General features: G+C 63.0%; 56 protein-coding genes and 1 tRNA gene (1 of these 57 running past the window's edge). 23 read left to right on the forward strand and 34 right to left on the reverse strand.

What is annotated here, in order from left to right; translation table 11 throughout:
- Positions 1–245: 245 nt before the first annotated feature.
- The 5 genes from M729_RS0118065 to M729_RS0118085 form a co-directional block, all read right to left on the reverse strand.
- The gene (locus tag M729_RS0118065) at positions 246–2,387 is read right to left on the reverse strand and encodes a sodium-translocating pyrophosphatase (protein ID WP_013532237.1); all 2,142 of its coding nucleotides are present in this window, start codon (positions 2,385–2,387) and stop codon (positions 246–248) included.
- A 239-nt stretch (positions 2,388–2,626) separates the two neighbouring features.
- The gene (locus tag M729_RS0118070) at positions 2,627–3,376 is read right to left on the reverse strand and encodes an ABC transporter permease (protein WP_013532238.1); all 750 of its coding nucleotides are present in this window, start codon (positions 3,374–3,376) and stop codon (positions 2,627–2,629) included.
- Positions 3,373–4,311 carry an ABC transporter ATP-binding protein gene (locus M729_RS0118075; RefSeq protein ID WP_027162419.1) on the reverse strand — a complete coding sequence of 313 codons (939 nt, stop codon included), beginning with the start codon at positions 4,309–4,311 and terminating at the stop codon, positions 3,373–3,375. The genes M729_RS0118070 and M729_RS0118075 overlap by 4 nt, the downstream gene beginning before the upstream one ends.
- Positions 4,308–5,471, reverse strand: coding sequence for an ABC transporter permease (locus M729_RS0118080; protein ID WP_027162420.1), 1,164 nt, complete (start codon positions 5,469–5,471; stop codon positions 4,308–4,310). The genes M729_RS0118075 and M729_RS0118080 overlap by 4 nt, the downstream gene beginning before the upstream one ends.
- Positions 5,472–5,526: 55 nt before the next feature.
- The gene (locus M729_RS0118085) at positions 5,527–6,438 is read right to left on the reverse strand and encodes an ABC transporter substrate-binding protein (protein ID WP_027162421.1); all 912 of its coding nucleotides are present in this window, start codon (positions 6,436–6,438) and stop codon (positions 5,527–5,529) included.
- Positions 6,439–6,642: 204 nt separating this feature from the next.
- Between M729_RS0118085 and M729_RS0118090 the strand changes: the two genes are divergently transcribed.
- Entirely contained in the window at positions 6,643–7,215 is a 573-nt protein-coding gene (locus tag M729_RS0118090) for an NADPH-dependent FMN reductase (RefSeq protein ID WP_013532242.1), read from the forward strand.
- Between the two features lie 8 nt (positions 7,216–7,223).
- Here M729_RS0118090 and M729_RS0118095 read toward each other — a convergent pair whose 3' ends face one another.
- The 15 genes from M729_RS0118095 to M729_RS0118165 all read right to left on the reverse strand — a co-directional run bounded on the left by M729_RS0118095 (position 7,224) and on the right by M729_RS0118165 (position 20,398).
- A complete protein-coding gene (locus tag M729_RS0118095) occupies positions 7,224–8,435 on the reverse strand; it encodes an MFS transporter (RefSeq protein WP_027162422.1) in 1,212 nt (403 codons plus the stop codon).
- A complete protein-coding gene (nusB, locus tag M729_RS0118100; RefSeq protein ID WP_013532244.1) occupies positions 8,432–8,932 on the reverse strand; it encodes a transcription antitermination factor NusB in 501 nt (166 codons plus the stop codon). Before nusB ends, M729_RS0118095 begins: the two co-directional genes overlap by 4 nt.
- On the reverse strand, positions 8,929–9,423 hold the full coding sequence (gene ribH / locus M729_RS0118105; RefSeq protein ID WP_013532245.1) for a 6,7-dimethyl-8-ribityllumazine synthase: 495 nt from the start codon (positions 9,421–9,423) through the stop codon (positions 8,929–8,931). Before ribH ends, nusB begins: the two co-directional genes overlap by 4 nt.
- A gap of 81 nt (positions 9,424–9,504) precedes the next feature.
- A complete protein-coding gene (locus M729_RS0118110) occupies positions 9,505–9,780 on the reverse strand; it encodes a type II toxin-antitoxin system RelE/ParE family toxin (RefSeq protein ID WP_013532246.1) in 276 nt (91 codons plus the stop codon).
- Complete coding sequence (locus M729_RS0118115; RefSeq protein WP_027162423.1) at positions 9,780–10,040, reverse strand: ribbon-helix-helix domain-containing protein; 261 nt, start codon at positions 10,038–10,040, stop codon at positions 9,780–9,782. The genes M729_RS0118110 and M729_RS0118115 overlap by 1 nt, the downstream gene beginning before the upstream one ends.
- A gap of 63 nt (positions 10,041–10,103) precedes the next feature.
- Complete coding sequence (locus tag M729_RS0118120; RefSeq protein ID WP_013532248.1) at positions 10,104–10,721, reverse strand: riboflavin synthase; 618 nt, start codon at positions 10,719–10,721, stop codon at positions 10,104–10,106.
- A gap of 12 nt (positions 10,722–10,733) precedes the next feature.
- Positions 10,734–11,849, reverse strand: coding sequence for a bifunctional diaminohydroxyphosphoribosylaminopyrimidine deaminase/5-amino-6-(5-phosphoribosylamino)uracil reductase RibD (gene ribD / locus M729_RS0118125; protein ID WP_027162424.1), 1,116 nt, complete (start codon positions 11,847–11,849; stop codon positions 10,734–10,736).
- Positions 11,850–11,851: 2 nt separating this feature from the next.
- Positions 11,852–12,331, reverse strand: coding sequence for a transcriptional regulator NrdR (gene nrdR / locus M729_RS0118130; protein WP_013532250.1), 480 nt, complete (start codon positions 12,329–12,331; stop codon positions 11,852–11,854).
- A gap of 157 nt (positions 12,332–12,488) precedes the next feature.
- Positions 12,489–13,154: a hypothetical protein gene (locus M729_RS0118135; protein WP_027162425.1), complete on the reverse strand. Its 666-nt coding sequence runs from the start codon at positions 13,152–13,154 to the stop codon at positions 12,489–12,491.
- A 76-nt stretch (positions 13,155–13,230) separates the two neighbouring features.
- Positions 13,231–14,544 carry a serine hydroxymethyltransferase gene (gene glyA / locus M729_RS0118140; RefSeq protein WP_013532252.1) on the reverse strand — a complete coding sequence of 438 codons (1,314 nt, stop codon included), beginning with the start codon at positions 14,542–14,544 and terminating at the stop codon, positions 13,231–13,233.
- A 173-nt stretch (positions 14,545–14,717) separates the two neighbouring features.
- Entirely contained in the window at positions 14,718–16,364 is a 1,647-nt protein-coding gene (locus M729_RS0118145) for a Na+/H+ antiporter (RefSeq protein WP_027162426.1), read from the reverse strand.
- 142 nt (positions 16,365–16,506) lie between these two features.
- Positions 16,507–17,760 carry a L,D-transpeptidase family protein gene (locus M729_RS0118150; RefSeq protein ID WP_027162427.1) on the reverse strand — a complete coding sequence of 418 codons (1,254 nt, stop codon included), beginning with the start codon at positions 17,758–17,760 and terminating at the stop codon, positions 16,507–16,509.
- 421 nt (positions 17,761–18,181) lie between these two features.
- Complete coding sequence (locus M729_RS0118155; protein ID WP_008875359.1) at positions 18,182–18,697, reverse strand: winged helix DNA-binding protein; 516 nt, start codon at positions 18,695–18,697, stop codon at positions 18,182–18,184.
- A gap of 238 nt (positions 18,698–18,935) precedes the next feature.
- Positions 18,936–19,358, reverse strand: coding sequence for a DUF6163 family protein (locus M729_RS0118160; protein WP_013532255.1), 423 nt, complete (start codon positions 19,356–19,358; stop codon positions 18,936–18,938).
- The gene (locus tag M729_RS0118165) at positions 19,355–20,398 is read right to left on the reverse strand and encodes an enoyl-CoA hydratase/isomerase family protein (protein WP_013532256.1); all 1,044 of its coding nucleotides are present in this window, start codon (positions 20,396–20,398) and stop codon (positions 19,355–19,357) included. Before M729_RS0118165 ends, M729_RS0118160 begins: the two co-directional genes overlap by 4 nt.
- Positions 20,399–20,593: 195 nt before the next feature.
- Between M729_RS0118165 and M729_RS0118170 the strand changes: the two genes are divergently transcribed.
- From M729_RS0118170 to M729_RS0118180, 3 genes are all read left to right on the forward strand, one after another.
- Positions 20,594–21,421 carry a DUF2066 domain-containing protein gene (locus M729_RS0118170; RefSeq protein WP_027162428.1) on the forward strand — a complete coding sequence of 276 codons (828 nt, stop codon included), beginning with the start codon at positions 20,594–20,596 and terminating at the stop codon, positions 21,419–21,421.
- A gap of 88 nt (positions 21,422–21,509) precedes the next feature.
- The gene (gene hemB / locus M729_RS0118175; RefSeq protein ID WP_027162429.1) at positions 21,510–22,541 is read left to right on the forward strand and encodes a porphobilinogen synthase; all 1,032 of its coding nucleotides are present in this window, start codon (positions 21,510–21,512) and stop codon (positions 22,539–22,541) included.
- 218 nt (positions 22,542–22,759) lie between these two features.
- On the forward strand, positions 22,760–23,407 hold the full coding sequence (locus M729_RS0118180; protein ID WP_027162430.1) for a dihydrofolate reductase family protein: 648 nt from the start codon (positions 22,760–22,762) through the stop codon (positions 23,405–23,407).
- Between the two features lie 51 nt (positions 23,408–23,458).
- On the opposite strand, the gene ppk2 is transcribed toward M729_RS0118180, so the two are convergent.
- Positions 23,459–24,379, reverse strand: a complete 921-nt coding sequence (ppk2, locus tag M729_RS0118185; protein ID WP_013532260.1) for a polyphosphate kinase 2 — start codon at positions 24,377–24,379, stop codon at positions 23,459–23,461.
- Between the two features lie 278 nt (positions 24,380–24,657).
- On the opposite strand from ppk2, the gene M729_RS0118190 reads away from it, so the two are divergent.
- Complete coding sequence (locus M729_RS0118190) at positions 24,658–25,701, forward strand: aldo/keto reductase (RefSeq protein WP_027162431.1); 1,044 nt, start codon at positions 24,658–24,660, stop codon at positions 25,699–25,701.
- Between the two features lie 176 nt (positions 25,702–25,877).
- Complete coding sequence (locus M729_RS1000000137350) at positions 25,878–26,030, forward strand: hypothetical protein (RefSeq protein ID WP_013532262.1); 153 nt, start codon at positions 25,878–25,880, stop codon at positions 26,028–26,030.
- Positions 26,031–26,096: 66 nt separating this feature from the next.
- Here the strand turns inward: M729_RS1000000137350 and M729_RS0118200 are convergent, their stop codons facing one another.
- Positions 26,097–26,330 (reverse strand): DUF982 domain-containing protein, encoded by a 234-nt coding sequence (locus M729_RS0118200; RefSeq protein WP_244506945.1) that lies wholly within the window; start codon positions 26,328–26,330, stop codon positions 26,097–26,099.
- A gap of 113 nt (positions 26,331–26,443) precedes the next feature.
- Positions 26,444–27,109: a GntR family transcriptional regulator gene (locus tag M729_RS0118205; protein WP_027162432.1), complete on the reverse strand. Its 666-nt coding sequence runs from the start codon at positions 27,107–27,109 to the stop codon at positions 26,444–26,446.
- 165 nt (positions 27,110–27,274) lie between these two features.
- On the opposite strand from M729_RS0118205, the gene M729_RS0118210 reads away from it, so the two are divergent.
- Together M729_RS0118210 and M729_RS0118215 are read left to right on the forward strand one after the other, a co-directional pair.
- Positions 27,275–28,534 (forward strand): multidrug efflux MFS transporter, encoded by a 1,260-nt coding sequence (locus tag M729_RS0118210; RefSeq protein WP_013532265.1) that lies wholly within the window; start codon positions 27,275–27,277, stop codon positions 28,532–28,534.
- A gap of 28 nt (positions 28,535–28,562) precedes the next feature.
- Complete coding sequence (locus tag M729_RS0118215) at positions 28,563–28,937, forward strand: DUF423 domain-containing protein (protein WP_027162433.1); 375 nt, start codon at positions 28,563–28,565, stop codon at positions 28,935–28,937.
- A gap of 33 nt (positions 28,938–28,970) precedes the next feature.
- On the opposite strand, the gene M729_RS1000000138865 is transcribed toward M729_RS0118215, so the two are convergent.
- Positions 28,971–29,399, reverse strand: coding sequence for a hypothetical protein (locus M729_RS1000000138865; protein WP_198032112.1), 429 nt, complete (start codon positions 29,397–29,399; stop codon positions 28,971–28,973).
- An 82-nt stretch (positions 29,400–29,481) separates the two neighbouring features.
- Between M729_RS1000000138865 and M729_RS0118230 the strand changes: the two genes are divergently transcribed.
- Positions 29,482–30,561 carry a substrate-binding domain-containing protein gene (locus tag M729_RS0118230; RefSeq protein WP_027162434.1) on the forward strand — a complete coding sequence of 360 codons (1,080 nt, stop codon included), beginning with the start codon at positions 29,482–29,484 and terminating at the stop codon, positions 30,559–30,561.
- Between the two features lie 2 nt (positions 30,562–30,563).
- Here M729_RS0118230 and M729_RS0118235 read toward each other — a convergent pair whose 3' ends face one another.
- Positions 30,564–31,799 (reverse strand): OpgC family protein, encoded by a 1,236-nt coding sequence (locus tag M729_RS0118235; RefSeq protein WP_027162435.1) that lies wholly within the window; start codon positions 31,797–31,799, stop codon positions 30,564–30,566.
- A 200-nt stretch (positions 31,800–31,999) separates the two neighbouring features.
- Between M729_RS0118235 and M729_RS0118240 the strand changes: the two genes are divergently transcribed.
- The gene (locus tag M729_RS0118240) at positions 32,000–32,668 is read left to right on the forward strand and encodes an alpha/beta hydrolase (RefSeq protein ID WP_013532271.1); all 669 of its coding nucleotides are present in this window, start codon (positions 32,000–32,002) and stop codon (positions 32,666–32,668) included.
- Between the two features lie 26 nt (positions 32,669–32,694).
- Here M729_RS0118240 and sthA read toward each other — a convergent pair whose 3' ends face one another.
- Positions 32,695–34,083, reverse strand: a complete 1,389-nt coding sequence (gene sthA, locus M729_RS0118245) for a Si-specific NAD(P)(+) transhydrogenase (protein ID WP_027162436.1) — start codon at positions 34,081–34,083, stop codon at positions 32,695–32,697.
- A gap of 202 nt (positions 34,084–34,285) precedes the next feature.
- Between sthA and M729_RS0118250 the strand changes: the two genes are divergently transcribed.
- The 3 genes from M729_RS0118250 to M729_RS0118260 all read left to right on the forward strand — a co-directional run bounded on the left by M729_RS0118250 (position 34,286) and on the right by M729_RS0118260 (position 36,686).
- Positions 34,286–34,756 (forward strand): RDD family protein, encoded by a 471-nt coding sequence (locus M729_RS0118250; protein ID WP_027162437.1) that lies wholly within the window; start codon positions 34,286–34,288, stop codon positions 34,754–34,756.
- Positions 34,757–34,896: 140 nt separating this feature from the next.
- A complete protein-coding gene (locus M729_RS0118255; protein WP_024504696.1) occupies positions 34,897–35,661 on the forward strand; it encodes an arginyltransferase in 765 nt (254 codons plus the stop codon).
- A gap of 128 nt (positions 35,662–35,789) precedes the next feature.
- Entirely contained in the window at positions 35,790–36,686 is an 897-nt protein-coding gene (locus M729_RS0118260; protein ID WP_027162438.1) for a DMT family transporter, read from the forward strand.
- Between the two features lie 35 nt (positions 36,687–36,721).
- On the opposite strand, the gene M729_RS0118265 is transcribed toward M729_RS0118260, so the two are convergent.
- On the reverse strand, positions 36,722–37,936 hold the full coding sequence (locus M729_RS0118265) for an AI-2E family transporter (RefSeq protein ID WP_027162439.1): 1,215 nt from the start codon (positions 37,934–37,936) through the stop codon (positions 36,722–36,724).
- Between the two features lie 252 nt (positions 37,937–38,188).
- Positions 38,189–40,441 (reverse strand): DNA topoisomerase IV subunit A, encoded by a 2,253-nt coding sequence (gene parC / locus M729_RS0118270; protein ID WP_027162440.1) that lies wholly within the window; start codon positions 40,439–40,441, stop codon positions 38,189–38,191.
- Here parC and M729_RS1000000138445 point away from each other — a divergent pair.
- Entirely contained in the window at positions 40,397–40,666 is a 270-nt protein-coding gene (locus M729_RS1000000138445) for a hypothetical protein (RefSeq protein WP_127423385.1), read from the forward strand. The genes parC and M729_RS1000000138445 overlap by 45 nt on opposite strands.
- Positions 40,667–40,769: 103 nt before the next feature.
- Entirely contained in the window at positions 40,770–41,960 is a 1,191-nt protein-coding gene (locus tag M729_RS0118280) for a hypothetical protein (protein ID WP_027162441.1), read from the forward strand.
- Between the two features lie 116 nt (positions 41,961–42,076).
- On the opposite strand, the gene aspS is transcribed toward M729_RS0118280, so the two are convergent.
- The gene (gene aspS, locus M729_RS0118285) at positions 42,077–43,867 is read right to left on the reverse strand and encodes an aspartate--tRNA ligase (protein ID WP_027162442.1); all 1,791 of its coding nucleotides are present in this window, start codon (positions 43,865–43,867) and stop codon (positions 42,077–42,079) included.
- A 194-nt stretch (positions 43,868–44,061) separates the two neighbouring features.
- Here aspS and M729_RS0118290 point away from each other — a divergent pair, with 194 nt between their 5' ends.
- The 3 genes from M729_RS0118290 to rnd all read left to right on the forward strand — a co-directional run bounded on the left by M729_RS0118290 (position 44,062) and on the right by rnd (position 46,977).
- Positions 44,062–44,430 (forward strand): hypothetical protein, encoded by a 369-nt coding sequence (locus M729_RS0118290; RefSeq protein ID WP_024504702.1) that lies wholly within the window; start codon positions 44,062–44,064, stop codon positions 44,428–44,430.
- Positions 44,431–44,505: 75 nt separating this feature from the next.
- Positions 44,506–45,750, forward strand: coding sequence for an MFS transporter (locus tag M729_RS0118295; RefSeq protein WP_027162443.1), 1,245 nt, complete (start codon positions 44,506–44,508; stop codon positions 45,748–45,750).
- Positions 45,751–45,825: 75 nt separating this feature from the next.
- On the forward strand, positions 45,826–46,977 hold the full coding sequence (gene rnd, locus M729_RS0118300) for a ribonuclease D (RefSeq protein ID WP_013532283.1): 1,152 nt from the start codon (positions 45,826–45,828) through the stop codon (positions 46,975–46,977).
- Between the two features lie 55 nt (positions 46,978–47,032).
- On the opposite strand, the gene M729_RS0118305 is transcribed toward rnd, so the two are convergent.
- The 3 genes from M729_RS0118305 to guaB are packed head-to-tail and all read right to left on the reverse strand — an operon-like array spanning position 47,033 to position 49,566.
- A complete protein-coding gene (locus M729_RS0118305; RefSeq protein WP_027162444.1) occupies positions 47,033–47,452 on the reverse strand; it encodes an MAPEG family protein in 420 nt (139 codons plus the stop codon).
- 37 nt (positions 47,453–47,489) lie between these two features.
- The gene (locus tag M729_RS0118310) at positions 47,490–48,113 is read right to left on the reverse strand and encodes a hypothetical protein (protein WP_013532285.1); all 624 of its coding nucleotides are present in this window, start codon (positions 48,111–48,113) and stop codon (positions 47,490–47,492) included.
- Positions 48,064–49,566, reverse strand: coding sequence for an IMP dehydrogenase (gene guaB / locus M729_RS0118315; RefSeq protein WP_013532286.1), 1,503 nt, complete (start codon positions 49,564–49,566; stop codon positions 48,064–48,066). The genes M729_RS0118310 and guaB overlap by 50 nt, the downstream gene beginning before the upstream one ends.
- Before the next feature lie 307 nt (positions 49,567–49,873).
- Here guaB and M729_RS0118320 point away from each other — a divergent pair, with 307 nt between their 5' ends.
- Positions 49,874–51,292 (forward strand): DHA2 family efflux MFS transporter permease subunit, encoded by a 1,419-nt coding sequence (locus M729_RS0118320; protein WP_013532287.1) that lies wholly within the window; start codon positions 49,874–49,876, stop codon positions 51,290–51,292.
- A 104-nt stretch (positions 51,293–51,396) separates the two neighbouring features.
- Here M729_RS0118320 and M729_RS0118325 read toward each other — a convergent pair whose 3' ends face one another.
- Both M729_RS0118325 and M729_RS0118330 read right to left on the reverse strand, forming a co-directional pair.
- On the reverse strand, positions 51,397–52,140 hold the full coding sequence (locus tag M729_RS0118325; RefSeq protein ID WP_013532288.1) for an RlmE family RNA methyltransferase: 744 nt from the start codon (positions 52,138–52,140) through the stop codon (positions 51,397–51,399).
- A 229-nt stretch (positions 52,141–52,369) separates the two neighbouring features.
- Positions 52,370–53,728, reverse strand: coding sequence for a Ppx/GppA phosphatase family protein (locus M729_RS0118330; protein WP_027162445.1), 1,359 nt, complete (start codon positions 53,726–53,728; stop codon positions 52,370–52,372).
- Positions 53,729–54,103: 375 nt separating this feature from the next.
- Between M729_RS0118330 and M729_RS0118335 the strand changes: the two genes are divergently transcribed.
- The 4 genes from M729_RS0118335 to M729_RS0118350 form a co-directional block, all read left to right on the forward strand.
- A complete protein-coding gene (locus M729_RS0118335; protein WP_027162446.1) occupies positions 54,104–55,036 on the forward strand; it encodes a lysylphosphatidylglycerol synthase domain-containing protein in 933 nt (310 codons plus the stop codon).
- 187 nt (positions 55,037–55,223) lie between these two features.
- A tRNA-Gln gene (locus M729_RS0118340) sits at positions 55,224–55,297 on the forward strand.
- A 151-nt stretch (positions 55,298–55,448) separates the two neighbouring features.
- Positions 55,449–55,805, forward strand: a complete 357-nt coding sequence (locus M729_RS0118345; RefSeq protein WP_027162447.1) for a hypothetical protein — start codon at positions 55,449–55,451, stop codon at positions 55,803–55,805.
- Between the two features lie 264 nt (positions 55,806–56,069).
- Positions 56,070–56,624 carry the 5' portion of a hypothetical protein gene (locus tag M729_RS0118350; RefSeq protein ID WP_027162448.1) on the forward strand. Its footprint extends 78 nt past the window's final position, so only the first 555 of its 633 coding nucleotides appear in the window; it begins with the start codon at positions 56,070–56,072; the stop codon falls past the right edge of the window.

Genomic DNA, 56,624 nt, shown 5'->3' on the forward strand with positions numbered 1-56,624 from the left:
TCATCATCTCAGGCGACCAAAAACCCGCGGGAGCGATCCTGCGGGTTTTTGTTATGGCCTCGATCAGGGCAAGATCCCCGTATGTTTGCCGGCGATGCTTAAGCCGTCAAAACCCAAGCCGGTAGATGAGATACCGGCGCATTTACCGCATGCAAGAGATCGGCTTGTTGACGCGTCGACATGGCATTGCTCAACAAAAAACCCGCGGGATCGCTCCCGCGGGTTGTTTCGGGCTGAAGCCTAGATCAGCCGTGCGCGAGCACGGCCAGCAGCAGGAGCGCGACGATGTTGGTGATCTTGATCGCCGGGTTGACGGCGGGGCCAGCGGTGTCCTTGTAGGGATCGCCGACCGTGTCACCGGTCACCGAAGCCTTGTGCGCCTCGGAACCCTTGAGATGCTTGACGCCGTCCTTGTCGACAAAGCCGTCTTCGAAGGACTTCTTGGCGTTGTCCCAGGCGCCGCCGCCAGAGGTCATCGAGATAGCGACGAACAGGCCGTTGACGATGACGCCGAGCAGCGAGGCACCCAGCGCTGCAAAGGCAGACGCCTTCGAGCCCGAGATGAGCAGCACGCCGAAATAGACGACGAGCGGCGCCAGCACCGGCAGCAGCGACGGGATGATCATTTCCCTGATTGCCGCCTTGGTCAGAAGGTCGACCGCGCGGGCGTAGTTCGGCTTCGAGGTGCCGGCCATGATGCCCGGATCCTCGCGGAACTGCTTGCGCACCTCCTCGACGATGGCGCCCGCCGCACGGCCGACGGCCGTCATGGCGATGCCGCCGAACAGATACGGGATCAGCCCGCCGAAGATCAGGCCGGCGACGACGTATGGGTTGGAGAGATCGAAGGAGATCTCGCCCATGCCCTGGAAGTAGGGATATTTGTCGCCATTGGCGGCGAAGAACTTCAGGTCGTTCGAGTACGCGGCAAACAGCACCAATGCGCCGAGACCAGCGGAGCCGATGGCGTAGCCCTTGGTCACCGCCTTGGTGGTGTTGCCGACCGCGTCGAGCGCGTCGGTGGAGTGGCGCACTTCCTTGGGCAGGCCGGCCATTTCGGCGATGCCGCCGGCATTGTCGGTGACCGGGCCGAAGGCATCGAGCGCAACGATCATGCCGGCAAGGCCGAGCATCGTCGTGACCGCGATCGCCGTACCGAAGAGGCCGGCAAGCTGATAGGTCGAGATGATGCCGCCGACGATGACGATCGCCGGCAGCGCCGTCGATTCCAGCGAGACCGCGAGGCCCTGGATGACGTTGGTGCCGTGACCGGTGACCGACGCCTGGGCGATGGAATTGACCGGGCGCTTGTTGGTGCCGGTGTAGTATTCGGTGATGACCACGATGAGACCGGTCACCACGAGGCCGATCAGGCCGCAGATGAACAGGTTCTTGCCGGTGATGACCATGCCGGCGACCGTGCCGACCTCACCCCAGCCGAGCGTCACCTGGGTGGCGACGCCGAGGCCGACGATGGACAGCAGGCCAGTGACGATCAGGCCCTTGTAGAGTGCGCCCATGATCGAGCCGTTGGAACCGAGCTTGACGAAGAAGGTGCCGACGATCGAGGTCAGGATGCAGGCGCCGCAGATGGCGAGCGGATAAAGCATGGCCGCACCCAACACGGCGGTGCCGCCAAAGAAGATGGCAGCCAGAACCATGGTGGCGACGACAGTCACCGCATAGGTTTCGAACAGGTCAGCGGCCATGCCGGCGCAGTCGCCGACATTGTCGCCGACATTGTCGGCGATCGTGGCCGGGTTGCGCGGATCGTCTTCGGGAATACCGGCTTCGACCTTGCCGACGAGATCGCCACCGACGTCGGCGCCTTTGGTGAAGATGCCGCCGCCGAGACGAGCGAAGATCGAGATCAGCGATGCGCCGAAGCCGAGCGAGACCAGCGAGTCGATGACGATGCGGTCATTGGGCTGGAGGCCCATGAAGTGGGTCAGGATGAGGTAGTAGATCGACACGCCGAGCAAGGCGAGGCCAGCAACCAGCATGCCGGTGATGGCGCCCGATTTGAACGCGATGTCGAGGCCGGCAGCGAGGCTGTTCGATGCGGCCTGCGCCGTGCGAACGTTGGCGCGAACGGAGACATGCATGCCGATGAAGCCGGCGGCGCCTGAAAGCACCGCTCCGATCAGGAAGCCGATCGCGGCGGTGATGGACAGCAACCACCAGGCGAGCACGAGGACGACGACGCCAACGATGGCGATGGTGGTGTACTGACGCGCCAGATAGGCTTGTGCGCCCTCGCGGATAGCCGCGGAGATTTCCTGCATGCGTGCATTGCCCTGATCGGCCGCAAGGACCGAACGTGTCGCCCAGATGGCGTAAAGGATTGAAAGCAGGCCGCAGGCGATGACGGCGGAAATAATTGTCATTGCCGGATTTTCCTCGATTGATGGCCCAAAAGAACCCCTCCCTGGGCCGTTGAGACAAAGACCGGATTCCGAGCACGGAATCCGCCTCTTCGCAGCGGTGTATGCGAAACAGGGCTGCGAACGTCAAGATATTGTTCGGTTTTTGCCCGGCTTTCGCCCAAATGGTTGGGACCAGGCGGCGGCTGCCGTCAGCACCCTGCGATTAGATCGATTGAAATTAGCCCTGACGCAGGACGCGGCTACTCTGCCTCCCGGCCCATCCGGCGCGCCGTGTAGCGCTCTATGGCCGACAGGCCGTCATAGATCAGCACGGCAAGGGCTGCCACGATCAGGCCGCCCTGGAGGATGAAGGCGAGATTGTTGGATAACAACCCGGCGATGATCACTTCGCCCAGCGTTTTGGCTGCCACGGTCGAACCGATGGTCGCGGTGGCAAGGCTGATCACCACCGACAGCCTGATGCCGCCGAGAATGATCGGGGCGCTGAGCGGCAGTTCGACCTTGGTGAGCCTTTGCCAACCGGTCATGCCGGCGCCGCGCGCCGCCTCGACGACATTGGCAGGTAGCGTCGTCAGGCCGGTCAGCGCGTTCTCGAAGATCGGCAGCAGACCGTAGAGAAACAGCGCGATCAGTGTCGGCTTCTCGCCGAAGCCGACGGCCGGCACAGCGAGTGCCAGCACCGCCACGGGCGGAAAGGTCTGGCCGATGTTGACCAGGCTGCGCGATAGCGGCAGGAATTCGGCGCCGGCGGGCCTGGTGACCAGGATGGCAAGCGCCACCGCAACGATGGTTGCTGCCACGGTGGCGATCAGAACCGTGCGCAAATGCAGCAATGTCAGCGTCAGCAGGCTGCCCTGGTTGTAGATCACCGGCGCATTGTTTTCGGTCAGCGGCTTCAGCAGCGGCACGAACCAGCCGGGATTGGTGACGAAGGCAACGAGCAGCATCACCAGGGCAAGTCTGAGCAGCGATGGAAGCCAGGCCTTCATGCGGGCCTCGCCGCGCGCTTCACCAGCCCGTCGACGGTGACGCGGCCAAGCGGCTTGCCATCGGCGCCTTTGACCGGCAGCGCCGGCCGGCCCGTCCACAACAATTCGGCCAGCGCGTCACGCTGGCTGGCGTCGCCGGGGATCGCCTCGCCTTCGGCGGAGCCCTTCTCCACGGCATCGCGGACCCGACCGAGCGACAGCAACCGGAACGGCCTTTCGCTGGCGCCGACCAGGGTCTCGACGAAGGCGCTTGCCGGCTTTGCCAGGATCTCGGCGGGCTTGGCGTATTGCACCAGCTTGCCGGCATCCATGACCGCGATCTTGTCGCCCATATGCACGGCCTCTTCCATGTCGTGGGTGACCAAAATGATGGTGGTGCCGAAGCGCTTCTGGATCGCCAGCAGATCTTCCTGCGCCTTGTTGCGGATGATCGGGTCGAGGGCGCCGAACGGTTCGTCCATCAACAGCACGTTGGGCTCGGCGGCGAGCGCGCGGGCAACGCCGACGCGCTGTTGCTGGCCGCCGGACAGTTCGTGCGGGTAGCGCGGCCCGAAGGCTTCGGGGTCAAGCTGATAGAGCGTCATCAGTTCGTCGACCCGGGCCTTGATGCGGTCCTTGTCCCAACCGAGCAGCACCGGCACGGTGGCAATGTTCTGCGCCACCGTACGATGCGGGAACAGGCCGTGACCCTGGATGGCGTAGCCGATGCTGCGGCGCAGCTCATAGCCAGGCAGCGAACGATTGTCGGCGCCGTCGAGCTTGATGACGCCCGAGGTCGGCTCGACCAGCCGGTTGATCATGCGCAGCAGCGTCGTCTTGCCGGAACCGGACGTGCCGACAATGACGGCGATGGTGCGCGGCTCGATGACCATCGACACGTCATCGACCACGGTCGTCGCGTCATAGCGCTTGGTAATGCCTTCGATCTCGATCATGCCGTTTCAACCCTGCGCCTGGTGGCGGTCATTTCGATCACCGCATCGAGGATGATGGCGGCGGCAAAGGCGAGCGCGACCGTTGGCACCGCGCCGAGCAGCACAAGGTCCATCGCCGTCTGGCCCACACCCTGGAAGACGAATACGCCGAAACCGCCGCCGCCGATCAGCGCGGCAATGGTGGCGAGGCCGATGTTCTGCACCAAGACGATGCGGATGCCGGTGAGGATGACGGGAAAAGCCAGCGGAAACTCGACGCCGAACAGGCGCTGGCGTTCGGTCATGCCCATGCCGCGTGCCGCGTCGTTGGCGGCGCGCGGCACGCCAGCGAGACCGACCACGGTGTTGGCCACCACCGGCAGCAGGGAATAAAGGAACAGCGCGACGAAGGCGGGGGCTGTGCCGATGCCGCGAATGCCGAGCGCGGCAGCCCCCGGCACATGCGTGGCCACCCAGCCGAGCGGCGCGATCAGCAGGCCGAACAGCGCGATCGAGGGAATGGTCTGGATGATGTTGAGCACGTTGAGAACCCCAGCGCGCAGACTTTCGACACGATGGCAGAGAATACCGAGCGGCAGGCCGACGACCACTGCCGCAAGCAGCGACCCTAGCGCCAGCGTCACATGCTTGGAGCCCTCCGCCCAGAAACTGTCGGCGCGGTTGAAATATTCCTTCAGGATCGACAGATTGTCCCAGCTTCCCGAAATCAACAGCAGCCCGATCGCCAAAGCCGAGACCGCAAGCACGCCAACCCGTGCCAATGGCGACAGGTCCAGCCGTGTCAGCACATCGGCGAGCAAAAGCGTGAAGGCAAAGATCAGAATCCAGAAACCGGAAGCCGGCGAAACTCTCGCAAAGGTGTTGCCCTCCGGCGTGAGGAATGTTCCGGCGACGCCGATCAGCAGCGCGAGCGCGGCAAGCGCCACCACGCTGGCGGCAAGGCGCAGCGCAAGCGGTGTCTTGAACAGCGCGATGAGTGTTGCGGCGACGATGATGACGAGCAGCAGCGTCCCGGTGGTTGCCGGCAGCGCCTCAAGAATTGAGCGCGCCTGGCCGGGGACGATGCGGTTGGCACGGAACGTGGCAAAGGGCGCGGCAAAAGCCGCGTAGGCTGATATAGCGGCGATGACCACGCCGAGCTTGTCGAAGCGGATGTTCACGCCCTCCCCCGTCAGTCGATCCGGCGCGCCACGAAAGCGGCGCGCCGGAATCGTCCTACTTCAGGAAGCCGTTCTTCTTCAAAAAGTCCTCGGCGACGCCCTTGACCGGCTCGCCGCCGACCTGCACGCGACCATTCAGCTCCTGCAGCGTGACGAGGTCGAGCTTGGCGAAGACCGGCTTCAGCAGCGTCTCGATCTCGGGATGTTGCTTCAGCACCGCTTCACGGATGATCGGCGCCGGCTGGTAGACCGGCTGCACGCCCTTGTCGTCGTTGAGCACGACGAGCCCGGACGGTGCGATGCCGCCATCGGTGCCGTAGACCATAGCCGCATTGGCGCCGTTGGTCTGGTTGGCAGCCGCGGCGATGGTTGCCGCGGTGTCGCCGCCTGAGAGAGTGATCAGTTGGTCCGGCTTCAGCGTGAAGCCATAGGTGGTCTGGAAGGCCGGCAGTGCAGCCGCCGAATTGACGAACTCGGCGGAAGCCGCCAGCACCACCTGACCGCCGCCCGCGACATATTTGCCGAAGTCGGTGAGTGTGGCGAGTTTGTTGGTCTCGGCGACTTCCTTGCGCAGCGCGATCGCCCAGGTGTTGTTTGCGGGCGACGGCGACAGCCAGACGATCTTGTTGGCGTCGTAGTCGAGCTTCTTGGCCGTTTCATAGGCCTTGGCGGCATCCTTCCAGACCGGGTCGTCGGCCTTCTCGAAGAAGAAGGCGGCGTTGCCGGTGTATTCGGGATAGATGTCGATCTCGCCGGCGGTGATCGCCTTGCGCACCACCGGCGTGCCGCCGAGCTGGATGCGGTCCGATGTCTTGATGTTGTTGGCGTTGAGGACGAGCTGGATGATGTTGCCGAGCACGCCGCCCTCGGTGTCGATCTTCGAAGAGACAACCACCTGGGCATTGGCGGAAGCCACCGTAATGCCGAGCGCCAATGCCGCGCCGGCCAGAAACTTGACTGAAAACATTGTGGAACCCCTAGCTATGAACCGAAACGCGATGACCGCATATGAGCATGGCTTCAACGGCCAGTCGGGGCACACGGTTTCATAACAAGGGGGATCAGCGCAATATTTTTGTTCGGAAGGCCGATTTTGAGGCGACGCTGGCGATCTGCTGCCATCTGGCGGATAATGCCATAGAGTGCGGGTGGCAAACACGGAGAGCGTGTCATGGCCATACACAAAGTCGGCTACCTCATCGGAAGTCTTGCCCGGGAATCCATCAACCGCAAGCTCGCGAAGGCGCTCGTTCAACTGGCTCCTCCGGAACTTGAAATGACGGAAATCGCCTTCAGGGATCTGCCTCTTTACAGCTACGATTATGATGCGGATTTCCCGCCGGTCGCCCGGGATTTCAAAAAGGCGATCGCGTCCGTTCAGGCCGTCCTGTTCGTTACCCCGGAGTACAACCGCTCGATCCCTGGCGGATTAAAGAACGCGATCGACTGGGCGAGCCGCCCCTATGGAAAGAATTCATTCGCGCGCAAACCGTCCGCCGTCATCGGAACATCGCCGGGCGCCATCGCAACCGCTGTCGCCCAACAAAGCCTGCGCAGCGTTCTGAGCTTCTGCAACTCACCCCAGATGAATGCGCCGGAAGCCTATATCCAGTTCACGCCGGGACTGATAACGGACGACGGCGAAGTGACGGTCGAATCCACCGAGGACTTCCTGCGCAACTACATGGCTGAGTTCCATATGTTCATAGCGAGGGTGCTTCAGGTGTTGCCGCCGGACGCGTAGGTTTGGTGTCAAGCCGGGCGCGCGCTCGTCACCTTCAGCGCGCCCAGCGCCACGAAGCACAGGACGGTGACCGGAAAGACTATCCAGTTCAGCATCTCCCAGCCCCAGGCGTTGTAGACCATGCCCGACATCAGTGAGGCGCAGGCGACGGAGCCGAACAGGACGAAGTCGTGGAAGCCTTGCACCCTGCCCTTTTCCGACGGCCGGTAGGTGGAGGCCACCATTGCGGTCGCGCCAATGAAGCCGAAGTTCCAACCAAGGCCCAGCAGGATCAGCGACGTCCAGAACTGCCACAGCGCCAGGCCCGACAGAGCGACAATGGCGCAGCCGATGAGCAGGATCAGGCCGGTGGTCACAATGCGTTCGGCGCCGAAGCGATGGATCAGCGAGCCGGTGAAGAAGCTTGGCGCAAACATCGCCATGACGTGCCAGGAGATGCCCAGCGTCGCGTCGGTCTCCGACAGTCCGCAGCCGACCATGGCCAGCGGTGCGCCCGTCATGACGAAGCTCATCAGCGCGTAGCTGCCGACCGCACAGAAAAGCGCGGCGACGAAACGCGGCTGCGTGACGATTTCAGCCAGTGGTCTGGCGTCGCTGTCGGCGATCTCCACCTTGCCGGATGCTTTCGCCGGCAGCCGCAGGAAGGACAGGATGATGGCGCCGACGGCGGCCAGCGGCAGGATGGACACGAACGAACCGGCAAACATGACCGGCGCCAGCGATTCGCGGGTGAAGATGACAATCTGCGGCCCGAGGATAGCGGTGACGATGCCGCCGGCCAGCACGAAGGAGATGGCGCGCGCCTTGAATTCCGGCGGTGCGTTGTCAGCGGCGGCGAAGCGGAACTGCTGGACGAAGGCGCCGCCGACACCGATCGTGAGCAAGCCAAAGGCAAACAGCCAGAAGCTCCCTTGAAAAAGCGCAAGCGTGGCGACGAGGCCGCCAAGCGCCGTGACGATCGTTCCGGTCATGAAGCCGCCGCGCTGGCCCATTCTGCGGATGATGGCCGCTGCGGGCAGCGCGCCGAGCGCCACGCCGATGTTGAAGCCGGTGATCGGCGCTGTCGCCAATGATTTGTCGGGGCCAAGCAGATATTGCCCGGCCAGCGCGCCCACGGAGATGGCGATGGGGGCCGCCGAGCCGATGATCGCCTGCGATGCGGCCAGGATCAGCGCCGTGCGGCGCGCCTCGCTGCCTGCCTCGACGGCGATTGCCGTCATGATGCGTCCTTGCCGCGCCCCTCGCCACGCACCCGGCGTGACACACGGTCGAGCACGGCATTGACCAGCTTCGGCTCGTCTTCCTCGTAGAAGGCCTTGGCGATGTCGACATATTCGGAGACTATGACGGCGACCGGGACATCCTCGCGCTTCATCAGTTCGTAGACGCCGGCGCGCAGGATGGCGCGCAGCGTCGAATCGAGCCGCGACAGCGGCCAGTCCTCGGTCAGCGCCTGGCGGATGATCGGATCGATGGTCTTCTGGTTCTCGACGACACCCGCCAGGATAGCGCGAAACCATTGCGCATCGGCCTCGCGATAGAGCGCGCCGTCGACTTCCTTGCCAAGGCGAAACGCCTCGTACTCGGCGGTGATCTCGAAGACACCGCTGCCGGCGACATCCATCTGATAGAGCGCCTGCACGGCGGCCAGACGGGCAGCGCCGCGCTTGTTGGCGTGGCGCATCGCGGGCTGCCCGGGCGAAGCGGGTTCGCTCACGATCGCGCTCCCAATTGTTCCTTGAGGGCAATCATGGTCAGCGCCGCACGCGCGGCAAAGCCGCCCTTGTCGCCTTCCGAGCGCTTGGCGCGAGTCCAGGCCTGGGCGTCATTCTCGGTGGTGAGGATGCCGTTGCCGATGCAGACCGAATCCTGCACGCTCAAATCCATGAGCGCGCGGCTGGATTCATTGGCGACAATGTCGAAATGGTAAGTGTCGCCGCGGACGACGGTGCCCAGCGCGACAAAGCCATCATAATGTGTGCCGCCTTCCGTCGCGCCGTCCAGTGCAAAGGTGATCACCGCGGGGATCTCCAGCGAACCTGGAACGGTGACGACGTCGTAAGTCGCGCCCGCTTCATCGAGCGCGCTTGTCGCGCCGTCGAGCAGCGCATCGGCAAGGTCGTCGTGAAAGCGCGCTTCGACAATGAGCAGATGCGCCTTCGCCTTCGGACGAATGAAGGCTTTGCCGTGTTGGGATGTACCAGCCATAAAAGTCTCCGGGGAGTTGCCGGTGACTTAGGCCGAAGCCGGGTTCATCGCAAGCGGAAGATTGCTGGATGGACTCCTGTCCTATCGATCCTCTCGCGTATGCCACAGGCGCAACACAGAAATTGTCGTGTTCTGTATCTCGTAACGAATTTCGTAGCTGCCCACCAAAATGCGACGCACTTCTCGTGGTTCGAACTCTTCCAGTCTCTCACCGATGCGCGGATATTCGACCAACCGTGCCGGCGCGGCAGTAAGCGACTGCACGGCACGTGCGGCCGCCGGGCCATTTGCTAGCACGAGAAAATCATGTAGCCGGACCAAGTCGGACAAAGCCTTGTTGGTCCATTTCAACTCCATCAACGAGGCACCGGCAGTGGCTTGTCGGTACCAAGACTCTCAGCCCACGCCTGCACGGCCTGGTGATCGATGACCCGTCCTGCGTCGACATCGGCCATTGCTTCAAGCGTGAGCCGTCGGCGCTCCTCCTCCAATTCCACCCACGCGGAAAGAGCTTGTTTGACGATCCAGCCGCGTGGGCGCTCAAGGCGGGCAGCCAGTTGATCTACCTTTTCAGCCAGCGGCAGCGGAACGTGAGCGGTGATTACTTTTGTATCCATCAGAGCCTCACAATCAGATCTAATCATAGCGATTAAAACTGATTAAGTCGAGGCCAGCAGCACTTAAAGCCCCTCTTTCGTCGCCTCGACCAGCCGCGCCGCATAACGCGCCATGGTGTCGATCTCGAGATTGACGCGGTCGCCGACCTTGCGCTCGCCCCAGGTGGTCACGGTCAGCGAATGGTGGATCAAAAGCACGTCGAAGCGCGCGCCTTCGACCTTGTTGACGGTGAGCGAGGTGCCGTCGAGCGCGACCGATCCCTTGGGCGCAATGAACTTCGCCAGGTCGCGCGGCGCCTCCAGCGTGAAGCGCACGGCATCGCCCTCATCCTTGCGCTCGATGATCTCGGCCATGCCGTCGACATGGCCCGAAACGATGTGGCCGCCGAGTTCGTCGCCGATCTTCAGCGCCCGCTCCAGATTGACTTTGGTGCCGGATTTCCAGCCCGAGGCCGTGGTCAGCCGCAAGGCTTCCTCCCATGCTTCAACCTCGAACCAGCGCGCATTCGAAACGCTGTCGGGCAAGGCCGTGACTGTCAGGCAGACGCCGCCGCAGGAGATCGAGGCGCCGATGGCGATGGTCTGCGGGTCATAGGCTGTGTCGATGCGCAGCCCCACCCCTTCCCTGAGCGGCTTGACGGACGCGACAGTGCCGACATCGGTGACAATTCCGGTAAACATCGGTGTTGATCCCTAGAGGTCTCTTATCCACTCGGCGTAGCTGTCTTCGCCAAAGCGCATCTCGCGCAGTTTGCGAAATCCTGCCGGGATATGGTCGGCGTCGATCGGCGATGCAATGCCGTCGTCGCCGATTGCATCCGGTCCCTGGAACAGCACGATGCGGTCGACCAGCCCGTCGGCCAGGAAAGCGCTCGCCACCTTGGCGCCGCCCTCGACCAGCACGCTGGCCATGCCGAGCGCGGCCAGATCCTCGAGTAGTTCCGGCAAGGCTACGCCGCCCTCGTGCGTCTCGGTGCCGATAAAGCGCACGCCGGCGCGTTCGAGTGCTGCGCGCCGCAGCGGATCGGCCTCCAGGCAAGCGGCGATATAGAGCGGCACGCGGTCGACGCCTGAAACCAGCTTCGAGGCCTCCGGCAACCTGATCTGGCGGTCGAGCACGATGCGGGCAGGCGAACGGTTCTCAAGCCCCGGCAAACGCACCGTCAGGGCCGGATCATCCTCAAGGGCGGTGCCGATACCAACCAGTATGGCGTCCGCCTCAGCCCGCATCAGATACACTTCTCGGCGCGCGATATCGCCGGTGATCGACACCTGCCCGTCACCTTCCCTGCCGATCTTGCCGTCGCTGGAAAGCGCAAGCTTGAGAATCACTTCCGGGCGTTTTCTCAACGATCGAATCAAATAGCCGGCCATCTGCTCGGCGGCTTCCGCCGCCAGCACCTTCTCGACCACCTCGGCACCGGCCGCGCGCAGGATCGCATAACCCTTGCCGGACACGCGCGAATCGGGATCGCTGGCGGCACCGACGACCCGCGCAACGCCGGCATTGACCAGCGCATTGGCGCAAGGCGGCGTGCGGCCGTGGTGGGCGCAAGGTTCCAGCGTGACGTAGGCGGTGGCGCCGCGCGCGAGGTCGCCGGCCTCGGCCAGGGCCTCGGTCTCGGCATGCGGACGGCCGCCGACAGCGGTGACGCCGGTGCCGACGATCATCGGACCATTGCCGTCATCGCGTACGATCAGCGTACCGACAGACGGGTTGGTCGCGGTGCGCCCGGCATTTTTTCGCGACAGTCTGAGTGCCGCCGCCATGAAGCGGCGATCAAGGGCGGCCTGTTCGCTTGCAGTCATGCTCAGCTGGCTTCCTCTTCACCCTTGACTTCGTCGCCCTTGAGCTCGCCCAGCAATTCATGGAAATCCTTGGCCTCGCGAAAATTGCGGTAGACCGAGGCGAAACGGACATAGGCGACATCGTCGAGCGACTTCAGCGCTTCCATGACCAGGCGGCCGACTTCTCCCGAAGCAACCTCCGTCTCGCCGGAACTTTCGAGCTGGCGCACGATGCCTGTCACCGCGCGGTCGATGCGTTCGGGATCGACATTGCGCTTGCGCACGGCGATCTCCACCGAGCGCAACAGCTTGTCGCGGTCGAAGGGCACTTTGCGGCCCGATTTCTTGACCACGACGAGGTCGCGCAACTGCACGCGTTCGAAGGTGGTGAAACGGCCGCCGCAATCGGGGCAGACGCGCCGCCTGCGGATCGCCGCGCCATCCTCGGCGGGGCGCGAATCCTTCACCTGCGTATCTTCCGACTGGCAATAGGGACAGCGCATGGAGAAGCCTTTGGTTGGCGAATCTGGTGAAGCGAAAGGCTTAGAGGTTTTTGCAGCGATGGCAAAGTGTCGCCAACAGCTCCCTCGCCCTTCAGAGATAGCGAGGCGCAAGCAGGATTGCCAGCCTCGCCAGCAGCCGCACAGCGTACCCATGTCTTCAGGGAGCAACGTCGGCGGTCGGAAACCCGCACGATGCGCCGAGACTACGATAGGCCTTGGTGAAGCCGTCCATGGATATGCTTCCAACCGGCGCATCGCCGAAGGAGACGTCAAGCACCGATGCCCGGCGCATGGCGCGCAGGAGCGCCAGGCTGGTCTTGGACTGGTTGTCGACGGTCCAGCTGAGCCGGCCGTTGACGGCGCCATCGGAATGGAGCTTGGCAGTGACGCGGCCCTTGTCGTCGCCGAAAGTGGCGGCAACCGACTTGCCGGCCGGCAAGGCCTTGTTGTCGACGGCGATCGTTACGGACGGGTAGGCATCCGGCGGCAGTGCATCGCCGTTCGTGATGATGAGCGTCAGAACGCCGCTCTCGCCGCCAGCGCCGATAAAGGCGGTCGAGGCCGCGCAGGTCTTGCGCAGATCCTCACCGGTGTCGACCTCGTCGACCAGGGTCGACCATCTGCCAAAGGTTTCGAGCTTGGGTGCCGTCTGGGCGGGCGCCGCGGGCTCGGGCTGAGGTGCGGGTTGCGCAGGAGCGGGTTGCGCGGGCGCGGCTTGAGCAGGGGCGGTTTGCGCCAAGGCGTTGCCGGCGAAAGGCCCGGCGATCAAAGCAGCCAGGGCGCCAACGGCGCCAAGGTCGGCGAAACGAAATGGTCGCATCATCAAGGCTCCTGCCGGTCGCCCCGGCCTGCTGAAACGACGCTCGTCGTTGCAGCAGGCGGCAAAACTTCCTATCGCGTCAGCCGAGATAGGGATAGAGCGGGAAGCGATCGGTCAGCGCCACGACCTTAGCCTTGACCGCTGCTTCGACGGCGGCATTGCCCTCGTCGGAATTGGCGACCTTGAGACCATCCAGCACTTCGGCGATCAGCTTGCCGATCTCTCGGAATTCGGCCTGGCCGAAGCCGCGCGTGGTGCCGGCCGGGGTGCCGAGACGCACGCCCGAGGTGACAAAAGGCTTTTCCGGGTCGAACGGAATACCGTTCTTGTTGCACGTGATGTTGGCGCGGCCCAGCGCCGCCTCGGCGCGCTTGCCGGTGGCGTTCTTCGGACGCAAATCGACCAGCATCAGATGGTTGTCTGTGCCGCCGGAGACGATGTCGAGACCGGTTTCCTTGAGGCTGGAGGCGAGCGCCTTGGCGTTGGCGGCGACGCTCTCGGCATAGACCTTGAAGCTTGGCTTCAGCGCTTCGCCGAAGGCAACCGCCTTGGCGGCGATGACATGCATAAGCGGGCCGCCCTGCAGGCCGGGGAACACCGCCGAATTCATCTTCTTGGCGATGTCCTCGTCATTGCACAGGATCATGCCGCCACGCGGGCCGCGCAGCGACTTGTGCGTCGTGGTCGTCACGACGTGGGCATGCGGCAGCGGCGACGGATGCACGCCGCCGGCGACCAGCCCGGCGATGTGCGCCATGTCGACCATCAGATAGGCGCCGACCGCGTCGGCGATCTCGCGAAAACGCTTCCAGTCCCAGACGCGGGAATAGGCGGTGCCGCCGGCCAGGATCAGCTTCGGCTTGGTTTCATGCGCGGTCTTCTCGATGGCATCCATGTCGAGCAGATGGTCGTCCTGGCGCACGCCATAGGAGACGACCTTGAACCATTTACCGCTCATGTTGACCGGCGAACCGTGGGTCAGATGGCCGCCGGAATTGAGGTCGAGGCCCATGAACGTGTCGCCCGGCTGCAAGAGCGCCAGGAAGACGGCCTGGTTCATCTGGCTGCCGGAATTCGGCTGGACATTGGCGAAGTTGCAGCCGAACAGCTTCTTGGCGCGCTCGATGGCCAGTTCCTCGGCCACGTCGACAAACTGGCAGCCGCCGTAGTAGCGCTTGCCCGGATAGCCCTCGGCATATTTGTTGGTCATGATCGAGCCCTGCGCCTCAAGCACCGCGCGGGAAACAATGTTTTCCGAGGCGATCAGCTCGATCTCGTGGCGCTGGCGGCCGAGTTCGTTGCGGATGGCGCCGAAAATCTCCGGATCGGCGTCGGCCAGCGTGGTTTCGAAGAAGGATTCGAATTTGTTCGACACTGCCGCTGCTGTTGCCATGGCCTGAAATCCTCGGGGTTCGGGGGCAATTTTGTTTATGCATGTCGTTGCTCAAACCGCTGTACACTTTTGGGCAACCTGCACGCGGCGCCATTAACACAGTTGTTTTCGCCCCGCCACGTTTGCCACGCGAAATTTGCTGGCCGGATTGCGCCAGCCAGGCCCGCGCGTCGTTATTTCCTCGCCTTCCGGCCCCTCAGCAATGCCTCGGTGAGCGTGATCTCGGTAAACAGCGCCTGCGACGTATGGTCGTTGATCTCGCCGCTGCGAAACATGGCGCGCACGGCTTCGCGCTCGGCTTCGATGCCCGCAAATCTCAATTCGAGCTCCAGCCTTCCGGCTTCGCGCGCCTCGGCGCGGGCCTCATCGGCTTCGTCCGAGGCGGCGATGCGGCGCCGGTACCCGGCGACGATGCTGTCGGCGGCGGCAAGCCTGGCGCCGGGCACCTCGCCTCCCTCATCATCTGCGGCTCCGGCGATGCTCTCGATGCGCGCGATTGCCGCCTTGGCGGCGCCGACACGCGCCAGCCGCTCCTCGGCGGCGCCGGCATCCTCACCGGGCTCGACCAGCCCCTTGGCGATCGTCGGCAGAGCGAGACTGGCGAAGACCAGCGAACAGATGATGACGCCGGCGGCCAGGAAAATGACCAGATCGCGCGCCGGAAACGGCGAACCGTCCGGCATGGCGAGCGGCAGCGACAATATGCCGGCCAGCGTGATGGCGCCGCGCACGCCGGCCACCGAACCGGCGAGCCGCACGCGCAACCCGAACGGCTCCACCTTGCGCTTGCCGAGACGTGCGGCGATGCCGGCTGCGAGATCGCCTACCCATATCCACAGGAAGCGCAACGCGATCAGGCACAGCGTCAGCGCCACGACGGTCGCGATCGGCTGGATGATCGGGTGCAGGCTCATGAGTTCCGGCGGCACATGGCGGATGATGTCGGGAAGCTGCAGGCCGAGCACGATGAAGAGAGCACCGTTGAAAACGAAGGAAAGCGTCGTCCACAGCGACATCGTCTGCATGCGGGCCGAGACGCCGAGGAAGCGAAACACGCCGGAGCCGCCGGTGAGCAGGCCGGCGGTAACAGCCGCCAGAATACCGGACGCTCCGACATGCTCGGCGCCGAGATAGGCGATGAAGGGCAGCAGAACCATCACCAGCACCTGCGCTTCGGCCGGCACGCCGCCGATCCGGTTGAGCAATTGCAGCAGCTTGGCGGCAACGAACAGCGCCGCGACGCCGATCAGGATGCCGATCGCCACGGCATAGAGAAAACTGAGCGAAGCCGCGGCAAGGGAAAAGCTGCCGGTCAGCACTGCTGCGACGGCGAAGCGGAACATGACGAGGCCTGAAGCGTCGTTGAGCAGCGACTCGCCTTCGAGAATGTGCATCAACCGCGCCGGGACGACATTCCTGTCGACGATCGAGGACACGGCCACCGCGTCGGTCGGCGACAGCACCGCGGCAAGCGCAAAAGCGACCACCAGAGGGATGCTCGGCACCAGCCAATGCAAGGCATAGCCGAAGCCGACAATGGTGAAGAAGACCAGCCCTATGGCCAGATCCAGGATCGGTCCGCGCAGCGCCATCAGTTCACGCTTCGGTGCGCCATAGGCATCGCCGAACAGCAGCGGCGGAATGAACACCAGCAGGAACAGTTCCGGATTGATCTCGACATGGATGCCGCGCACCGGCCAGGCGAGCGCGGCACCGATCGCAATCTGCAGCACCGGCAACGGCACCCGCACCAGACGAACCAGCGCGCCGGAAAGCGCCACGAAGACGAGCACGACCAGAATGAAGACAGCGACTTCCATGGTCCGGTTCCAGGCTTTCCCGCCGACCATGCGCAAAGCCGGCCGATCCGTCCAGCCGCCCTCCCGTGAAAAACGCCGCGGCACCCAATCAATGAAAAAAGGCCGCCCTGAGAGGCGGCCTTTTTAAATAGAAATCAAATACTTAAAGCGCGGACGTGATCTGCAGCTCGTTGTTGCCATCAAGCGCGTAGACGTCGTCGCGGAACTGCACCACGCCCGGACCGGTCGACCATGCCGAGAGATAGAGGAAGTGGACCGGCACCGGATTGGTGACCTGGATCGGCGTGTTTTCACCGGTCTTGATCGCCGCCTCGAAATGCTGGCGGTCCCAGCCGGGCGTGTCGCGCAGGATCCAGGTGACGAGGTCGCGCACATTCTGCACGCGCACGCAGCCCGAGGAATCGAAACGCAACATCTTGCCGAACAGGCTCTGCTGCGGCGTGTCGTGCATGTAGACGCCGTCAGGGCTCGGGAAATTGATCTTCACCGAAGCCATGGCGTTTTCCGAGCCGGGATCCTGGCGGAACCGGTACTTGGCGGCGTCGTCGGTCGACCAGTCGACATTCATCGGATCGACTTCGCTGCCATCGGGCGCGAACAGGCGGATGTGGCTGTTCTTGAGATAATCGGGATTTTTCCGCATCAGCGGAATGATGTCCTTGCGCACGATCGAGACCGGCGCGTTCCAGTATGGATTGACGATGATCTCGGTGATCTTGGAATTGACGATCGGCGTCTGGCGATCAATCTTGCCGACGATCGCGGTGTGGCGAAGCACGACGCGGTCGTTCTCAACCGCTTCGACCTGGGCTGCCGGAATGTCGACCAGCACGTAGCGGCTGCCCAGCGTGCCGGCCTTCTCGCGCAGCCGCTGCAGATTGGTCTGCAACTGGCCAAGCCGGATCTGCGCCGAAACGTTCATCGCCGCATAGGTGTATTTGCCCATCGAGCCATCAGCCGGCAGGCCGTGACGCAGTTGGAAGCGCTTGACTGCCGAGTCGACATAGGAATCGAAAGCCGTCGAAATGCCGGCGCTCTGCGACAGGTCGCCCGCGACCATCAGGCGCTTGCGCAATGGCACCACATCGGGATCATCGACGCCAAGCTGCAGCTTCTTGGTCGCGGGAACATCGACCCAGCCACCCTGCCCGACAATGTTCTGGTACTGCGCGACCGCCTGTTCCGTGAAGGCAACGGTCTGCGGGCTGAAGATCGGCAGCGTCGAGGCCACCTTGCCACCCTCGCTGGCGCGGGCGTCGAACTGGTCGTCCCAATTGCCGCGCGCCGAGGATTTCAGGATATCACCGATCACATCCTGCGCATTGGCGCCGCCAGCGACCACCGCGGCTGCGAGCGCGGAGGCTCCGGACAGGAAAAAACGACGGCTGGTTTTCATGGACGTTCCAGACATTGGTAGCAGTTCGATCACTTGCTGCGTTGATCACCGGGCGATCTCGCCCGCACTCTAAAATTGGCAATCTTAACAATTAGCCAACCATGGTCCGTATCAGCTTGGTGTGACAATGCACAGGCGCGATACGGGCTGCGGGTGAACGCATGGTCTTCACCACAGCATCACTGCCACTCTCGGTTCCATTGGAATATGGCGGCAACGTGGCCTAGCGGCCAAATCCGACCGGCCAGTATTCCGAAAAGAACGGACCGTGCTTTTTGGGTATCGATCGGTGATCGGCCGCCCAGTATAACGACCAGCCAAATCAAAGAAAGGCCGATGCCTCTCGGCACCGGCCCTGACTGAAGGTCGATATTTCGGCCGCGCTTCTGTGGCGCGGGCCGGATCCGATGCGGCGGATGTCTTACATCCGGTAAGCGATGGTGTCGTTCCAGAAGCGGTCGAGCCGCTGCAGAGCGCGGTTCATCTGCTTGAACTCGTCGGTGTTGATGCCGCCGACCTGTTCGATCGAGCCGACATGACGCTCATAGAGGCCGGCGACGACCTCCGCCACCTCATTGCCCTTGGGCGTCAGCGAGACACGGACCGAACGGCGGTCGATGCGCGAGCGCTGATGGTTGATGAAGCCGAGATCGACCAGCTTCTTCAGATTGTATGAGACGTTCGAGCCGAGATAGTAGCCACGCGAGCGCAGCTCGCCCGCGGTCAGTTCGGAATTGCCGATGTTGAACAGCAGCAGTGCCTGGATGGCATTGATGTCGGAACGGCCGTTGCGGTCGAATTCGTCCTTGATCACATCAAGCAGGCGGCGGTGCAGCCGCTCAACAAGCTGCAGCGATTCCATGTACAGGGAACGGATAGCCTCACGGCGATCGTCGGATACGTTGGCGGTCTTCGCCGCCGGACGCGAATTGATCATTGTCTTTGCCTCTCGTTTGTCGCCCTGGTGATTTTTTGTTTTTCACCTTGATCGCGACACTATCGAATACTCATAAAATTCGACTTAAACGCTAGGGCTAACAAGAGCTTACCGGTAAGAGGTTTCGGAAGAGGCTTAACGAACGGTCACCCGAGCAAGAATAATTAACCTAAAGATTTCGGCAACGATTGCAGGGCTCATTCGAGGCGACAGCCGGGCCGCCAATGGGTTCAACGGCTTAGTGGCGGACCGGGCGCTTCTGCAGGTAGATGACGACGCGAAAGACGATATAGAGCACCGCCACCGCCGCATGCGAGACGACAATCAGCAAGCGGTGGCCGAACAACTCGGGAAAGCCGGCGTACATGACCGTCTCGGTCACCGCGCAAATGAACCATATCACCGGGCCCCAGGACGCCAGCATCCACAGGCCGGCAGCGGCAAAGGGAAAGAACACGGCGAGCACCACCGCCGCGACCTGCCAGTGCACGGGCATCAGGTCGAAACGCCACAGTGTGCCCGGATAAAAGCCGATCAGCTTGATCCAGTAGAGAATGCCGAACAGCAGGCAGTAGCCCGATATGACGCGCTGGAACCAGGCGAAGATCACCTCCACCCCGGAGGGCTGCAGAACGATGCGCCTTGAGGTCACCTCGCTCATATCAGGAGTTCCCGTTCGCCGAGCGGAGCGAAATAGGCATCGACATCCGCTTCGCTGACCGCAGCGAGGCTTGCCGGCCGCCATTGCGGCTTCGAGCCCTTGTCGATGATGGCAGCGCGGATGCCTTCGTAGAAATCATGGCCGGCGAGCATCCGGTTGAGGATGCGGAACTCCATCTTCATGCAGGCTTCCATGGACAGCGTCAGTCCGGCGCTGATCTGCCGCCAGGCGACGCGCAGGCTGGTCGGCGAGCGGGTGCGGATCGTCGCCAGCGTCTTTGCCGCGAACTCATCGGCGGCGGCCGCACGCTCGAGGCTGTCGATGACGCGGTTCAGGGACGGTTGCGAAAAATGACGGACAATCGCCTCCAGCGTCGGCCTGTCGGTTTCTCGCCTTGCCTGCACGAAGAAGCCGCGCAGCACCGATTCCGGATCGCCGGTCAACGCCAGCCGGTCGAGGAAGCCAGCCTGGTCCTCGGCCTTGATGGTATGGGTGGCCAGCCCAGACCACAGCGCATCGCCATATCGAATGCGATTGCCGGTCAGCGCCAGATACATGCCGAAGGAGCCGCCGAGATCGGGCAGCAGGTGGCTGGCGCCAACATCCGGAAAGAAGCCGATGCCGACTTCCGGCATGGCAAACTGGGCATTCTCGGTCATCACCCGGTGCGAGCCGTGGAAGGAGATGCCGACGCCGCCACCCATGACGATACCGTCGATCAGGGCGACATAGGGCTTCTTGTAGCTGTTGATGCGGGCGTTGAGCCGGTATTCGTCGGCGAAGAACTCGACCGGCGGTTTTCCCGCCCGGCCTGTCTCATAGACATGCAGGATATCGCCGCCGGCCGAAAAGGCCCTGCCCTCTGCCTTGACGACGATGACGTCGATGCCCTGGTCGGCCTCCCAGGCGGAAAGAGCGGCATCGAGCGCCCCGATCATGCGGTGCGTCAAGGCATTGAGCGCCTGCGGCCGCGTCAAGGTGACGACGCCGGCCCGGCCCAGATGTTCGAAGCGGATCTCGTCGCCTCCGCCAAAATCCATCGTGAAAGAATCCCTCTCCCGGCCGCCGGGACTGAAGTGCTAAAGCGTGGCGCATGGGTGCGTCAATGGCGAGGACACCGGTGCAAGCTCTGGCCCGGACCAGGAGCCCAGTGCTAAAAATGGAGCTGCAATACGGAAAACTGGGTAGAGTTCATTGCAGCGTACCTGGTGGGTCTTCGAACGGGACGATTGTTTATGACTCGATTTTCGCACCTTGCGCCGGTGGCAATCGGGCTGAGCCTCTGCTTGGCTGTTCACCCGGTCATGGCGGGGACTTTGGAAGACCTCTACAGCTCGCAGACCATCGTCAACGGCAAGTACGAGAAGAACCGCCAGTCCGGCTTCAAGCGCTGCCTCGACGCGGTTCTGGTGCGGGTTTCCGGCGATCAGCGCCTGCCGGCGAAACCTGAAATGACGGCATTGCGCGACAAAGCCGGCACCTTCGTCGCCAGTTTCCACTATCGCGACCGCATGGAAGGCATTCCCAACCATGACGACCAGGGCACGTACGATCGGCCTCATAATCTCTACTGCCAGTACAAGCCTGCTGACATCGACCCGGTGTTGGCTTCGCTCGGCAGCAGGCCGTGGCTGACCGAGCGGCCACGGCTGGTGGTGTTTTTGGCGACCGAGCGCGGAACAACGCATTACGCGCTCGATGCCGAGGACGACCGTGGCATGCTGATGCGCGAATCGTTCGGCAATGCCGCCGTACCGCTGGCCATGCAGGTGACTTTTCCCACGGTGGCGCAGCTGTCGCAGGCCGGATTGGACGATCAGGCGCTTCGCAATGCCGAGATGACGAAGCTCGACACACTGGCGAAGAGGGCCGGCGCCGACCAGGCGCTTTACGGCAGCCTCGTCTGGAGCGACAAGGAACTGGGCTGGATCGCCGACTGGCGGCTGGCCATGGCCGGCAAGACCTACATCTGGCAGGTGCGCGGTGTCGGCTTCGACGAGGCTTTCCGTGTCGCCATCAGGGGCGCGGCACAGATTCTGTCAGGCAATGGGCAACCCGAATAGGCCTCGACCGCGTTGCTGGCACAATCGTGCCGCATTGGTCAGCGGCGGGAGCTCGTGGTAAAAGCCTGCCCGAACGAGAGTACTGGCGATGAACAAATTCACCCCCGCAAAGCCCGCCGGCGCGCGCGGCGTCGACGAAATCACCGGCAGCCGCCGTCTGCGCCGCATGCGCAAGGCCGACTGGTCGCGCCGTCTGGTGCAAGAGAACCGGCTCACGGTCGACGATTTGATCTGGCCGATCTTCGTCGTCGAGGGCAAGGGTGTTTGCGAGCCGATCGCCGCCATGCCCGGCGTCTTCCGCCTGTCGATCGATCTCGCCGTCAAGGAGGCAGAGCGCGCGGCAAAACTCGGCATTCCCGCCCTCGCCACCTTCCCCAATGTGGACATCTCGCTGCGCGACCAGACCGGCTCGCACATCCTCGATCCCGACAATGTCATCAACCGCGCCACCCGTGCGATCAAGGATGCGGTACCGCAGATCGGCATCATCACCGACGCAGCGCTCGACCCATTCACCAGCCACGGCCATGACGGCATCCTGCGCGACGGCATCATCGTCAACGACGAGACCGTGGAACAGGTGACCGCCGCTGCCGTCATCCAGGCGGCCGCCGGCGCCGACATCATCGCACCGTCCGACATGATGGACGGCCGCATCGGCGCCATCCGCGACGCGCTCGATGCCAATGGTTTTCAGGACGTGGCGATCATGTCCTATGCGACCAAATTCGCCTCGGCCTTCTACGGACCCTATCGCGAGGCGGTGGGCACCGCCGGTCTGCTCAAGGGCGACAAGAAGACCTATTACATCGACCACGCCAATTCGGACGAGGCGGTGAGAGAGGCCGAACAGGACATCGCCGAGGGCGCCGACATGCTGATGGTCAAGCCCGGCCTGCCCTATCTCGACATCATTCGGCGGCTGAAGGACGAGTTCCAGATGCCGACCTTCGCCTACCAGGTGTCAGGCGAATATTCGATGATCAAGGCGGCAGGCGCCAATGGCTGGATCGACGGCGAGAAGGCAATGCTGGAATCGCTGCTCGCCTTCAAGCGCGCCGGCTGCGACGGCATCCTGACCTATTTCGCACCCGAAGTGGCGGAGATGCTGAAGGGGTAATTTCTCTTCGCGACGACGGCCGGTCGCGGCGAGCAATGTCGGCCAATCCGCTTCGACATCCATACCAATTTCCGGCTCTTGGCCGGGGAATCCATAGCGAGGGCCACTTGACCGTTGCGTGGGCTTCGTTTGAGCTTGAAAATACCGCTTGCAATTCACAATCGGTTTGTTACAAAACAACTGCTTGCAAAACACAATCGGTTATCGAGGAGGCTCGCATGTCCAAACTTCGCGTCAACGCTTTCACCCTATCGCTCGACGGCTATGGCGCCGGTCCCGATCAGGATCTGCAAAATCCGCTCGGCGTCGGTGGGGAATCCTTGCATAAGTGGTTTGTCGACACCCGCACCTTCCGCAAGATGGTGCTCGGACAAGATGGCGGCACCACCGACGTCAACGAGGCGTTCGCGGCGCGCAGCTTCGAAAATGTCGGCGCCTGGATCCTCGGCCGCAACATGTTCGGACCGATCCGCGGCGAATGGCCTGACGACAGCTGGAAAGGCTGGTGGGGCGACAACCCGCCCTATCATGTGCCGGTTTTCGTGCTGACCCATCACAAGCGGGAACCGATCACGATGGAGGGCGGCACCACTTTCCACTTCGTCATCGACGGCATCCATTCAGCTCTTGAACAGGCCAAGGCTGCCGCTGGCGGCAAGGATGTGCGGGTCGGCGGCGGCGTCGCCACCATACGGCAATATCTGCAGGAAAAACTGATCGACGAGATGCATCTGGCGATCGCGCCGGTGCTGCTGGGCACGGGCGAGAACCTTTTTGCCGGCCTGGACATGCTCAAGCTCGGCTATGTCTGCAGCGAGCAGGTGGCGACCCCGCTCGCGACGCACGTCACCATCAAGCGGGCGTAAGGTGGAGAGCCAATCTCCCCCCTCGTGGGGGAGATCGCAGCTTCGTCTGCCTCAATACTTCTCCGGCACGTAGAGCTCGCGCGGCAGCACCTGGCGTTCGTATTCGGGGTTGAAGACGCGCTCCGGCAAAGTGATCTCCTCGTGCGGCACTTCCTCGTAAGGCAGCTGCTTGAGCAGATGGTCGATGCAGTTCAGCCGCGCGCGTTTCTTGTCGTTGCCCTCGACGATGAACCAGGGCGCTTCCGGGATGTTGGTGCGGGCGAAGGTCTCTTCCTTGGCCTTGGTGTACTGCTCCCAGCGCACGCGCGACTGCAGGTCCATCGGCGACAGTTTCCACTGTTTCATCGGATCGTGGATGCGCATCAGGAAGCGCATCTGCTGTTCCTCGTCGGTGATCGAGAACCAGTATTTGACCACGGTGATGCCCGAGCGGACCAGCATGCGCTCGAATTCCGGCACGTCGTGGAAGAATTCTTCGACCTGATCGGGCTGGGCAAAGCCCATCACCCGCTCGACGCCCGAGCGGTTGTACCATGAGCGGTCGAACAGCACGATCTCGCCGCCGGCCGGCAGATGCGGGACATAGCGCTGGAAATACCATTGCGACTTTTCGCGCTCCGTCGGCGCCGGCAGTGCGACGACACGGCAGATGCGCGGGTTGAGGCGCTGGGTGATGCGTTTGATGACACCGCCCTTGCCGGCCGAATCGCGTCCCTCGAAGATCACCACCAGCTTCTTCTTGTGGTGGGCGACCCAGGACTGCAGCTTGATCAATTCGGACTGCAGGGTGATCAGGTCGCGAAAATACTGCATGCGATCGATCGAAGGCGGATGCGAGTTCTTGTAGATCTTGGCGATCTCCATCGACAGCGCCGGCTCCGACATTTCGAGCTCATAGTCTTCGTCAAGCGTGTCGGCGAGCTCGGCTTCAAGCCAATCCCTGGCCGGAGAATTCTGTTTTAGCTCGGTCATTATCGGCTGCTCCACTTGCAAGCTCTGTCGATCCACGTCCGGCGCCCCAAACTCCCGGCTTACAGCCCGGGAACGGCAACACCTGAGCCGACTTCCATATAGGCCTGCAATGACGGTTTTATTGCAGCGCGAGCATGGTCACCACCGCTGTCGATCCAGCCAGGCATGATCGATCCGCCGCGCTGGCATGGAGACACGTCGCCCAAATTGTCCTACAAATAGCGGCCTCATTCGGGCACCCTCCCCAGCCCTTTCCCAATGCAATCGCGAGGACCGACATGGAATACCGCACCCTCGGCCGTTCCGGCCTGAAAGTTTCGACACTGACCATGGGGACCATGACGTTCGGCGGCGCCGGAGCTTTTTCGGCGGTCGGCAAGACCGATCTCGACGAAGCGCGCCGGATGATCGATCTCTGTATCGACGCCGGCATCAATGTCATCGACACCGCCAATGTCTATTCGAACGGCATTTCGGAAGAGATCATCGGCGAAGCGCTCGGCGGCAAGCGCAAGGGCGACGTGCTGATCGCCTCTAAGGCACGGATGCGGATCGGCAAAGGTCCAAACGATGAAGGCCTGTCGCGCCATCACCTGATCCGGGAATGCGAGAAGAGCCTGAAGCGGCTCAAGACCGACGTCATCGACATCTATTTCCTGCACGAATGGGATGGCGTGACGCCGCTGGAGGAAACCATCGCCGCGCTCGACACGCTGGTTGCCCAGGGCAAGATCCGCTATGTCGGCTGCTCCAACTATTCCGGCTGGCAGGTGATGAAGGCGCTCGGCATCAGCGACAGCCGTCATCAGCCGCGCTTCATCACGCAGCAGATCCACTACACGCTGGAAGCGCGCGAAGCGGAGTACGAACTGCTGCCGATTTCCGTCGACCAGGGGCTGGGCGTTCTGGTCTGGAGCCCGCTTGCCGGCGGATTGCTGTCCGGCAAATACCGCCGTGACAGCCCCACCGCCCGCCAACTCGCGGGCTGGTCGGAACCACCGATCCGCGACGAGGACCGGCTGTGGCGGATCGTCGATGTGCTTGTGGAGATCGGCGCGCAGCGCGGCGTGTCGGCAGCGCAGGTGGCGCTGGCCTGGCTGCTTGGCCGGCCGTCCATCAGTTCCCTGGTGATCGGCGGCAGGACGGAAACGCAGTTCCGGGACAACATCGCGGCGGCAAGCCTGGTGCTTTCCGACGAGGAGCGCGCGCGCCTCGACGCGGTCAGCCGGCCGCCCTTGCTCTATCCCTACTGGCACCAGCAGCTGACGGCAAAGGACCGTTTTGGTGCCGCCGATCTGGTGATTGACCGAAGCGGCATCTGATCGGCAAATCGATGGCGATAGGTATCGCCGCCGCAGTGATGGGCGTGGCCCCATCATTGCGGCGCGCATCTTGCAAGCCTGGCCATCATCGACGCACTATCGCTTCAGCTGTTGTGTTTGACGGCTAATGCTCCTAGGCAGGACCAGAGCCGCGAGGCAGTGAAAAAGGAGCCGATATGGCGCGACCACCAAACTACGATCAGGAACGCAAGGAACGCGACCGCCAGAAGGCGGCCAAGAAGGCCGAGAAGCTGGCAGCCAAGGTTGCAGCGAGGGAACGTTCGAAGCCCGAAGACGAGACTGAAGCCGAAACCGAAACGGCAAAGTGACGGCAAAAGGCCCGCAGATGCGGGCCGTGCCTCAATCCGGATTGCCGCCTCGGATGTCGCCTTGTGTCAGGCCGGCGCCTTGTCGCTGACAAAGACGTCCACTTCGCGCGCCGCCGCAATGAAGGCGCGCCTGGCGTTCATCGCCGGCTTGTCGCCGGCGAGTGCGTCATGGCAGGCCTGCAGGGCCGCGCGATGCTTGGGGCTGCGCTTGCCGGGCCAGCTGTTGAGGAGGTAGTCGGAAGCCTCACGCGCCGTGCGCAAGAGCTGAGTGCTTCCCGCCGCGACTGACTTCACAGTCACAGGTGTTTCAAATCGGTTGTTTTCCATCGCCGCTCCTTACGCCATCGGCGTCTGCGAAGCGAGGGCGAAAGTGCGCACACGTCCAGACGCCGCTTTGCGCCCCTTCATCCGCCTTAAGCAGCAACGACGGCAAAGCCTCTGGCGCGAAGACCGCGCCGATCGTTGGCGAGCGACGTCACCAGCCGGTCGCGGCTGCCGACGATGTGGACCGAGAGCAGGCGCGCGGCTTCATCGACGTCGCCACGGCGTGCCGCCGCCAGTATGGCGCGATGTTCGGCCCAGGCGCGGCTGAGGGCCGCTTCGTCGCGAACCTCCAGCCAGCGCGCCCGTGACAGGCGCGTCATGGCATCACGGACCGCCCGGAACAGGAATTCATTGCCCGACAGACGCGCCAGTTCGATGTGAAAATCCATGCCGACGCGATGCCATTCCTCGCGCGGCGTGTCGTTGTCGCAGGATTCGAGCATCGCCTCGATGACATCGATGGCGCTCCGGTCCGCCAGGCCGCATGTCAGACGAACTGCCGCAACCTCGACCGCCTCCCTGTAGACGGCGATCTGCTCGAGTTCAGCCAGATTGATCGGCGACACCGTCCAGCCGCGCCCGTCCCTGCCGACCAGCCCCTCGGTCTCGAGCCGCAGAAGTGCTGCCCTGACCGGGGTTCGCGATGCACCGAAACGGCTCTCGATCCAGCGCTCGGTCAGCTTTTCGCCGGGACCGATCTCGAGGCCCAGGATCATCTGCCGAAGCTGTTTTTCGACGCTGTGCATCTGCGACATTGTCGTTTCCATCTTTTGGCCGTTTGCGATCGTCTTGCCGATCACGTTCGACAGGTTGCATTGACAGCGGCCAAGCTTGCGTCCATGACGTGCACCATCTTGGTATCCCAAATTGGTATCCGCAGCAAGCATCGATAAAAGAGTTGCTGGGACAGGACATACGACATGCAGCAGAGCACGCCCCCGGCGACCGACAGCACCTACAACATCCACTGGCGGCGCAATCTGTTCGTGTGCTTCGCCGGTTCGTTTTCGACGCTTGTCGCCATGACGCTGCTTCTGCCGTTCCTGCCGCTCTATATCGAGCAGCTGGGTGCCGAGGGTCACGCGGCGATCGTGCAATGGTCGGGGATTGCCTATGGCGCGACGTTCTTCGCGGCGGCGCTGGTGGCGCCGCTCTGGGGACGTCTCGGCGACCGCTATGGCCGCAAGGTGATGCTGGTTCGCGCCAGCTTCGGCATGGCCATATGCATGTCGCTGACCGGCATGGTGCAGACGGTCTGGCAGCTGGTGCTGCTGCGGCTGCTCATCGGCTTTGCCGGCGGCTACTCCTCGGGATCGACCATCCTCGTCGCCATGCAGACCCCGAAGGAGCGTTCCGGCTGGGCGTTGGGCCTGCTGTCGGCCGGCATCACGGGCGGGGCTCTGGTCGGTCCGCTGGTTGGCGGCGCCCTGCCGCCGCTGATCGGCATCCGCGCCACCTTTCTCCTCTCCGGCGGCGTCATCTTCCTGGCATTCCTGGCGACCACGTTTCTGATCAAGGAGAATCCCCGGCCGAAAACAGCAGACGCCGCAGCGACGCAGAAGCGGAAAGGCGGCTGGTCACAAATCCCCGACAAACGGCCTGTTGTCGCCATGCTGGCGACCGGCATGCTGTTGAGCTTCGCCACCATGTCGATCGAGCCGATCATCACCGTCTATGTGCAGCAGCTCATCGAGGACCAGAGCCGCGTCACGCTGATATCAGGCGTCGTCATGTCGGCGGCGGCCCTTGGCGCCATCCTGTCGGCCTCGCGCCTGGGCAAGCTCGCCGACCGCGTCGGCCACTGGAACGTCATCATCGGCGCGCTTGCCGTCTCGGCGCTGCTGCTGATCCCGCAGGCCTTCGTCACGCAGAGCTGGCAACTCATCGGCCTGCGCTTCCTGATGGGTCTGGCGCTGGGCGGGCTGTTGCCCTGCATCACCAGCGTGATCCGCCACAATGTTCCCGATGGGGTCGGCGGCAATGTGCTCGGGCTGTCGATCTCCGCCCAATATGTCGGGCAAGTCGCCGGCCCCTTGCTGGGCGGCTTTGCCGGTGGTCATTTCGGCATGCGTTCGGTGTTTCTGGGCACATCCGTCTTGATGGCCGGCGGCGCGGTGTATAACTGGCTGGCACAGTCACGCCGCGAGCAGGACATGCTTGCCCACCCCGGCAAGCCCTGACGGGGTTGGGCGTCACGGAGCCCCAAACATGAGCACAGCCGAACGACCTTCCGACGACAGCAGCCGTATCCTCGTCCTGGCCGGAGGCCTCTGCGGTGCTGCCGGCGTGGCGCTGTCGGCCGCGGCGGCGCATCTCGGCGGCGCCTTCGTTGGCACCGCCGCATCGTTCCTGCTGATGCATGCGCCGGTCTTCCTTGCCGCCGGATTGCTTGGCGCGAACCGGATCCTGCGCATCGGCAGCCTGATCCTGCTGGTTGGGCTTCTGCTGTTCTGCGGCGATCTGCTGGCCCGCGATTTCATCGGGTCGCGGCTATTCCCGCTGTCGGCGCCGATCGGCGGCACGCTGCTCATTGCCGGCTGGCTGGCGATCGCTGCCTCGGCGCTGGTGCGCGTGCGGTCCTGAACGCCCGCCGGCACCAAACCTCGAGCGTGGCGGCTAATCCTGCCGGCGCTCGGGCTTGATAAGCAATTCGCGATTGCGCCGCCGCAGCCTTGCCAACCGACGCCGCTCCGGCCGTTCGGAAGCCGGCGCGATGCCCCAATAGTTGCGATAGATGTCTTCAAATAGATAGCTCACGGGATGCATGATGTGCGCTCCTTTCAGCACTTGAATCGATCCAATCGAGAGGTGCGAAAAACCGACCCCGATCAGCTCCGCTTGCGCTCCACAAGGAACCGCAACTCGCGGACCCATGGGCTGGTTTTGCCGCGGCGCTTCTGCGTCGCGGTGTTCGACGAGATGCTCCAGTCGTTGCGGTAAATGTCTTCGAACAGAAAATTGACGGGATGCATGACACAAGTCCCTACTTGATGTTGAATCGATCCAATTCTGCCAGCAGGCATTTCCTTGGATCGATTCAAACATAGGCCCTATCGAAGCCTCGATCAAGCCAAAATTTGAACCGATCCAACGAAAGTGTTAAATGGGAAGAATTCAGGAGACGAAGATGGCGCCACTTATCTCTGCAAAGACAAGACCGGTCCGGCTGGCGGACATTGCCAAGGCAGCCGGCGTGTCGCACGGCACCGCGTCCAACGTCTTCGCCCGTCCGGAGATCGTGCGCGAGGAGGTCCGTGAACGGGTCAAGGCGGCAGCCGAGGCCATGGGATATGGCGGACCGGATCCCAAGGGCCGGCTGCTGCGCGCCGGCAAGGTCAATGCCATCGGTGTCGCGACCGCGGAACCCCTCTCCTATTTCTTCGACGATCCCTTTGCCCGGGTGATGATGGCCAGCATCTCGCAGGCTTGTGACGCGACCGGTGCGGGGATTTCGCTGGTCTCCGCCGTCAATGGCGAGCAGCTGGCGTGGAACATCCAGAGTGCGCTGGTCGATGGCTTCATCGTTTTCTGTGTCGATGGCGGCTCAAAGCTGGTCCAACTGGCACGTGAACGCAAGCTCCCCTTTGTGGCGCTCGATCTCGATTCGGACGACGACGATGCGGTCGCGGCGATCGGCGTCGACAACATCGCCGGTGCCGGCCTGGCGGCCCGCCACCTGACCGAACTCGGACATCGCCGCTTTGCCGTGCTTACCCTGCCCTGTGCCGACGCAGGCTTCGGCCCTACCACAAGGGAGCAGGTGGAAATGGCCCTCTATTCCGCTACGCGGGACCGCTTGCGTGGCTATCTCGCGGAACTCTCCCGCGTCGACATCGACGTCTCGCGTGTGCCGATCTACGAAACCGTCAATGACGAGAAGAGCGTGTGGGCCGGCCTCGACCATATTTTCGCCGGTGCCGAGGCGCCGACAGCCATCCTGGCGATGTCGGACAGGATGGCGCTCCATGCGCTGGACTGGCTGCGGCAGCACGACATTGCGGTACCGGGCGATGTTTCTGTCGTCGGCTTCGACGGTGTTCCGGAAGGGGCGGTTTCCAAGCCGCCGCTGACCACGATCGTCCAGCCGATCGCCGAGATGGGCCGCCTTGCCGTCAAGGCGATCCTTGAAAATGATGGTTCGTTCAGCCGGCAATCGCTGCCGGTCGAACTCGTGGTGCGGGCCTCATCCGGCCCCTCGCCCGCCTGAGCTCAACGGCCCATTCTTGTCGCCATGCCCGGCATCGCGAAGGATGCAGCATGGACGGGCGGTGCGGCGCTGTGAGCCGGCCTGCTTTTGGCGGACCAGCCAAGGCCCGATAGCCATTCGAGATAGTAGGCGAGCGCGAACTGCATGACGATGCCGGCCGATATCAACAGGCTGTCATAGGCAAATCCGCCCGGATTGATCAGCTTCAGCACCTGCGCCGCCATTGCAAGCACCGTGCCGGCAATGAAAACCGGCAGCGATCGTTTGCCCAATATGGCAAGCGGATGATCGCGCCCGGTGCGAAACAGATTCGAGATCGCCGGGAATGCCACGATCAGGTAGCTCACTGCGAGTATATGCAGGAGCCTCGGCAGCGACAGGAACGTCTTGTCGAAACCGGTCAGCACCGGAGGCAGGCCAAACCAGGAGATATGCCCCCAGAGCGGGCTGTGCACCCAGACCAGGGCCACAACGGTGTAGGCCAAGGCCGCCCCAACCAGCCAGCGATTGACCGGGATGGTGCCGCCGCGACGCACATGCAGCGTGCCCGCCAGGCCGATGTTGAAAAGGAACTGCCACGACAGCGGGTTGAGAAACCAGAAGCCGGGCTCGGGGTAGTTGGGCGGAGCAATCTGATAAATCCCCGCGACCAGCCACAGGGCGCCGGATGCCACCAGTGCCAGGACCGGCCGATAGCTGACAATGAGCAGGAACAGCGGCGCCAGCAAGAGCAGCACCGCATAGACGGGCAGGATGTTGTTGTAGCCGAGCTGGTGGCCGAGCGTCACGATGCCGATCAGCACTTCTGGCGTATTCTTGATCAACGGCTCGATGTTGATCATCGTCAAAAGCTCCGGCCGCCTGGCAAACACTGCCGCAGCGCAGAAAATGGCCATCACCACCATGGTGGTGACGATGTGGGTGGCATAAAGCACACCGGCGCGGCGCAACATCTTCAAAGTTGCCAGCAGCCGGTTTCCAGGCTGGAATTTCTTGCCGTAGGCGAGCGCGACCGAGATTCCCGAGATCAGCACGAAGACCTCCGCCGCATCCGAAAAGCCGAAATTCTTGTATGTCAGATACTCGAAGGCGGTACCCGGCACATGGTCGACATAGATGGTCAACAAGGCGAGAGCACGGATCACATCGATGCGCGTGTCGCGCTCAGTGCGGTCCGGGACACGCGCCTCGCGGTCTGGGACACGCGCATCGCGGTCCGGGGAAATCTGGGTGGTCATCGACAAAAAGGCCTCAAAGCTGGTTGTTCATACCGGCAATGCGACCCCCGGCGCACCGCTTCGATTCCTCCCGAAGGATGTTATCGGCGGAGAAACGGACTGTAATGCGCCCGGTTCAATCAACTTTCGCGGAGCTTGAAAATATTGCGTTTTGAAGCCGGCAAATTGAGCGAAACGTCATATAATCAAGAGGATGGTCGATGATCGACGAGACCTCACAAGATGGTGCGTTGCGGCGTGATCTCGCCTTCCACTACCGGCTTTACGGCGCGGCGGATTCAACGGGCGACTGCTTCTTCCTGCTGCATGGGTCGGGTGTCGACGAGACGACATTGGTGCCGCTGGCGCGAGAGATCGCACCGCGTGCCACGCTCATCGCGGTGCGTGGCCGCGTTGTCCAGGAGGATGGTTTCCGCTGGTTCGCGCGGATCACGCCGACGCGCTTCGAACAGGCGAGCATCCGCACCGAAACCGAGGCCTTTGCGGGCTTCGTCGCTGACGCGGCCACACGCCATCATCTCGACCTCTCGCGCACAATTTTCCTCGGCTATTCGAACGGCGCCAATCTGGTTTCGAGCCTGATGCTGCTGCATCCGGGCCTTGTCGAACGCGCCGCGCTGCTGCGACCGATGCCGGTGCTCGATGATGTGCCGGCGACGGATCTGTCAAAGGTGCGGGTGCTGATGATCGCCGGCGCCGCCGACCTCACCTATGCGCCTTTCGCCCCTGCTCTGGTGACATTGCTCAGTCGGCATGGCGCCGAGATCGACGCCAGGATTGTCTCATCAGGTCATGAATTCGGCAGCGCCGACGCGGCAATCGTCAGGCAATGGCTGGCGGGACCGGCGGCGGTGGCGCAGGCAAGCTGACAGGCTCGCCGCCACGACCAGCCGGCCTACCCTCTTCCCATCCGGTTCCAGGCATCCAGCCCGGCGATCTTGTAGGCTTCGGCGAGCGTTGGATAGTTGAAGGTGTTGTTGACGAAGAAGTCGACGGTGCCGCCGAGATTGATCACCGCCTGGCCGATGTGGATGAGCTCGGTGGCGCCCTCGCCGATGATGTGCGCGCCGAGCAGACGGCGCGTTTCGATCGAAAACAGCAGCTTCAGGAAGCCGGTGTTGACACCCATGATGTGGCCGCGCGAGGTCTCGCGAAAACGCGCCACGCCGACCTCGTAGGCCGCACCGCTCTCACGCACCTGTTCTTCGGACTGGCCGACCGTCGAGATTTCCGGCACCGCATAGATGCCATAGGGGAAGGTTTCCGGCGGCGGCGGCAAGGGCACTCCAAAGGCATGGCAGGCGGCCACCCTGCCCTGCTCCATCGAAGTCGAGGCCAGGCTCGGAAAGCCGATGACGTCGCCGGCGGCATAGATGTTGGGCACGCTGGTCTGGAAGGATTGCGGATCGACCTTGATGCGCCCTCTGGAGTCGGCGTCGATGCCGACGACATCCAGGCCCAGGCTGCCGACATTGCCGGTGCGGCCGGCGGCGTAGAGCACAACCTCGGAACGGATGGTGCGGCCATCGGCCAGTTCCACTTCGGCGGCGTCCGGCTTGGAGCGGATCTCCTTCACCGCGCTGCCCAGCCGGATGGTCATGCCGCGATCGCGCATCTGGTGGATGAAATCGTCGACGATCTCGCGGTCGACGAAATCGAGGATGGAGTTGCGCGGCTCGACCAAGGTTACCGGCACGTCGAGCGCGGAAAAGATCGTCGCATATTCGACGCCGATGACGCCGGCGCCGATCACGGTCAGCGTGCGCGGCAAGCGATCAAGCTCCAGCATCTCGTCGCTGTCGAAGACGCGGGTCTTGTCGAAAGGCACGTCGCGCGGGCGGTGCGGCCTGGTGCCGACCGCTATCAGCGCATTGGCAAAACCGACCTCGCTGTAATCGCCGGTGTCTGATGTCAGGCTGACCTTGTTGGGGCCAAGGAATTTCACCGCGGCGCGAGCGCTCTTGACCGTGTTGCGCATGAACTGGTGCTGCAGCACCTCGACCTCATGGTCGAGCGTCTTGTGCAGGCGCTCGACCAGATCGCCGACCGAGATATCCTGCTTGACCCGGTAGCCGCGCCCGTAGAAGCCGCGCTCGCGCCAGCCCGAAAGATTGAGCACCGTTTCGCGTAGCGTTTTCGATGGGATGGTGCCGGTATGCACCGAGACACCGCCCAGACGCCGGCCGCGGTCGACCACCAGCACGGACTTGCCGAGCTTGGCCGACTGCACCGCGGCACGGCGGCCGGAAGGGCCGCTGCCGATGACCAGCATGTCGTAGTCCATATTGCCCAGTCCCCTGTGCGCTCTGCTGCGCCGCAACAAGCTAATGCTATCCGCGCCGCGAATTCAACCAGTTCACATCGGGCCCGACGCCATCGAAGCTGGAGCACCGCTGGAAGCGCGATCTTGATTCCGCCACAGGCCTTCACCATTTCATGGCTGAGCGGTCCGCACCCTATGTCGGACCTTGTTACGAGGAAATGACATGAACGCGCGCGTTCTCGACGGCGAACTCATCACCAGCAGGCTCGACGATGTCAGGGCCTATGACGGCGTGCGCACGAAGCGCATCCTCGCCTTCATGATCGACTATGTCATCGTCGCGCTGCTCACCATCCCGTTTGCCATTCTGGTGTTCTTCCTCGGGCTTTTGACCCTCGGGCTTGGCTGGATGCTGTTCGGCATCCTGTTGCCGACTGTGGCCATCCTCTACATCTGGAACACGCTGGGCAGCACCGATCAGGCCACCACGGGCATGAAGATGATGGGTATCCGGCTCGACCGGCTCGACGGCAGGCCGATCGACGGCCTCACTGCGGTTGTCCATTCGGTCCTGTTCTGGGCCGGCAATGTAATCCTGTCGCCGCTTGTCCTGCTGGTGACGCTGTTTTCCGATCGCAAACGCACCTTGCACGATCTTTTGCTTGGCACGGTCGTCAGCCGCACCGACCGCTGAAACGGCCCTCTGAAGAGCAGTCGCAACCGATTGAGCACAAATGTGAAGGCGTCGAGTCGACCGCGCCCACATAATCCTGTTGAATTTTTCGCCATCCGCGCCAAAGGTAGAGCGATTCGAAGGAGTGTTTCCAAGGCTCGATGACGCAGCATCCGACCCAGTCGCCGCAGTTCTTCCTGACCGCGCCGTCGCCGTGCCCCTATCTCGACGGCCAGTTCGAGCGCAAGGTGTTCACGCATCTGGTTGGCGACAAGGCGGCGGAGATGAACGACCTCTTGACGCAAGGCGGCTTCCGGCGCTCGCAGAACATCGCCTACAGGCCGGCCTGCGAGACCTGCCGCGCCTGCGTTTCGGTACGCATCCTCGCCCAGGAATTCGTCGCCAGCCGCAACATGAAGCGCGTGCTGCAGCACAATTCCGATCTCGTCGGCTACATGCACAATGCCGAGCCCTCGACCGAACAATATTCCCTGTTCCGCAGCTACCTCGATGCCCGCCACCGCCGTGGCGGCATGTCCGACATGACGGTGCTCGACTATGCGATGATGGTCGAGGATACCCATGTCGACACCAAGGTGATCGAATATCGGCGGCGTGGACCCGACACCTTCATCACCGGCAAGGGACAGGGCGAGCTGATCGCGGTGGCGCTCACCGACAAGATGGCTGACGGCCTGTCGATGGTCTATTCCTACTTCAATCCCGATTTCGAGGAACGGTCGCTCGGCACGTTCATGATCCTCGACCACATCGCCCGCGCCAGGGCGATGGGCCTGCCCCATGTCTATCTCGGCTACTGGGTCAACGGCTCGCGCAAGATGAATTATAAGATGCGCTTCATGCCGCAGGAGCATCTCGGCCCCAAGGGCTGGGAACGCTACATCAACGAAGCGGTTTCACGCTGAGCTTTTCCAAGGTCCGCCTTTAAACTGTTTCAAGGCAGGGGATGCTGGTCTTTCAGCCGGTTGGCTGGAGAGAGTGCGCCATTGCACCGGCCGGCCGCCAGCCTGCATTTCATTGCGAAAGTTCCTGCATGTCCTCTCATCACGATCACCAGAAAGGTCTTTTGATAACCGCCATCGGCGGGCTCACGCTGACTGTCGACATACCGTTGATCCGCCTCGCCGACGGTGGCGCATGGACGATCATGCTGCTGCGCACCGGCACAACTTTCGTCGCGGCCATGGTCATCTGGTCGGTCTGGCGGGCACTCAGCCGAAACGCCCCGCCGCTGATCCCCGGCTGGTCCGGCCTGATCGTGGCGATGTGCTACGGGCTGACCGGGATCACCTTCGTCACCGCCGTCTACCACACCTCGACCGCCGACCTGGTGTTCATCCTGGCCTTCAACACCGTCTTTGCGGGCTTGCTGTCGTGGATATTCTTGCGGGAAAGGCCACGGCTGGTGACCATCGCGGCGATGGCGATCATGATCCTCGGCGTGCTGGTCATCGTCGGCGGCTCGGTCGGCACCGGCAAGCTGTTCGGCGATTTCATGGCGCTGTGCTCGGCCTTCTTCATCGCGGTGGCCATCACCATCTCGCGCGCCAGCGGCAAGGACATGGGATTCACCTCGCTCGTCGGCGTCCTTCTGCCGCTCGCGCTGGCGGTCTTCATGGTGTCAGGCGAAGGCTTTCATGTGAACGCGCCATGGTGGATCGTCTTCAACGGCGCCATCATCATGCCGATCTCGTTCTTCTGCCTTGCCGCCGGGCCGAAATACATTTCAGGACCGGAAGTGGCGATGTTCTACCTGCTCGAAACCGTGCTGGCGCCGGTCTGGGTGTGGATGATCTTTGCCGAGGCACCGACCCGCAACAGCCTGATCGGCGGCGCAATCCTGATCGTCACGCTCGTCGCACACTCGCTCTGGCAGCTGCATGAAGGGCGCAAGCGCCGGGTCGACTTCGCGGTGCATCACCCGGTCTAGCGACAATTCGGCTTACGGCGCAAAGCCGGTCGTTATCAGGCGCTGGCTTTCTTCGCCGCATTGGATTCCGGCAAGACCTCGATCTGCGGACCGGCCTCGATTTCGGCCGCCGAATCGGCGGCCGTCTCGTCGGCCAACTCCACCTCGCGCAGCCATTCGCGCCAGATCGCGACCAGCAGCGCCATCAGCACCGGGCCGATGAACAGGCCGAGAAACCCCATGGTCTTGACGCCGCCGATGAGGCCGAAAAAGGTCGGCAGGAAAGGCAGCTTGATCGGTCCGCCGACGAGCTTCGGACGCAGTGTCTTGTCGACGATGAACAGCTCGACCGCACCCCAGAGGAACAGTGCCAGCCCGGCCATCGGCGAGCCGCTGGCGGCGAGGTAGATCGAGACCAGCGTGAAGGACAGCGGTGCGCCGCCGGGGATCAGCGCCATGACGCCGGTCAGGGCGCCAAGCGTGACCGGCGACGGCACGCCGGCCAGCCAGTAGGCGATGCCCAGCACCAGCCCTTCGCCGATGGCGATAACGGTCATGCCGGTCACGGTCGAGGAGATCGTCGCCGGCACGACGCGCGAAATCCGCTCCCATCTGGTCGGCAGGATGCGCTCGCCGAGACGGTCGACCTGGCCGGCAAAGTGCTCGCCGTCGCGATAGGCGAAGAACAGCGCGATCATCATGAACAGCAGCGTCAACAGCAGGCCGAAAGCACTGCCGCCTGCGGCCAGCACGCCGCGATAGATGCTGCCGATGTTGGCGCCGCTGACCAGCTGGATCAATTCACCAATGCCGCCGGGATGGCCGAAATTGGTCGTCCACTGCTCGTTCAGCCACTCGCCCACGACAGGCATGGTGGCGATCCAGTGTGGCGTCACCGCGCCGTGGCGGTTGGTCTCGATCGCCCAGGCGACCCATTCGCGGACTTCGTTGATCGCATAGGTGCCGGCGAGCGCGATCGGGATCACCAGGAAGGCGAGGATGAACAGGATGGCGAAGGTCGCGGCGATGGTGCGGTTGCCGCCGACCGCGACAAGCAGGCGGCGGTAGAGCGGCCAGCTGGCGAAAGCGATGACGAGCGCCGCCAGCACCGGAAACAGGAAGCCGTGGAAGAAATAGACGCCGGCGGCAACGATCAGCACCAGCAGCCAGCGTGCCGCCGACAGCGGCGGGATGACGGCTGCCCTGAGCGGCGTCGACAGGCCGAAGAGGCGCTGCTGCCGTTCCGGTTTCTGGATTCTTGCTTCCTTCAAACGCCTGGCTCTCCCAAACACCCCTCCTGTCTATGCACTGATATAGTGCAGCAATCGTGACGATAGTCCAAATGAGATGGGCGCGTCTCTTCCTTCTCCCCTTGTGGGAGAAGGTGGATCGGCGCGACAGCGCCGAGACGGATGAGGGGTGCGTGACGGAGTGAGGCGTTGGTGTTCCCTGGAGCACCCCTCATCCGACCTCGCTTCGCGAGGCCACCTTCCCCCACAAGGGGGGAAGGAAAAGGCGCGTAGCTACCCAAACTTCCCCGTTCTCGGGAATCCCTTCGGCACCATGCGTCCGGCCGAGGCACGGGCGCCGATCCATTCAGCCAGTTCCTCGCGCGACCTTGTGAAGGTGCGGTCGGCTGAATCCTGCCAGGAGAGGCCGCTCTCAAGCGTGAACGGCTTGAGGTCGAGAAGGCCGCCATCCTTGTATTTCTGCAGGCGCACGCCCTTGCCGCGGCCCATCTCCGGAATCTCTGCGAGCGCGAACACCAGCATTTTGCGATTCTCGCCGACGATGGCGAGATGGTCGCCGGTGACCGGGATGCAGCGCTTGGCTTCGTCCGGCGCCTTGACGTTCATCACCTGCTTGCCCTTGCGGGTGTTGGCAACGACTTCCTCCTCCGGCACGATAAAACCGTTGGCGTCGTGCGAGGCCAGCAGCAGCTTGCGCTTCGGATCGTGAACGAAGGCGGTGACGATGTCCTGGTCATTGTCCATATCGACGATGATGCGGATCGGCTCGCCATGGCCGCGCCCGCCAGGCAGCCGGTCGGCGCCGATGGTGTAGAACTTGCCCCCGGTGGTGAAGACCAGCACCTTGTCAGTGGTCTGCGCATGGAAGGCGAGCTTGAGGCTGTCGCCCTCTTTGAAGGTCAGCGTCGAGAGATCGGCCAGATGCCCCTTCATCGCCCGCAGCCAGCCCTTTTCCGAGACGACGACGGTGACCGGCTCGCGCTCGATCATGGCATGGGCGATGTCGGTCAGATCATGCTCGGGCGCGTCGGCGAACTGGGTGCGGCGCTTGCCGAGCTCGGTCTCCGGACCGAACTTGTCGCGGATGTTGGTGACTTCCCACTTGATCGTCGCCCACTGCTTCTCGTTTGAAGCAAGCAGTGCCTCGATCTGCTTTTTCTCCGCGCTCAGCCCGTCGAATTCCTTGCGGATCTCGAATTCTTCAAGCTTGCGCAGAGCGCGCAGCCGCATGTTGAGGATGGCTTCGGCCTGGGTGTCGGTGAGCGACCAGCGGGCCATCATGACCTGCTTTGGCTCATCCTCCTCGCGGACGATCCTGATCACCTCGTCGATGTTGAGGTAGGCGATCAGGTAGCCGGCAAGTATCTCCAACCGTCTTTCGATTTCGCCGAGGCGATGTTTCGAGCGGCGGACCAAAACCTCGCGGCGGTGCTCGAGCCACTCCTGCAGCACGCCCTTCAGCGACAGCACGTTGGGCACCTTGCCGCGCGACAGCACATTCATGTTGAGCGGGAAGCGGCTTTCGAGCTCGGTCAGCTTGAACAGCGATTCCATCAGGATGCCGGGGTCGACCGAACGGCTCTTCGGCACCAGCACGACGCGGACGTCCTCGGCGCTTTCGTCCCTGATGTCCTCGAGCAGCGGCAGCTTGCGCGCCATCAGCAGCTCGGCGATCTTCTCGATCAGCCGCGCCTTCTGCACGCCGTACGGGATTTCGGTGACAACGATGCTCCAGGTGCCCCTGCCCTGGTCCTCCTGGAACCACTTCGAGCGCACGCGAAAGCCACCGCGACCGGTTTCGTAGGCTTCGAGGATCGAGGCGCGGCTGTCGACGATGATGCCGCCGGTCGGGAAATCCGGCCCCTGGACAAAGTCCATCAGCTTCGCCACCGGCGCGTCCCGGTTTTCGATCAGGTGAAGTGCGGCATCGCAAAGCTCGGCGGCGTTGTGGGGCGGGATCGATGTCGCCATGCCCACCGCGATGCCGGACGAGCCGTTGGCCAGCAGGTTCGGAAAGGCGCCGGGCAAAACCACCGGCTCCTCGTCTTCTTCATTGTAGGTCGGCCGATAATCGACGGCATCCTCGGTGATGCCGGACAACAGTTCGGTCGCCACATCGGTCATGCGCGCTTCGGTGTAGCGCATGGCGGCGGCGTTATCACCGTCGATGTTGCCGAAATTGCCCTGCCCGTCGACCAGGGGATAGCGCATCGAAAAATCCTGCGCCAACCGCACCAGCGCGTCATAGATCGACTGGTCGCCATGCGGGTGGAACTTGCCCATCACCTCGCCGACGATGCGGGCGCATTTGGCAAAGCCCTGATCGGGGTTGAGCCGCAGCAGGCGCATGGCGTGCATGATGCGGCGATGGACCGGCTTCAGTCCGTCGCGCACATCGGGCAGCGCCCGGTGCATGATGGTCGACAGCGCATAAGCCAGATAGCGCTCTTCCAGCGCCTTCTTCAGATCGACCGGCTCGATGTGATCGCCACCGCCATTTTCAGGCGGCAAAAGCCTTTTTCCCATGGGCTCGGACTAGCCGAGCGGGTGATTCGCGGCAAGAGCCCGACGGAGATACCGGCCTTTCTGCAACATGAAACCATACCCCAGCGGATGTCGGCCAACATCAGCCTGTTACATGCGGGCTCTATCGCCAAGCGCGACGATATCCGGCTATCGGCTCTTCATGACAAATTCACCGGTTTGCGCAAAGACGGTGGGATCGGGTTTGCCTTTCACCGCGATTTTTGACCAATGTGCCGGGACACGCCTTTTTCCGGTCCAGTTCGTCACGGAATGGTGATGGCGCAAATAATTGAAAAAACAATTTCAGGACACTCTCAGGGACCTTGCGATGACAATCAAACGCTCAATTCTCAAGAAACTGGCTTTTTCGACCTTCTTGCTCACGCTGCCGCTGAATGCGGCGCTCGCACAGGATACGGCAGTGGCCGACCGGCTGAAGGCAGCGCTTGTCGCACAAGGTGTCGACATCACCTGGACCGGGGTGACCGGCGACAACACCAGCATGGTGCTGCAGGGCGTTGCCATCAAACCGGCGGCGGAGAAGGAAGCGCTTCCCATCGGCGACGTCAAACTCGAAGGCGTGACCGAGGCAAATGGCGGCTATGACATCGCCACCGTATCAACGGCTGCCTTCACACACAGCAAGGACGGCGTCACCCTCGACCTCAGCCCCTTCGTCATCCACGACATGACAGTTCCGGCCGACGGCGCCACCGGCCCGCTGGGCTCGCTGATGATGTACAAGTCCGCCGAACTCTCGAACATGACCGTCAAGGTCGCCGACAAGACCGCCTTCTCGATGGACGGGCTTGCCATCGAAATCACGCCGCCGGCGGACGGCAAGGCGATGGAATTCACCGCAACCACCGAAAAATTCAATGCCGACCTGACGCTGGTGGACGATCCCAAGTCCAAGGAAGTCATCAACGCGCTCGGCTACCAGAACATCGCGGGCAATCTCGAAATGGCCGGCACCTGGCAGCCCACGGACGGCAAGATGGAACTGTCGAAATACGACATCTCGGTCGAGAATGCCGGCACGCTCGGCATGACCTTCAATCTCGGCGGCTACACGATGGACTTCATCAAGTCGCTGCAGGAAATGCAGAAGAAGATGGCGGCACAGCCGGAAGGCGCCGACAATTCGGCGCAAGGCATGGCCATGCTCGGCCTGTTGCAGCAGCTTTCGTTCAACAGCGCCTCGATCCGCTTCGACGACGATTCGCTGACCAACAAGGTTCTGGACTATGTCGGCAAGCAGCAAGGCATGTCCGGCAAGGACATCGCCAACCAGGCCAAGGCGATCGTGCCGTTCGGCATGGCGCAGCTCAACAACCCCGAGTTGACGGCACAGGTTACGGCCGCGGTCAGCAAATTCCTCGACGATCCGAAGAGCCTCGAAATCTCGGCCGAGCCGCCGGCATCCGTGCCGTTCGCACTGATCATGGCGGGTGCCATGTCCAACCCGCTCGATCTGCCCAAGACGCTCGGTGTCACCGTCAAGGCCAACGAAGACTGATCGAAGCGATCTCGCTATGCGAAAAGCCCGGCAGCGATGCCGGGCTTTTTCTTGGGATTAGCGAATCGAAAGAATCGGTTCGGGCGGTTCTTTAAAGCATCGCCCAAAGCGCGCGATCAGGCGTCCTTCTTGGGCACGGCAACGCGCAGCGCCAGGTCGCGAAGCTGCTGCGGGCTCGCTTCCGAGGGTGCATTCATCAACAGATCATAGGCCTGCTGGTTCATCGGGAACATGGTGATCTCACGCAGGTTCTTGGCGCCGAGCAGCAGCATGACGACGCGGTCGATGCCGGCGGCCATGCCGCCATGCGGCGGTGCGCCATACTGGAAGGCACGATAGAGGCCGCCGAAGCGCTCCTCGACCGTGGCGCGGTCCAGCCCGACCGTTTCGAACGCCTTGACCATGGTTTCGGGCAGATGGTTGCGGATACCGCCTGAGGCGATCTCGAAACCGTTGCAGACCATGTCGTACTGGAACGCCTTGATGCCGAGCAGATCCTCGCCGTTCAGCGCATCGATGCCACCTTGCGGCATCGAGAACGGGTTGTGGGCGAAGTCGATTTTCTTCTCTTCCTCGTTCCACTCGAAGAACGGGAAGTCGACGATCCAGCACAGCTCGAAACGCTCGCGGTCGACAAGGTTCAGCTCCTCGCCGGCACGGGTGCGCGCAGCCCCCGCGAAGGAGACGAACTTCTTCGGGTCGCCGGCAACGAAGAAGGCGGCGTCGCCATCGGCAAGGCCGAGCTGAAGGCGGATCGCCTCGGTGCGTTCCTCGCCGATGTTCTTGGCGAGCGGACCGGCGCCTTCGAGCTTGTCACCCTCCTTGCGCCAGAAGATATAGCCGAGCCCCGGCTGGCCCTCGCCCTGCGCCCAGGAATTCATGCGGTCGCAGAAGGCGCGGCTGCCGCCGGTCTTGGCGGGAATGCCCCACACTTCGGCCTTCGGGTCGTTGGCCAGGATGTTGGCGAACACCTTGAAGCCGGAATCGCGAAAATGATCGGAGACGGCCTGCATCTCGATCGGGTTGCGCAGGTCCGGCTTGTCGGAGCCGTATTTGCGCATGGCCACATCATAGGGAATGCGCTGGAAGTTCTGCGTCACCGGTTTGCCGTTGGCGAAGGTCTCGAAGACCCCGCGCACGACAGGTTCCATGGTCGACAGCACGTCGTCCTGCTCGACGAAGCTCATTTCAAGGTCGAGCTGGTAGAATTCGCCGGGCAGACGATCGGCGCGCGGGTCCTCGTCGCGGAAGCAGGGCGCGATCTGGAAATAGCGGTCGAAGCCCGACACCATGATCAGCTGCTTGTACTGCTGCGGCGCCTGCGGCAGCGCATAGAAGGTGCCGGGATGGATGCGCGACGGCACCAGGAAGTCGCGCGCGCCTTCCGGCGACGACGCGGTGAGGATCGGCGTCGAGAATTCGGTGAAGCCGACATCGCCCATGCGCTTGCGCATTTCGGCGATGATTTTTGTCCGCGCAATGATGTTCTTGTGCAGCGTCTCGCGGCGTAGATCGAGGAAGCGGTATTTCAGCCTGATATCCTCGGGATAGTCGGGCTCGCCGAACACCGGCAGCGGCAATTCCTTGGCGGCCGACAGCACCTCGATCTCGCGGGCGAAGATCTCGATCTCGCCGGTCGGCAGGTTGGCGTTGGTGGTCTCGGGCAAACGCGCCTTGACCTCGCCGTCGACGCGGATGACCCATTCGCCGCGCACGGTCTCGGCGACCTTGAAGGCCGGCGAATCCGGATCGGCGACGATCTGGGTCAGGCCGTAATTGTCGCGCAGGTCGATGAAGAGCAGGCCGCCATGATCGCGCACGCGATGCACCCAGCCCGACAGGCGAACGGTCGAGCCGACGTCGCTCTTCCTCAACTGGGCACAGGTATGGCTGCGGTAACGGTGCATTGTCATTGGTAAAGTCCGGGGTGCTGGGTTGCGGGCCGAGCATCAAGCCCGGCCTCAAAATTTGCGCGAAAAGCGCATGGGAGGCCGGATTTGTCAAGGCAAGCGGCTTCGACAGGACATCCGTTGTAAACTTGGGCGGCACAATGGATAGCGATATCCTCTACCGCTACGTTTACGGCAAATGAGATCAGGATATGCAAAACCAGAAGCTCTTTCTGACACCTCAAGAGCGCAGCCGCATCGTCAACCTGCTTGACGCGGCTCGCATAGACGATTGGGCGCGGTTCAAAGCCCTCTCCGACGGTGACTTTCCGAACGACGAATCGATGCGGGAGCAGTTCGACGGATCGCGGCTCATAATCGACTACGATCGTATCGACCCGGAACAGCAATTCGCTGTTGGCGTAGATCCCGACGGTTTCCGGCTCATCACCGGTCAGTTGCCTCCGCGCGACGATCAACGGCAACAGGTGATCATGACGATCTATAGCAAGAACCTAAACGACGGCCCGTTCATAAGCGTTTGGACCTTCCACGAAGAGTTGGACATATCCTCGCTGTAGTTTGCTGGGAATTGCTGCTGGCGTTGGCCAGGGCGATGGTCCAAGAAGGGATCACCGACACGTGATCGCCTCTTCATGTCCTCCATCCGCCCGATGATCCCGCTTCTTCTCGCCGCAGGCATCCTGCTCGGCGGCAATGGGCTGCAGAGCACGCTGATCGCGCTGCGCGGCGCGCAGGAAGGGTTTTCCGCTTCCGACATAGGCCTGATGGGCACCTTCTACTTCGCCGGCTTCCTTCTCGGCTGCCTGGCCATCACCCGCATCATGAAGGCGGTCGGCCATATCAGGGCATTTTCGGCGCTGGCGGCAATCGCCTCGGTCGGCACCTTGCTCCTGGTGCTGGTCATCGATCCGGTGATGTGGTGCGCGGTGCGTCTTGCCGGCGGCTTCTGCTTCGCCGGGCTGTTCACCATCGTCGAAAGCTGGCTGAATTCCGGCGTCAGCAATCACGATCGGGCACGCGTGCTGGCGATCTACCGGATGGTCGACATCGGTTCGGTGACATCAGCCCAGTTCCTGATCCCGATCTTCGGCGCTGGCGGTTTCGCAATTTTCGCTATCATGTCGATGATGATCACGCTGTCGCTGGTGCCGGTTTCGCTCGGCGACCGCTCCAACCCGACGCCGCCGGAGGACGTCAAGCTCGACCTAGCGCGCGTCTGGCGGATTTCGCCGCTGGGCTGCTTCGGCTGCATCGCCGTCGGCGTCACCAACAGCGCCTTTCGCACCTTGTCGCCGGTTTATGCCGAGCAGATCGGCATGTCGGTCGCCGATGTCGTCACCTTCGTCAGCGTCGGCATCTTCGGCGGCGCCATCATCCAGTATCCGCTCGGCTACCTCTCCGACCGCTGGGACCGGCGCCGGGTGCTGCTGATGACGACCTGCTGCGCGATGTTTTCGGCGCTGGCGCTGGTGTTCATCGCCGGCAGCAATCCGGCGCTCAACTTCATCTTCATCTTCATCTTCGGCTGTTTCGCCATGCCGCTCTATTCGCTGTCGGCGGCGCATTCCAACGACCGCGCCGACACCGGCGAGTTCGTGCTGATCAACGCGGCGCTGATGCTGTTCTATTCCTTCGGCGCGATCGGCGGCCCGTTCGCCGCCTCGACGGCGATGCAATATTTCGGACCGGGCGCCCTGTTTGTATTCAGCGCGGTGGTCTATGCGATCTTCATCGCCGTCATCCTCTACCGCATGCAGGCTCGGTCCGGCGTGCCGGCGGGCAGGCGCGGCCGCTTCATTGCGCTCCTGCGCACTTCGACGGTTTTCGCGCGGCTGGCCAGGAGAAACGGCGATTCCGACGGTCCGGGAACCTCATGATGGCGGTGCCAAAGCTTGACGAAAGCCCCGGCGGCTGAAATCTAGGAAGACCTTACTCCTGCCAAAAGCGATTTGATGCACGTCATCACCACCCAGAAAGAACTCGAGACCGTTCTCGCCGCTTTCGAAAAGTCGGATTTCGTCACTGTCGACACCGAGTTCATTCGAGAAACGACGTTTTGGCCGATCCTGTGCCTGATCCAGATGGCCGCTCCCGGCGTGACGGCACTGATCGATCCGCTGGCTCCCGATATCGACCTGAAGCCGTTCTTCAGGCTGATGGCCAACGAGGCGGTGGTCAAAGTCTTCCACGCCGCGCGGCAGGACATCGAAATCATCGTCCATCTCGGCGATCTGGTTCCGCATCCAGTGTTCGACACGCAGGTGGCGGCGATGGTCTGCGGCTTCGGCGACAGCGTTTCCTACGATCAGCTCGTGCAGCGCATCACCGGGGCGCGGCTCGACAAGTCGTCGCGCTTCACCGACTGGCGCCACCGGCCGCTTTCCGACAAGCAGCTCGACTATGCGCTGGCCGACGTCACCCATCTGATCGAGGTCTACCAGCACCTCAGCGCCGAACTGGAGCGGGAAAACCGCGCCCATTGGCTTAACGAGGAAATGGAGGTGCTGACCTCCCGCGAAACCTATGATCCGCATCCCGAGGACGCCTGGAAGCGGCTGAAGATGCGGCTGCGCAAGCCGCAGGAACTGGCGATCGTGCAGGGCGTTGCGGCGTGGCGCGAGCGCGAGGCGCGCGAACGCGACGTGCCGCGCGGCCGCGTGCTGAAGGACGACGCGATCTACGAGGTGGCGCAGCAGGCGCCGCGCGACGCGGCAGCCCTGGGCAAGCTGCGCACGACGCCGAAGGGCTGGGAACGCTCCTCGACGGCGACGGCGCTGCTTGGCGCGGTCAACACCGCCCTTGCCTTGCCCAAGGAGCAGATGCCGAAGCTGCCGAAGAGTTTCCAGCCGCCCGAGGGCTCGAGCGCCGCGGCGGAACTGTTGAAGGTGCTGCTGCGGATCGTCGCCGAAAAGGAAGGCGTCGCGTCCAAGGTGCTGGCCTCCAGCGACGACATCGACCGTATCGCCGCCGAGGGCGAGGACGCCGACGTACCGGCCCTGCAGGGCTGGCGGCGCGCGGTGTTCGGCGAGGCCGCGCTCAAGCTGGTGCGCGGCGAGATCGGCATCAAGTTCGACAAGCGCAAGATTGCGGTGTTCGACCTGTAGACGTCCCTCGCGGACTTTCCTTCTCCCCTTGCGGGAGACGGAAAAGGTGCCCTGCTCAAACCATGCCGAGCAGGTGTAGCGCGAACCAGATCCATCCCAGCAGGAGAATCACCGCACTGACGAAGAATGACCGGCTGCGCAGCAGCAGATTGTTGCTGGTCAGGTGAACCCAGGCGTGGAAATAGCGCGATGCGACGAAAATCCACATCAGCACCAGGGTCAGATAGTTGACGCCGTTGGTCAGGTGCAGCGTCAGGCACAGCACATAGAACAGCACCGGCAGCTCGAACTGGTTGGTGAGATTGGCGGCAACGGTGACGCTGGAGGCCGGCTCGGTCGAACGCACCTTGAACTGAGCTGGCTTCGCCTCGCCTGACCTGATTGCGCCGTATCTGCGGCGACCCAGGACGCAGTAGACGATGTAGATCAGCAGCACATGCGCCAGAACAGGCCAGAAGATCGTGGTCTGGTTCACCAAGTGTCCCCTAGCGGGCTGAGCTTTGCGCGCGGCATCAGGCCAGGCGTTTCTGGCCTGCCAGCCAGAAGGCGGCAATGACGATCACCGGGATGGCGAAAAGCGCGAATTTGGTGACGGTGAGCGCCGAAGCCAAAGACAGCGAGTCCGGATTCGCCGACAGGAAATCGGACAGAAGCCGCGCTACCGCGATGTTCTGGGCGTAGTCGGCAAGCGTGTAGGGCAGCACCAGGACCAGCGCGAAGATCGACTGCAGCTGCACCGGCTGCACGCGGAAAGCCTTCAATCGCCGGCCGGTGGCCAGGATCAGGCTGACCAGCGTCACAGACAGCAGCGCCGGGAACAACAGATCGAAGGTCAGATAGTGCCAGACGAGAATGATCTCGCCGCCGCGCCGGCCGAGTGCCGTCAGCCAGGCCATGCCTTCGTCCGGAGTGAAACCGAAAATACGCATGTCGAGTGATGGCAAGCCGCCGCTCAACTGGCGGAAGTAGAGGAATTCCATAGCCGTCATGGCGATGAAAACCACCGCCGACAGGAAACAGAGTGCGCCTGCGTGGCGCGGCAGCCGCAGGATCGTTGCCGTCAGGCTCCGCCCGAGCCCGTACTGGTCAGGCTCCGCCGGGATAGTTCGGGCTTTCGCGGGTAATCGTGACGTCATGGGCGTGGCTTTCACGAAGTCCGGCATTGGATATGCGCACAAAAGTGGCGCGCTCGCGGAAATCGGCAAGATCGCGGCCACCAACATAACCCATAGCGGCTTTCAAGCCGCCCGCAAGCTGGTGCAGCACGCCAGACACAGGTCCTTTGTAGGGAACCTGCCCTTCGATGCCTTCGGGGACCAGTTTCAGCGTGTCGCGCACCTCGGCCTGGAAGTAGCGATCGGCGGAGCCGCGGGCCATGGCGCCGACCGAGCCCATGCCGCGATAGGCCTTGAAGGAGCGGCCCTGGTGCAGATAGACCTCGCCCGGGCTTTCGTCGGTTCCGGCCAGCAGCGAGCCGATCATGGCGGCACTGGCGCCTGCGGCGAGCGCCTTGGCCAGATCGCCGGAATATTTGATGCCGCCATCGGCGATCACCGAGACGCCGGATTTGTGCGCCGTCTCGACCGCCGACATGATGGCTGAGAGCTGCGGCACGCCGACGCCGGCAACGATGCGGGTGGTGCAGATGGAACCCGGGCCGATGCCGACCTTGACGGCATCGGCGCCGGCGTCGATCAGCGCCTGCGTGCCCGCGGCGGTGGCGACATTGCCGGCCAGAATGCGGACGGAGTTGGATAGTTTTTTCGCCCGCGTGACGGCGTCGAGCACGCGTTGTGAGTGGCCGTGCGCGGTGTCGATCACCAGAAGGTCGACGCCGGCATCGATGAGGCGTTCGGCGCGCTCGAAACCGTCATCGCCGACGCTGGTGGCGGCGGCGGCGCGCAGGCGGCCCTGTGCGTCCTTGGTGGCGTGCGGGTTGAGCTGCGACTTCTCGATGTCCTTGACGGTGATCAGTCCGACGCAATTGCCCTGCCTGTCGACGACCACCAGCTTTTCGATCCTGTGCTGGTGCAGGAGGCGCTTGGCCTCGTCCTGGTCGACGTTCTCCTTGACCGTGATCAGGTTGTCACGGGTCATCAGTTCATGGACCTTCTGCGCCGGATCGGACGCAAAGCGCACGTCGCGATTGGTCAGGATGCCGATCAGCCGGCCGATCTTGTGGCCGCCGCTGCCGCCGTTCTCGACCACCGGGATGCCCGAGATCGAATAGCTGCGCATCAGGCCCAGCGCGTCGGCGAGCGTCGCGTCGGGGCCGATGGTGACGGGATTGACCACCATGCCGGATTCGAATTTCTTGACCTGCCGCACCTGCTCGGCCTGTTCGGCCGGCGAGAAATTGCGGTGGATGACGCCAATGCCGCCGGCCTGGGCCATGGCGATGGCAAGCCGCGCCTCGGTGACGGTGTCCATCGCCGCCGACAGGATCGGCACGTTGAGGTCGATGTCGCCGGCGATGCGGGTGCGGACATCGGTTTCGCCGGGCATGACCTCGGAATGACCCGGCTGCAGCAGCACGTCGTCAAAGGTCAGCGCCAATGCGCCGGTGGACGTTTCGATGATTTTTGCCATGGCCAGTCCCTTGAACATAAAAACGGTGGGGGAATACAAAAAAGCGCTGGACCGGAATGGACAGCGCCGACTCGTTTCTTCCCTTTCAGGATTGGCGCTGGCTGGTACCACGTCCAAGCACCGATGAAAAGCGGATGATTTCACGCTCCCGGAAAAGCGACTTTCCGGCGAAGGGATGCCACCTGTGGTTGCCGGTCGCACAAAAGTGACAGCAAATTAATGCGACATCCCGGCGAAGGCATGGTAACCGCCCGCCTCAGGGCCGACATGCAACCGGCAACGCAACATTCAAGTCTGGACGCGTTCCTTGAACCGCACCATCCCGCTTATATTGGCGGTCGCCCTTTTCATGGAAAACATGGATTCGACTGTTATCGCGACATCGCTGCCGGCGATCGCCGTCGACATCCACACCAGCCCGATCGCGCTCAAGCTGGCCCTGACCGCCTATCTCGTCTCGCTGGCGATCTTCATTCCGATCAGCGGCTGGATGGCGGACCGTTTCGGCGCCAAGAATATCTTTCGCGCCGCGATCGCCGTCTTCATCGTCGGCTCGATCGCCTGCGCGCTCTCCGGTTCGCTGCCGGCTTTTGTGGTCTCGCGCTTCCTGCAAGGCATTGGCGGCGCCATGATGACACCGGTCGGGCGGCTGGTGCTGGTGCGCGCGACACCGAAAAGCGAACTCGTCGCGGCGATGTCCTGGCTAACCGTTCCGGCGTTGGTCGGACCGTTGGTCGGGCCGCCGGTCGGCGGCTTCATCACCACCTACTTCACCTGGCACTGGATCTTCCTGATCAATGTGCCGATCGGCCTGATCGGCATCTGGCTGGCGACGCGTTTCCTGCCGGAGACCGAATCGATGGAGACGCCGCCGCTCGACTTCCTCGGCTTCGTGCTAAGCGGGCTGGCGGCATCCGGCGTGGTTTTCGGCCTGTCGGTGGTGAGCCTGCCCTATTTGCCGCCGGCCACCGGCCTTATCACCGTAGCGGTCGGCCTGCTGTCGGGCGCGCTCTATCTGCTGCACGCGCGGCGCGCCAAAAATCCCTTGCTGGCGCTCGAATTGTTCCGCAACCAGGTGTTCCGCTCCTCGGTGCTTGGCGGCGGACTGTTCCGCATCGGCATTGGTGCCGTGCCGTTCCTGCTGCCGCTGATGTTCCAGATCGGTTTTGGGCTGACGCCGTTCCAGTCCGGCATGATCACCTTCGTTTCGGCGATCGGCGCCATCGGCATGAAATTCGTCACCGCGCTGATCTTCCGCGTCGCCGGCTTCCGCCGCGTCCTGGTTGTCGGTTCTCTGGTCGCCGCCGCCTCGATCGCCATCAACGGCCTGTTCACACCCGACACACCCTATCTCTTGATGCTGGCCATGCTGCTCGTCGGCGGCTTCATCCGCTCGATGTTCTTCACCGGCGTCAATGCGCTCGCCTATGCCGAGGTTTCGGCTGAAGACACCAGCAAGGCGACACCGATCACGGCGGTGTTCCAGCAGTTGTCGGTCGCGCTCGGCGTGGCGCTGGCCGGCGGAATCCTGGAAGTGTCCACAAGCCTGCACGACCGATCACTGACGCTGGCGGATTTCCACACCGCGTTTTTCGTCGTCGCGGCGATTTCGGCCGCCGCGTCGCTGTCGTTCATGCGGCTGGCGCCCGATGCCGGCAACGCCATCTCCGGCCACGGCCGCCTGACCACACCCAAGACGCTGGAAACGAGCACGGCGGGGAAGTAGTTCCCTCTTGCCTTCTCCCCTGTGGGAGAAGGTGGATCGGCGCGAAAGCGCCGAGACGGATGAGGGGTGTTCCAGCGGAGTGAAACGTTGGCGCTCCCTGGAGCTCATCCGTCGCCTTCGGCGACACCTTCTCCCAGGGGAGAAGGAAGATCTCGCCCTTTGAAATCCTTGGCCAGCAAATAAAGCTCGACCGATTCATCCCGCGACGCCGGCGGCTTGACGTGATGGACCGAGCGGAAGTTCTTCTTGAGCATGGAGAGCAGTTCGTTTTCGGCGCCGCCCTGGAAGGTCTTGGCGAGGAAATGCCCGCCCGGTTTCAGGACGGAGAGCGCGAAATCGGCCGCCACTTCGCACAGATGCATGGTGCGGATATGGTCGGTCCGCTTGTGGCCGGTGGTCGGTGCCGCCATGTCGGACAGCACGATATCGGGATCCCCACCCAGCGCCTCGGCCAGCTTCTGCGGCGCCTGCGGATCGAGGAAATCCATCAGCAGCACCGGTGCGCCGGGCACGGCGTCCATTTCGAGATAATCGATGCCGATGACATGCGGCTTGTCGGCCGTCGATTTCGTCCGCGCGGCGGCGACCTGGCACCAGCCGCCGGGGGCGGCACCGAGGTCGATCACCTTCATGCCGGGTTTCAACAGATGATGCTTGTCGTCGATCTCGATCAGCTTATAGGCCGCGCGTGAGCGATAGCCGTCGGCCTTGGAGCGCTGGACATAGGGATCGTTGATGTGGCGCTGCAGCCAACGGCGCGACGATTCCTTCAGCCCGCTCTTCTTCTTGATCCGCGTCTTCAGCACGCGAATGCTGGCGGATCCTGGTTTTTCCGGTTTCTTGGTCATTGCCTGATTTCTGGTCCGGGTTTTCTCGCTCGTCGAGTTGTGTTCATTTTTCGACGTCTGCGCGTTTCGTGAACGGCTTCCCCCACTCCGTCTCGGCTTCGCCGAGCCACCTCTCCCCCCTCCGGAGGGAGAGGAAGGGAGCCAGCCTGCATAAGTTCACGCCTTTCCTCTCCCCCGCCGATCGGGGGAGAGGTGTCGAGCGTAGCTCGACGGAGTGGGGGNCGACTGTTCACGCTCTGCCACGCCCATCGTTGCGCCAGACGCCATCATCGGCCATCAGTTCGCTCAAAATACCTTCGCGCAGGCCACGATCGGCGACGCGCAGCCGCTCGGACGGCCATACGGCGCGGATCGCTTCGAGGATAGCACAGCCGGCCAGTACCAGATCGGCGCGATCGGCACCGATGCAAGGGTTGGCGCAGCGCTGCTGAAAATCCCAGCCAACCAGTCTTTCGACCATGCGGTCGACGCTGTCGCGGTCCATCCACAGCCCGTCGACACGGCGGCGATCGTAGCGCTCGAGTTCAAGGTGGACACCGGCCAGCGTCGTCACCGTTCCGGACGTGCCCAGCAGATGGAAATTCGGGCTGGCCTTGAGATGGCTCAGCCGATCGCGACCGTCGAAGCTGGCCAGCCGCCCGGCAACGTCATCGACCATGGCGGCGAAGATCTCGCGCGTCACCGTGCGGCCGCCAAAGCGCTCGGCCAGCGAGACGACGCCGACCGGCAGCGACGTCCACGACACGATATGATTGGCCAACCTCGGCGAACGGCGGCCGGCGAGATCGATGAGCGCGATTTCCGACGAGCCACCGCCAATATCGAACAGCACGACGCCTTGGGTGTCGCGCTCGACCAGCGAGCCGCAGCCGGACACCGCCAGCCGCGCCTCGGTCTGGCGGTCGATGATCTCGAGCTTCAAGCCGGCCTCGCGTTCGACGCGGTCGATGAACTCGACGCCGTTTTCGGCGGTCCGACAAGCCTCGGTGGCGATCAGCCGGGCTTTTCTGATCTTGCGGTTGCGCAATTTGTCGCCGCAGATTTTCAGCGCCTCGACCGCGCGGTCCATCGCCGGCTGGCCGAGCCGGCCATTGGCGGTGAGCCCCTCGCCCAGCCGGACGATGCGCGAAAAGGCGTCGATGACGCGGAATTGGCCATGCCGCGTCGGCACGGCGACCAACAGCCGGCAATTGTTGGTGCCGAGGTCAAGCGCCGCAAACACCGGAAGCTCATGGACCGGCGGCCGACGGGCGCCTTGTTCCGGCCGCGGCACAACAGCGGCGGGCGAGATCACCGCTTCCGCCGGTCTGTGGGCCTCCGCCGCCGGGGCACCGGTTTTGCCTGGCGCCGGCGATCGATTCTCCGCGGGACGCGCTTCCTCGCGCGCAAAAACCTTGCGCCCGCGCCTTCGCTTGCGCCGCTTCTTAGGCTTGCCTTTGTGGGGTGCGTCGCCCGCCTGCCCGTCTGCGGAGCGGAGCTCCGTCGGGCGGCGTTGCTGCCAGCTTGCGTTCCCCGGGTCAGCCGACCGCTGGGAAGCGCTGGACACGCCCACCTCCGGCGCGCCGGCGCCGGTATCGTGGTCTTCCACTGTCGTTCCTTCCGGCGCCGCGCGAACCTATGATAGACGCAGCAGGCGCTTCAGTGTTTTAAGTTGTCGCCAGACTAACAGCGCCGTGCCCGATCACCAAGAGCCGCATGCCGAATTTTACCGGCAGGCCGCTGACCGCCGTTCCGGCGCGGCCGCGTGATGAATCCGCGCGCCGCAGTTGCCGGCGCAACGCCTGCCGGCATCTCTTTCGGGCGCCCCACGGACAAATCTTGCCGGCCGCCGCTGCGACAAGGGTTCGCGGTTGAATAGCCGGCTTCGATGAGGCATTTCTGAAATGAGCGGAAGAATCCGGCGCAGCCGGCCTCCCACCAGCCACGAAAGGAAGCGGACCCCGCAACGCATGGCAGTCAGGCAATGAACTGGAGACGCTATTTCTGGCCGGTCGTCGGCATCGCGGCGGTGATCTTCTCGCTGCTGCTGCTCTGGCACGAACTGCGCGGCATTTCGCTCGACGATGTCTGGGACGGCATCGCTGCCATTCCGACCCGCGGCTGGGTCCTTGCCGCGCTGAGTTCGATCATCGCCTATGCCTCGCTTGCCGGCTACGATCACATCGCGCTTCTGCATATCGGCAAGCGCGTGTCGTGGCTGTTCGTCACGCTGTGCTCCTTCACCACCTATGCGCTGTCGCACAACATTGGCGGTTCGGTGTTCTCGGGCGCCGTCATCCGCTACCGCGCCTACGGTACCAGGGGCCTGACCGGACAGGATGTCGGCGTGCTGGTGGCGGTCTGCTGGATCACCTTCGTGCTGTCGACGATTTTGGCCTCAGGCCTCGTTCTGGTGTTCGAGCCTGAGATACTCGACCGATTTTCCGGCATCGCCCATCATGGCCTGTCCGAAGCGGCCGGTATCGCGATGCTGCTGCTCGTCGCCGCCTATGTCTTCGGCAGCTGGCTGCATCTGCGCCCGCTGAAGATCGCCAGCTTTCAGCTGCATTATCCGGCGCTGCCGATCGTCGCCCGGCAGTTGCTGATCGGCCCGATCGAACTGCTGGCCGCAGCCGCGATCATCTTCTTCGCCCTGCCCGCAGCCCACAATCCCGGCTACTTCGTCATACTGGGCGTCTTCCTCGTCTCCTTCTCGATCGCGCAGATCTCGCATGCGCCGGGCGGACTCGGCGTGTTCGAGGTGGTGTTCCTCGCCGGCCTGTCGGACATGGATCCGGTCGGCGTGCTGGCGGCGCTGCTGGTGTTCCGGCTGTTCTACCTGATCGTCCCGCTGATTCTGGGCCTGGGCATCGTGCTGTTCTTCGAACGCTCGCAGTTCAGCCGGACGGAGCCTTGAAGGCTGGAATTGGACTAGGCGCCGCGCGCCGGCATCTGAAGTGTGGCGTCCTGTCGAAACGTGCCATTGAAGCACAGAGCAGGCTTGACTATTTTCTTCTGGCGGCTACAAGGCAGCGCTCACAGCGGCTTGCCCGCTCGGCCCGCACGGTTTTCACGTTTATCGTGATATTCAAGATCGTGCCTGCTGGGGAATAGGTTAACGGTAGACCCACGGACTCTGACTCCGTTAGTCCTGGTTCGAATCCAGGTTCCCCAGCCACTCCTCTTCTCTCGATCAAAACAATCACCAACGCTCATCATCGTGAAATGCTCCCTGGCGACCACCTGACGGGATCCCAGCTATGGTGGGTTGCGGCGGGGTGACATTTATAGGATCGTCAAAGGATCGAAATTATCGAAGGAAGAACGGAATGCGCGCTTTGGTCTTCATCGGATTTCTGATGTTCGTTACTTTCTTGGTTGGCTGCACGACAGACAAGGGGAATGCCAGTCAAACCCAGACTGCGGAAGACAAGGCGCAGTGTACCGGCTTTGGTTTTAAACAAGGCACGGATGCTTTTGCCAATTGCATGATGAAGCTTTCATCGCAGCGACAAGGCCAGCAGCCCCAAGATCACGATGCACTCCTTCGCCGGTATAAGTCCTTAAGTATGGCTCGGCGCGGTGATGATCGGTATCCTGTATGCAGCGCCTCCGACATGGACAATGAACTCGATACTTCGGCAAATAAATGGATTGGCCCCAATTGCCAGCTGGCACCAGATTAAGCGAGTGGAGCGCTGTACCAGCGACCCCGTCGAACGCGCCAAGCGTGAAATTCAAGACACCGCCAGCAACACCAGTCGATCCGACGAGCCGGCATATTTATTCCGGCGTTCGCCGCATCGCGCGCCGTGTCGTCACTTACCCTGCCTTCCTGTAGGCCGCCTCGGCTGCGTGATTTCCTTCGATGAAGCCGAGGCCGATTCCGGTCGCGCTCCACTCCCGGCACCCGGCCTCTGCTACATCGAGGAGCATGGGGCAAACGCGTAATGGTCAGTGACAGCCGATTCATTCTCGAACGCATCAGCCAAGGCTGCGTGACGCTCTCCTACGACGAATTCGTCATCGACAGGCTGGTCAAGTATTTCGGCAATGGCAGGATCCGCTGGCACGTCGAATTCCGCGGGCATCGCATCGAGCTGACGACAGGCCAGCTCAAGAAGCAGCCGACCTTCCGCAGGAAGATACTCGAACAGGCTGGGGTGCTGCCGCCCCAGCGTGCCGGGACCGACTACAGGCGATGGGCACTCGATCTCAGGAAGAATGCGGTCGAGCTTCCTTGGCGGGATAGGCCGGTGGATATCGGCTTCGCCATCGACAGGCTCGCCAGCCACGGCGACGGGCGCTGGACGGTCGAATACCAGGGCAAGGCCATCAAATTCACGACGACGAAACTCCGCAGGCAGGTGAGTTTCCGCAAACGCATGCTGGCCAAGGCCAAGGTGCTGCCGCCCGAGTTGACCCCGGCTGCCTATCGGAAGTGGATGGACTGGCTCATTCAAAACGCCACCGAGGCTGCTCCGCAGGCCGGCGATGCCTTGATG

It is taken from the genome of Mesorhizobium sp. WSM1293, from assembly GCF_000513875.1.
Lineage (GTDB): Bacteria > Pseudomonadota > Alphaproteobacteria > Rhizobiales > Rhizobiaceae > Mesorhizobium > Mesorhizobium ciceri.

Coding starts and splice junctions, on each gene's coding strand:
- M729_RS0118325 (WP_013532288.1), bottom strand. CDS start 52,140: ATGACCAAGAAACCGGAAAAACCAGGATCCGCCAGCATTCGCGTGCTG.
- M729_RS0118250 (WP_027162437.1), top strand. CDS start 34,286: ATGAACGCGCGCGTTCTCGACGGCGAACTCATCACCAGCAGGCTCGAC.
- M729_RS0118280 (WP_027162441.1), top strand. CDS start 40,770: ATGACAATCAAACGCTCAATTCTCAAGAAACTGGCTTTTTCGACCTTC.
- M729_RS0118115 (WP_027162423.1), bottom strand. CDS start 10,040: ATGGATACAAAAGTAATCACCGCTCACGTTCCGCTGCCGCTGGCTGAA.
- M729_RS0118335 (WP_027162446.1), top strand. CDS start 54,104: ATGAACTGGAGACGCTATTTCTGGCCGGTCGTCGGCATCGCGGCGGTG.
- M729_RS0118110 (WP_013532246.1), bottom strand. CDS start 9,780: ATGGAGTTGAAATGGACCAACAAGGCTTTGTCCGACTTGGTCCGGCTA.
- M729_RS0118095 (WP_027162422.1), bottom strand. CDS start 8,435: ATGACGGCAATCGCCGTCGAGGCAGGCAGCGAGGCGCGCCGCACGGCG.
- M729_RS0118075 (WP_027162419.1), bottom strand. CDS start 4,311: ATGATCGAGATCGAAGGCATTACCAAGCGCTATGACGCGACGACCGTG.
- M729_RS0118295 (WP_027162443.1), top strand. CDS start 44,506: ATGTCCTCCATCCGCCCGATGATCCCGCTTCTTCTCGCCGCAGGCATC.
- M729_RS0118255 (WP_024504696.1), top strand. CDS start 34,897: ATGACGCAGCATCCGACCCAGTCGCCGCAGTTCTTCCTGACCGCGCCG.
- M729_RS0118165 (WP_013532256.1), bottom strand. CDS start 20,398: ATGGATTTTGGCGGAGGCGACGAGATCCGCTTCGAACATCTGGGCCGG.
- ribH (WP_013532245.1), bottom strand. CDS start 9,423: ATGGCTGGTACATCCCAACACGGCAAAGCCTTCATTCGTCCGAAGGCG.
- M729_RS0118290 (WP_024504702.1), top strand. CDS start 44,062: ATGCAAAACCAGAAGCTCTTTCTGACACCTCAAGAGCGCAGCCGCATC.
- glyA (WP_013532252.1), bottom strand. CDS start 14,544: ATGGCAACAGCAGCGGCAGTGTCGAACAAATTCGAATCCTTCTTCGAA.
- M729_RS0118070 (WP_013532238.1), bottom strand. CDS start 3,376: ATGAAGGCCTGGCTTCCATCGCTGCTCAGACTTGCCCTGGTGATGCTG.
- sthA (WP_027162436.1), bottom strand. CDS start 34,083: ATGGACTACGACATGCTGGTCATCGGCAGCGGCCCTTCCGGCCGCCGT.
- aspS (WP_027162442.1), bottom strand. CDS start 43,867: ATGCACCGTTACCGCAGCCATACCTGTGCCCAGTTGAGGAAGAGCGAC.
- M729_RS0118205 (WP_027162432.1), bottom strand. CDS start 27,109: ATGTCGCAGATGCACAGCGTCGAAAAACAGCTTCGGCAGATGATCCTG.
- ppk2 (WP_013532260.1), bottom strand. CDS start 24,379: ATGACCGAGCTAAAACAGAATTCTCCGGCCAGGGATTGGCTTGAAGCC.
- M729_RS0118180 (WP_027162430.1), top strand. CDS start 22,760: ATGTCCAAACTTCGCGTCAACGCTTTCACCCTATCGCTCGACGGCTAT.
- M729_RS0118210 (WP_013532265.1), top strand. CDS start 27,275: ATGCAGCAGAGCACGCCCCCGGCGACCGACAGCACCTACAACATCCAC.
- M729_RS0118235 (WP_027162435.1), bottom strand. CDS start 31,799: ATGACCACCCAGATTTCCCCGGACCGCGATGCGCGTGTCCCAGACCGC.
- guaB (WP_013532286.1), bottom strand. CDS start 49,566: ATGGCAAAAATCATCGAAACGTCCACCGGCGCATTGGCGCTGACCTTT.
- ribD (WP_027162424.1), bottom strand. CDS start 11,849: ATGACTGCAAGCGAACAGGCCGCCCTTGATCGCCGCTTCATGGCGGCG.
- M729_RS1000000138865 (WP_198032112.1), bottom strand. CDS start 29,399: ATGTTTGAATCGATCCAAGGAAATGCCTGCTGGCAGAATTGGATCGAT.
- hemB (WP_027162429.1), top strand. CDS start 21,510: ATGAACAAATTCACCCCCGCAAAGCCCGCCGGCGCGCGCGGCGTCGAC.
- M729_RS0118090 (WP_013532242.1), top strand. CDS start 6,643: ATGGCCATACACAAAGTCGGCTACCTCATCGGAAGTCTTGCCCGGGAA.
- M729_RS0118150 (WP_027162427.1), bottom strand. CDS start 17,760: ATGAAAACCAGCCGTCGTTTTTTCCTGTCCGGAGCCTCCGCGCTCGCA.
- M729_RS0118145 (WP_027162426.1), bottom strand. CDS start 16,364: ATGGAAGTCGCTGTCTTCATTCTGGTCGTGCTCGTCTTCGTGGCGCTT.
- M729_RS1000000137350 (WP_013532262.1), top strand. CDS start 25,878: ATGGCGCGACCACCAAACTACGATCAGGAACGCAAGGAACGCGACCGC.
- M729_RS0118260 (WP_027162438.1), top strand. CDS start 35,790: ATGTCCTCTCATCACGATCACCAGAAAGGTCTTTTGATAACCGCCATC.
- M729_RS0118135 (WP_027162425.1), bottom strand. CDS start 13,154: ATGATGCGACCATTTCGTTTCGCCGACCTTGGCGCCGTTGGCGCCCTG.
- M729_RS0118170 (WP_027162428.1), top strand. CDS start 20,594: ATGACTCGATTTTCGCACCTTGCGCCGGTGGCAATCGGGCTGAGCCTC.
- M729_RS0118240 (WP_013532271.1), top strand. CDS start 32,000: ATGATCGACGAGACCTCACAAGATGGTGCGTTGCGGCGTGATCTCGCC.
- M729_RS0118190 (WP_027162431.1), top strand. CDS start 24,658: ATGGAATACCGCACCCTCGGCCGTTCCGGCCTGAAAGTTTCGACACTG.
- M729_RS0118160 (WP_013532255.1), bottom strand. CDS start 19,358: ATGAGCGAGGTGACCTCAAGGCGCATCGTTCTGCAGCCCTCCGGGGTG.
- M729_RS0118120 (WP_013532248.1), bottom strand. CDS start 10,721: ATGTTTACCGGAATTGTCACCGATGTCGGCACTGTCGCGTCCGTCAAG.
- M729_RS0118065 (WP_013532237.1), bottom strand. CDS start 2,387: ATGACAATTATTTCCGCCGTCATCGCCTGCGGCCTGCTTTCAATCCTT.
- M729_RS0118155 (WP_008875359.1), bottom strand. CDS start 18,697: ATGATCAATTCGCGTCCGGCGGCGAAGACCGCCAACGTATCCGACGAT.
- M729_RS0118230 (WP_027162434.1), top strand. CDS start 29,482: ATGGCGCCACTTATCTCTGCAAAGACAAGACCGGTCCGGCTGGCGGAC.
- nrdR (WP_013532250.1), bottom strand. CDS start 12,331: ATGCGCTGTCCCTATTGCCAGTCGGAAGATACGCAGGTGAAGGATTCG.
- M729_RS0118310 (WP_013532285.1), bottom strand. CDS start 48,113: ATGACGTCACGATTACCCGCGAAAGCCCGAACTATCCCGGCGGAGCCT.
- rnd (WP_013532283.1), top strand. CDS start 45,826: ATGCACGTCATCACCACCCAGAAAGAACTCGAGACCGTTCTCGCCGCT.
- M729_RS0118215 (WP_027162433.1), top strand. CDS start 28,563: ATGAGCACAGCCGAACGACCTTCCGACGACAGCAGCCGTATCCTCGTC.
- parC (WP_027162440.1), bottom strand. CDS start 40,441: ATGGGAAAAAGGCTTTTGCCGCCTGAAAATGGCGGTGGCGATCACATC.
- M729_RS0118345 (WP_027162447.1), top strand. CDS start 55,449: ATGCGCGCTTTGGTCTTCATCGGATTTCTGATGTTCGTTACTTTCTTG.
- M729_RS0118085 (WP_027162421.1), bottom strand. CDS start 6,438: ATGTTTTCAGTCAAGTTTCTGGCCGGCGCGGCATTGGCGCTCGGCATT.